The sequence below is a fragment of the Azospirillum sp. FG154 genome (assembly GCF_057809575.1).
The window spans coordinates 1-57,671 of sequence record NZ_JBMDKF010000030.1 but is presented as its reverse complement, the minus strand read 5'-3'; the positions used below and the strand labels follow the sequence as shown (position 1 = coordinate 57,671).

The window sequence follows — 57,671 nt, the reverse complement described above, 5'->3', positions numbered from 1 at the left end:
ATCCCAATCCTGAACGGGCGGCGGCTCCTGTCCGCCCACGCCAGCCCATGGATTGACGGACTTTGCCCCGCTTTGGCCATCGCCGCGCGGAGCCTTGCCGATGCCTTTGACCACGCGCGGCGGATCGGTGGAAATCGCCCGATTCGCGTTCACCACACGACCGCTCACTCCCCCTCAATTCTTAACCTATCCCCAATGTTTCCGCCGTTTTTCACCCCTTGTCCCCAGAACGATCCACAGGCGGTGGATAAGTTTTGCCGTTTTCCCATGCCATCCCATGATTCGCCCATGCTTGGCCCGCCAAAGATTAGACCAAACGGTTTAGTCGATTCGTGCCTCCCGACTGTTATAACTCGTATGAATTTCATAAAATGCGAGGAACATTCGCCGAACTTCTGTGGATAACATTATCCACACCCCTGTACGACCTTGAAATACTGCGCCGACTCGTCGAGTCCCTTTCACAATTGGCCGAAAAGCCACAGGCGATTCACAAACTCTTGACACCCCCTCATGAATACTGGAGGGCCGGTTGACGCCCATACCGTCCCATGCTATCCCATGATTGCCCATTCAGAGGGGAATTCGGGTCCAATTTGGTTAACGCCAGAAAGGCCGAATTGAAGGGCGAACGGGGCTGGCGCGGGGCGGGATCCGCGCGGGGGATAGCTGGGGGATCACCGGGCCGATGGCCGTTTTCCTGTCCACATACGTCAACAAGGTTGACAGGAAAGGGCGTGTGTCGATCCCGGCACAGTTCCGGCAGTCGCTTGCCAAGACCTCGGCGGCGAGCACCGTGTATCTTTGGCCTTCTCTGAACCACCAAGCCTTGGAAGGCGCCGATCAGGATTATCTCGACGTCCTGTCGGAAAGCCTGGAGTCCCCCGATCTTGACGCCGACGAGCGCGACATGATCGAGACCTTTATTTTCGGAAAGCTCGTCCCGGTTCCTCTCGACGCCGAAGGGCGCATCGTCCTGCCCAAGGAATTGGCCGAATTCGCCGGAATTGGCGAGGAAGCCTCCTTCATCGGTCGCCGCAAGACCTTCCAGATTTGGGAACCGACCGCCCTGAAAGCCCATGAAGCCACCCTGCGCGAGCAGGTCGTCCGCAAGGACATCTCGCTCAGCCAGATCGTCGCCAAGGCCGCGCGCGGCGCCGCCAGCCGGAACGGGGATGGCGCATGACCGACCACCCCGCCAACCCCGCCGCCGCCAGCCCGCACATCCCCGTGCTTCTGCATGAGGTGATCGACGCCCTGGCCCCGCAAGACGGCGGAGTCTATGTCGATGGCACCTTTGGCGCCGGGGGCTACACCCGCGCCATTCTGGAAGCCGCCGATTGCCGGGTCTGGGGCATCGACCGCGACCCCGCCGCCATCGAACGCGGGCGGGCGTTGGCCGCGCAGTTCCCCGGTCGCCTGGAGATCGTCGAAGGCTGCTTCGGCGACATGGACCGGCTTCTGGCCGAACGCGGCGTCGCCGGGGTGGACGGGGTGGCGCTCGACATCGGCGTCTCCTCCCCGCAGATCGACGAGCCGGAACGCGGCTTCTCCTTCCGCTTCGACGGTCCGCTCGACATGCGCATGGGCCGCAGCGGTCCGACCGCCGCCGACGTGGTCAACCACGCCAGCGAAGCCGAGTTGGCCGACATCTTCTATCATTACGGCGAAGAGCGCATGGCCCGTCGGGTCGCCCGCGCCATCGTCGCCGCCCGCCTGACCGCCCCCATCGAGCGCACCCGGCAACTGGCTGAACTGATCCGCTCGGTGGTGCCGAAGGGCAAAGGCGACGCCATCGACCCGGCCACCCGCAGCTTCCAGGGGCTGCGCATCCATGTGAACGATGAGTTGGGCGAGTTGCGGCGCGGGCTGACCGCCGCCGAATCGCTGCTGAAAGCGCCCGGCGGGCGTCTGGCCGTGGTCTCCTTCCATTCGTTGGAGGACCGCGAGGTCAAGACGTTCCTGAAGGACCGCTCGTCCCCGCCCGCCGCGCCGTCCCGTCACACGCCGGTGGCCGCCGCCACGGCGCACATCCCATCCTTCCGCCTGCTGGGCCGCAAACCCGTCGGACCCAGCGAGGCCGAAGCCCGTCAAAACCCGCGCGCCCGGTCCGCCCGGCTGCGCGCGGCGGAACGCACAGCGGCGCCGATGTTCCCGGCGCCCGGCAAGGAGGCTGCATGAAAGGCAAGACCTGGCTGTTCTGGGGTGGTCTGATCGCCGCCGCCGGGGCCGTGTTGTTCCAAACCAGCTATGACGTCCAGGATCTGGAAGAAAAGCTGGCCGGGCTGAACCGCAAGATCGTGACCGAACAGGAATCCATCCAGGTGCTGCGCGCCGAATGGAGCTATCTGAACGATCCGACCAAGCTGGAGGAGCTGGCCCGCGCCCATCTGGCCCTGCAACCGACCGAGGCCCGGCAGTTCCTGGCGCTCGACGCCATACCGATGCGTCCGGCTCCGACGCCCGACGACGCGCCGCAAGCCCCCTTGCCCGGTCGCGGCGTGAACCCGGCCCTGCCCGCCAGCGTCGTTCCGGTCGCCGCCGCCGCGCCGCAGGTCGCCAGCGCCCGCATCCCGTCGCCGAAGCTGTCGATGGACAAGGCGCTGGAGCGGACTCCGGTCATCGTGCCCGCCGCCCTGCCCGCCATCCCGACGGTCAAGACCGCGCCGATCAAGCCGTCGGCTTTGATCCCCGCCGCCGCCAAGCCGCCCGCTCTGCCGCCCGCCGCCGCGCCCGGCAAACTGGCCCCCAACGCGCCGTTGCCCTCGTTGAACCGTCCGACCGACGTCGCGTCGCGTCCGGTCACGCCCACGCCGACGACCAAGGTCATCGCCGCTGGGATGCAGCACCACCCCAAGCCAACCGACAGCCTGGGCCTGCTGGTCGCCCGATTGGGAGCCAATCGATGAAATTTCCGCCGTTCGGCCTGCCCTTCCGCAGCCTGTCCGCGCCCACGGCCGCCCAGCCGAGGACGACGCTGGCGGCTGCGATGGAGCAAAGCCGTTATCGGCTTATGGTTACGGCGGCGGTCGTCACGACCGTGTTTGCCGCCATCGGCGTCAAACTGGTGGCCGCCACCCTGTTCAGCCAAGGCGGGGAACCGCGCCAGCACCACGCGCTGGAGTTGGACAGCACCACGACCAACCGCGCCGACATCGTGGACCGCAACGGCAATCTGCTGGCGACATCGCTGGTCACGCAATCGCTCTACGCCGATCCCAAGCTGATCTCGCGCCCCGAAGAGGCGGCGCGCAAGCTGGCCTCAACCCTGCCGGAACTCGACTACAAAGAGGTGTATGGCAAGCTCAGCGGCGAAAAGCGCTTTGTCTGGCTCAAGCGCAACCTGACGCCCAAGCAGCAATACGCCGTTCACCGCTTGGGCATTCCAGGCATTTCGTTTGAGCGGGAAGAGCGGCGTTTTTATCCGGCGGGCAATCTGACGTCGCACATCGTCGGCTTCACCGGAGTGGACAACAATGGTCTGGCCGGGCTGGAGCAAGGCTTCAACAAACGGTTGAACGATGATCCGGCGACGCCACTGCAAGTGTCCATCGACTTGCGGCTTCAGCATGTCTTGCGCAAAGAGCTGACGGCGACGGTTCAGGAGTTCAGCGCCATCGGCGCCGCCGGGATCATCTTCGACGTCCGCAACGGCGAGGTCATGGCCATGACCTCCCTGCCCGACTTCGACCCGCAGGATCCGACCGGCCTGAACCCCGACACGCTGTTCAACCGGGCGACGCTTGGCGTCTATGAAATGGGATCGACCTTCAAGATCTTCAATTCGGCGCTGGCGTTGGATTCCGGCAAGATCCGGGTGTCGGACACTTTCGACGCGGCTCACCCGATCAAGATTGGCCGCTTCACCATCAACGACTATCACAATCTGCGCCGCGCCCTGACGGTGGCCGAGGTGTTTCAGCACTCCTCGAATCTGGGGTCGGTGCGGATGGTCCAGTTGATCGGCATCGCAGCCCAGCGCGCCTTCATGGCCAAGATGGGCTTCATGCGCCCGACGGCGCTGGAATTGCCGGAAAATGGCTGGCCGCTGGCGCCCAACCCGTGGCGGGAGGTCAACAGCATGACGATCTCCTTCGGCCACGGCATTTCGGTCAGCCCGATGCACACGGTGGCGGCGGCGGCGTCCGTCATCAACGGCGGCGTCTTCCATCCCCCGACCATCCTGCGCCGCCAGCCCGGCGCGGAGATTCCGGGCGAACAGGTGGTGTCGCGCCAGACCTCCGACATGATGCGCCGGATGTTCCGCTTCGTCGTCGCCGACGGCACCGGCAAGTCGGCGGGCGTCAAGGGCTACGTCGTCGGCGGCAAGACCGGCACCGCCGACAAGCAAAAGGGCCGCCATTACCAAAAGAACTCGCGCATGTCGTCCTTCCTGGGCGCCTTTCCGATGCAGGACCCGCGCTACATCGTCTATGTGCTGGTGGACGAGCCGAAGGCGACGGCGAAGACCTACGGCTACGCCACCGGCGGCTGGGTCGCCGCGCCCGCCGTCGGCCGCATCATCAAGCAAATCGGCCCGTTGCTGGACGTCCCGACGGTGGACGAGAACGCGCCGGAGATCCTCAACGCCACCTTCCTGAACGCCGCCGGCTCCACCAATTGGGCGCAGCAACCGCCGAACGCCCCAACCTCCGCCGCTCCACCCCCGTCGAAGGGAAGCACTGTTGCGTCTGTCCCAACTCCTGCCAAGCCACGCTAGCGCCCACGCGGCCCAGCTTGACCCGGACGTGACCGGGCTGACCGCCGACAGCCGCGCGGTCAGGCCCGGTTTTGTCTTTGCGGCCCTGGCCGGGGCCAAGGCCGACGGGCGCGCCTTCATTCAGGACGCGCTGGACAAGGGCGCCGTCGCCGTCCTGGCGGCGGAGGGAACCGACCTGCCCGCCGGGTCCGCCGCCGTTCTGGTGACGGACGCGCAACCGCGTCTGGCCTTCGCCCGCATGGCCGCCGCCTTTCACGGCGGACGCCAGCCCGAAACGGTGATCGCCGTCACCGGCACCAACGGCAAGACCTCCACCGTTCAATTCGCCGCGCAGATTTGGGACAGGCTGGGCCACAAGGCCGCCAGCCTGGGCACGCTGGGGCTGATCGCGCCGGGCCTGGGCGGCTATGGCGCGATGACCACCCCCGACCCGGTGGCGCTGCACCGCCAGCTCGCCGCCGTCAAGGACGCCGGAATCGACCATCTGGCGATGGAGGCGTCGAGCCACGGGCTGGACCAGTTCCGGCTGGACGGGGTGCGGTTGACGGCGGGCGGCTTCACCAACCTGACGCGCGACCATCTCGACTATCACGGCTCGATGGAGGCCTACCGCGACGCCAAGGCGCTGCTGTTCAGCCGCGTCCTGCCGCCGGGCGCCGCCGCCGTCCTGAACGCCGACGCCGAGGATTACCCCCATTTCGCCGCCGTCAGCCGCGCGCGCGGCCTGCGCCTGCTGTCCTACGGACTGGCCGGGACCGAACTGCGCGTCCGCAGCGTCGCCCCGCTGGCCCACGGCCAACGGCTGGAGCTGACCGTGCTGGGCCGCGACGTCGCGGTCGATCTGCCGCTCGCCGGACAATTCCAGGCATGGAACGTGCTGTGCGCGCTGGGGTTGGTGATCGGTGCGGGCGGCGACGCCGACGCCGCCATCGCCGCGCTGTCCACGCTGGACGGCGTGCCGGGCCGCTTGCAACATGTCGCGACCTGCCCGAACGGCGCGGCGGTCTATGTCGATTTCGCCCACACGCCCGACGCGCTGGACACCGTGCTCGCCGCCCTGCGCGGCCACGCCCGCCGCCATCTGGTCGCGGTGTTCGGCTGCGGCGGCGACCGCGACCGGGGCAAGCGCCCGGTGATGGGGGCGCTCGCCGCCCGTCTGGCCGACCGCGCCATCGTCACCGACGACAACCCGCGCACCGAGGATCCCGCCTTCGTGCGCGGCGAGGTGCTGGCGGGGGCGACCGGCCCCCTGGCGGGACGCCTTGAGGAGATCGGCGACCGCGCCGAGGCGATCCGCGCGGCGGTGCGCGGTCTTCAGCCCGGCGACGTGCTGGTCATCGCCGGAAAGGGTCATGAGCAGGGCCAGACCGTCGGAACCGAGGTGCGCCCCTTCGACGACGCCGACGAGGCCCGCAAGGCCGTTGCGGAGATTGGATCATGAGCGCCAAACCCATCCTGTGGACCGCCGCCAGCGCCAGCGCCGCCACCGGGGGGCGGACCAACGGCGCGTGGAGCGCCTCCGGCCTGTCCATCGACAGCCGCAAAATCGCCGACGGTGACCTGTTCATCGCCATTCAGGGGCCGAATTTCGACGGACACGCTTTCGTCGCCACAGCGCTGGCGGCGGGCGCGGTCGCGGCCCTGGTCTCCCACGTTCCCGACGGGGTGAGCGCCGACGCGCCGCTCCTGCTGGTGGACGGCGACACGCTGGACGCCATGGCGGCGCTGGGGCGGGCGTCGCGGGCCAACTGCGGCGCGCGCATGGTCGGCGTCACCGGCTCGGTCGGCAAGACCAGCACGAAGGAAACGCTGCGCCATGTTCTGGCGGCGCAAGGGCCGACCTACGCCACCGAAGGCAGCCTGAACAATCATTGGGGCGTGCCGCTGTCGCTGGCCCGCCTGCCCGCCGACAGCCGGTTCGGCGTGTTCGAGCTGGGCATGAACCACGCGGGCGAGTTGGGGCCGCTGTCCCGGCAGGTCCGCCCCCATGTGGCGCTCATCACCAACGTCGAAGCCGTCCATCTGGAGTTCTTTGACTCGGTCGAGGCCATCGCCGACGCCAAGGCCGAGATCTTTGAAGGCATGAGCGCCGATGGAATCGCCGTTCTGAACCGCGACAACGGCCAGTTCGACCGTCTGTCCGCCGCCGCGCGGGCGCAGGGGCTGAACACGATCTGGAGCTTTGGCGCGGCGGAGGGAACCGACGCCCGCCTGCTCGACGTCGCCTTGGGCGCGACCAGCAGCGCCGTCACCGCGCGGATCCAGGGCGAAACGCTGGATTTCACCATCGCCATGCCCGGCAAACATTGGGTGATGAACAGCTTGGGCGTTCTGCTGGCGGTCAAGGCGCTGGGGGGCGACCCGGCGGAGGCCGCGCGCGCGCTGTCCACTCTGCAACCCGTCAAGGGGCGCGGCGTCCGCAAGACCATCACGCGGGCCAACGGCGACGTCTTCACGCTGGTGGACGAAAGCTACAACGCCAGCCCCGCCGCCATGGCGGCGACCTTGGGCGTTCTGGGCAAGCTGGACGTTTCCGCCGGGGGACGGCGCGTCGCCGTTCTGGGCGACATGCGCGAGTTGGGCGCGACCGCCGACGCCCTGCACGCCGGGTTGGCGGAGCCGCTGCTCGCCGCCGGGGTGGATCTCGTTTACGCCTGCGGCCCGCACATGCGGGTTCTGTTCGACCGCCTGCCCGCCGACCGGCGCGGCGCCTGGACCGAAACCAGCCGCGATCTCGCCCCCATCGTCGCCGACGCGGTGGGGAACGGCGACGTCGTGATGGTCAAGGGATCGCTGGGCAGCCGCACCGGATTGATCGTCGAGGCGCTCGTCGCGCTCGACACCACGCAAAACGCTGCTACAACGCCCGCCTCGACCAACACCACGACTCCGCCCGACGCCGCCAACGGTTCGCGAGGCTGATGGAATCCGATGCTCTACAACCTGCTTTTCCCCCTGGCGGACGTGTTCTCGCCCTTCAACCTGTTCCGCTACCTGACCTTTCGGACGGGCGGCGCGATGCTGACGTCGCTGATTATCAGCTTCATGTTCTTTCCCCGTCTGATCGCCTGGCTGAAAAGCAAACAGGGCGAAGGCCAGCCGATCCGCGCCGACGGACCGGAAAGCCATTTCAAGAAGAAGGGCACGCCCACCATGGGCGGCCTGATGATCCTGATCGCCATGACGGTCAGCACCATCCTGTGGGCCGACGTCACCAACGCCTATCTGTGGATCGTGTTGATGGTGACGATCGGCTACGGCTTGATCGGTTTTGGCGACGATTACCTGAAGCTGACCAAGCGCAACACCAAGGGGCTGTCGGGCCGCTTCCGGCTGGGTTGGGAAATCGGCATCGGCGTCGCCGCCTCGGCTCTCATCATGTGGGTGTCGGCGCCGCCGCTGTCGGGCGGCGTGGCGGTCCCCTTCGTCAAGGATTACCTGATCCAACTGTCGTGGTTCTTCGTGCCGTTCGGCGCCTTCATCATGGTCGGCGCGTCCAACTCGGTGAATCTGACCGACGGTTTGGATGGTCTCGCCATCGTGCCGACGATGATCGCGGCGGGTTGTTTTGGTCTGATCTCGTATCTGACCGGCAACGCCATTTTCGCCAACTATCTGCAAATCCACCATGTTCCGGGATCGGGCGAATTGGCTGTGTTTTGCGGCGCGCTTGTTGGTGCGGGACTTGGATTCCTCTGGTACAACGCGCCGCCCGCCATGGTGTTCATGGGCGACACCGGCTCTTTGTCGCTGGGCGGGGCGTTGGGGGCCGTCAGCGTGGTGACGAAGCACGAAATCGTGCTGGGCATCATCGGCGGCCTGTTCGTGTTGGAGACGGTTTCGGTCATCGTGCAGGTCCTGTCGTTCAAGCTTACGGGCAAGCGGGTCTTCCGCATGGCGCCGCTGCATCATCACTTCGAGAAGAAGGGATGGGCGGAGCCGACCGTGGTCATCCGCTTCTGGATCATCGCCTCGATCCTGGCGCTGATCGGCCTGTCCACCTTGAAACTGCGGTGAGGCCGGGATGATCGACCTGTTTTACATGGAAGGCTTGCCGGTCGCGGTCATGGGTCTGGGGAAATCCGGGCTGGCGACCGCCACCGCGTTGCGCCGCAGCGGGGCCGAGGTCTGGGTGTGGGACGACAACCCCGCCAGCCGCGCCACGGCTGAGGCCGACGGCCTCCGTGTGGTCGATCTCGCCGCCGCCGACCTGTCGGAACTGACGACCATCGTCTGGTCGCCCGGCATCCCCCACACCCACCCGACGCCGCACCCGGTCGCCCTGCGCGCGCGCGCCGCCGGGATCGAACTGGTCTGCGACGTCGAGCTTTTGGGCCGGGCGGAGCGGGACGCGGCCTTCATCGGCGTCACCGGCACCAACGGCAAATCGACCACCACCACGTTGATCGGCCACATCATGGCCGCCGCCAAACGGCCCATCAGCGTCGGCGGCAATCTCGGCACGCCGGTTTTGACCTTTGATCCGCTGGGAAGCGGCGGCACGCACATTCTGGAGATGTCGAGCTACCAGCTTGAACTCACCTTCTCCATCACCTTCGACGTCGCCGTTCTGCTGAACGTCACGCCCGACCATCTGGCCCGCCATGGCGGCATGGATGGCTATGTCGCGGCGAAAAAGCTGATTTTCCACCGCCAGACCGCGCCGCGCACGGCGGTGATCGGCGTGGACGACGATCATTGCCGCGCGATCTTCGCCGCTCTGACCGCCGCCGCCGACCAGCGGGTTTGGCCGATCTCGGCGCGCGGCCCCGTCGCCGGGGGCGTCTACGCCGCCGACGGCGGCCTGATCGACGACACCGAGGGGCGGGCCGAGCGGGTGGCCGAACTGGCCGATTTCCCCAATCTGCTGGGCGCCCACAATTGGCAGAACGCCGCCGCCGCCTTCGCCGCCTGCAAAGCCGCCGGGGTGCCGACCGCCGCCATCGTCGCGGCGATGGCGACCTTCCCCGGCCTCGCCCACCGCCAGCAATTGGTCGCCCGCGTTCAGGACGTGCGTTTCGTCAACGACAGCAAGGCGACCAACGCCGACGCGACGGAAAAGGCGCTGGCCACCTTCGACCCGATCTATTGGATCCTGGGCGGGCAAGCCAAGGACACCGGGTTGGCCGGGCTGGAGGGCTATATGGGCCGCGTCCGCCACGCCTTCCTGATTGGCGAGGCGGAGGATCCATTCGCCGCATGGCTTGACGGCCAGGGCGTGGCCTACACCCGGTGCGGGACGCTGGACGTCGCCACGGCCAAAGCCGCCGGTCTGGCCTTGGCCGAAGGGTTGCCCGGCGCCTGCGTGCTGCTGTCGCCCGCCTGCGCCTCCTGGGACCAGTTCGCCAATTTTGAACAGCGCGGCGAGGCCTTCGCCGCTTACGCCGACGCCATCGCCAAAGCTCAGCAACCGGATGGGAGCGTCGACGCATGATTACCTTCGACCGCACCGATCAATCCATCTTCGGGCGCTGGTGGTGGACGGTGGACCGCTGGCAGCTTGGCGCCGTGGCCCTGCTGATGTTCCTGGGCACCGTGCTCATCACCGCCGCCAGCCCGCCGGTGGCTGAGCGCATCGGCATCCAGGACATGTTCTATTTCGTCGAACGCCACCTGATGATGCTGGTTCCAGCCATCGCCATCATGTGCGGCGTCTCGCTGCTCAGCCCGCGCGGCGTGCGGCGCGCGGCGTTGGGCGTCTTCGTGATCGCGCTGCTGCTGGTCTACGCCACCCTGGTGGTTGGGGTGGAGATCAAGGGGGCGCGCCGTTGGATCCACATTCCCGGCCTGTCCATCCAGCCGTCGGAGTTCATCAAGCCCGCCTTCGCCGTGGTCGCCGCGTGGCTGTTCTCGTTGTCGCGCACCGCGCCCGGCTTTCCCGGCGTGCTGGTGTCCATCGGGCTGTACGCCGTGACCATGGCCGGGCTGATCCTGCAACCCGATCTGGGCATGACCTTCGTCGTCTCGGCGGTGTGGTTCACCCAGTTCTTTCTGGCGGGCCTGAACATCATGTTGGTGATGGGGCTTGGCGGCCTGGGCGTCGCCGGGTTGTTCGGCGCCTACCTCCTGCTGCCGCACGTCACCAGCCGCATCAACCGCTTCCTGGATCCGCAAGCGGGCGACAATTACCAGGTCAACCGCTCGATGGAGGCCTTCGCCAACGGCGGCCTTCTGGGCACCGGCCCCGGTCAGGGTACGGTCAAATTCTCCCTGCCCGACAGCCACGCCGATTTCATCTTCGCCGTCGCCGGGGAAGAGCTGGGGCTGATTTTCTGCCTGTTCCTGGTGGCGCTGTTCGCCTTTGTCGTGCTGCGCGGCTTCGCCCGCGTCTTCAACGACAGCAATTACTTCGTGCTGCTGGCCGCCGCCGGGCTGCTGATCCAGTTCGGCCTTCAAGCGGCCATCAACATGGGATCGGCGCTGCATCTGATGCCGACCAAGGGCATGACGCTCCCCTTCATCTCCTATGGCGGTTCGTCGCTGCTGGCGCTGGGCTTCGGCATGGGCATGGTGCTGGCGCTGACGCGCAAGCGCTTCGGCCCGGCGGAGTGAGGCCCGGCATGGCGATTCCCCCCAGCAGCGCCGGAACCATCATGCTCGCCGCTGGCGGCACCGGCGGGCACATGTTCCCCGCCGAGGCGTTGGCCCGCGCGCTGCTGGCCCGTGGCCGTTCGGTGACGCTGGTCACGGATCGGCGCGGCCACGCCTTTGGCGACTCCTTGGCCGAGGTGCCGGTCCACCGCATCCGCGCCGCCTCGCCCGGCGCCGGGCTGATCGGCAAGCTGAAAGCGGCGGTCGAAATGGCGTTGGGGCTGTTGGAGGCCCGCGCGCTGCTGCGCCGCCTGCACCCGGCGGCGGTCGTCGGCTTCGGCGGCTATCCGTCGGTTCCCACGGTGTACGCCGCCATCCAGGCGCGCGTGCCGTCGCTGCTGCACGAACAGAACGCGGTCTTGGGCCGCGCCAACCGGATGCTGATCGCCGGGGCCAAGCGGCTGGCCGTCGCCTTCACCGGCGTGACCCGCGTCAGCGAAGCCGACCGCGCGAAGATCATCCGCACCGGCAACCCGGTGCGCCCAGCCATCGCCGCCCGGCGCGACGCCGCCTATCACGCGCCCGAGACCGGCGCCCCCATCCGCCTGCTGGTGATGGGCGGCAGCCAGGGCGCGCGCGTGTTCTCCGACATCATTCCGCAGGCTCTGGCCCTGCTGCCCGCGCCGACCCGCGCCCGCATCCATCTGTCGCAGCAATGCCGACCGGAGGATCTGGAGGCCGCGCGCGCCGCCCTGTCCGGCCTGGGGCTGGGCGGTTTGACGTTGGAGAGCTTTTTCCGCGACGTGCCGGATCGTCTGGCCGCCTGCCATCTGGCGATCACGCGCGCGGGCGCCTCGACCATCGCCGAACTGACCTGCGTCGGCCGCCCGGCGATCCTGGTTCCCTACCCGCACGCCACCGACGATCACCAGACCGCCAACGCCCGCCAATTGGCCGAGGCCGGGGCCGCGTGGTTGGTCCCGCAACCCGAATTCACCGCTCCGGCGCTGGCCGACCGTCTGAGCGCCCTGCTGAACGATCCCGCCACGTTGCGCGACGCCGCCGAGTCCGCGCGCGACTGGGGAACCGCGCAGGCCGCCGACGCGCTGGCCGACGCGGTGCTGGCGATGCTTGCAACACCACAGGCTGAAAGGGCTGCGCCATGATGAAGGGCCGCACGACAAGCCGATCACAGACCCGACCGGCGCCAATCGCGTTGGAAGATTGGCCGCACTTGACCCGGACCGAGGGAGGATGGTTCAACCGTCCCTATTGCCCGCTGGTCCCCCGGTCGATCATCGGCGCAAGCTTTCTTCGCAACCGTCTGCATGTCATTCATGGGGCGCAGCCCCTTCCCCCCGACCTCACCGACGACGCGGTGGACGCCACCCTTCGCCTGATGCTTCGACGCGGAAAGTAAGTCCAGATGCGCGCCCTTCCCCTTTCCATCGGCACCATTCACTTCGTCGGCATCGGCGGCATCGGCATGAGCGGCATCGCCGAGGTGCTGCGCAACCTGGGCTACGCGGTCCAAGGCTCCGACCTGTCGGAAAGCGCCAACGTCAAGCGGCTGCGCGACCTTGGCATTTCGGTCTTCATCGGCCATCGGGCGGAAAACATCACCGGAGCCGCCGTGCTGGTGGTGTCGTCGGCGGTCAAGCGCGACAACCCGGAGGTGGTCGCCGCCCGCGCCGCCCTGATCCCGGTGGTGCGCCGCGCCGAAATGCTGGGCGAGCTGATGCGGCTGAAATGGGCCATCGCCATCGGCGGCACCCACGGCAAGACCACGACCACCTCGATGGTCGGCCACATGCTGGAGCACGCCAACCTGGATCCGACCGTCATCAACGGCGGCATCATCAACGCCTATGGCTCCAACACCCGGCTTGGCACCGGCGATTGGATGGTGGTCGAGGCGGACGAGAGCGACGGCACCTTTGTGAAGCTGCCCGCCTGCATCGCCGTCGTCACCAACATGGATCCGGAGCATCTGGACTTCTACGGCACCTTCGACAACGCCCGGAACGCCTTCGACAGCTTCGTCCAGAACATCCCCTTCTACGGCTTCGCCGCGCTGTGCATCGACCATCCGGAAGTCCAGGCGATGATCCCGCGCGTGTCGGATCGCCGCATCATCACCTACGGCTTCTCGCCGCAGGCCGACATCCGCGCGGTCAACGTCGAACACAGCCCGGCGGGCGCGAAGTATGACGTGCTGGTCTATGACCGCCACACCGGCGAAACCCGCGCCATCACCGGCGTGCGCCTGCCGATGTACGGCCCGCACAACGTCCAGAACTCGCTGGCCTGCTTCGCCGTCGGCAACGAAATGGGCCTGCCGGACGTGGTGATGCGCGACAGCATGGCGAAGTTCCAGGGCGTCAAGCGCCGCTTCACCAAAACCGGCGAGGTCAACGGCGTCACCGTGATCGACGATTACGGCCATCACCCGGTGGAAATCGCCGCCGTGCTGCGCGCCGCCCGCACCGCCGGGACGGGCCGCACCATCGCCGTGGTCCAGCCGCACCGCTATTCGCGCCTGGCCAACCTGTTCGAGGATTTTTGCACCTGCTTCAACGACGCCGACGCCGTGGTGGTCGCCGACGTCTACGCCGCCGGGGAAAGCCCGATCGAGGGCGTGAACCGCGATTCGCTGGTCGAAGGGCTGCGGATGCACGGGCACCGCCACGTCGTCGCCCTGCACGGCCCGCAAGAGTTGCCGCAGATCATCCGCGAAATGGCCAAGCCCGGCGACCTCGTGGTGTGCCTGGGCGCCGGCAACATCACCCAATGGGCGAACAGCCTGCCGGGCGACCTCGCCGCCCTGTACGGCGTCACGCCATGATGGCGGCGCGCTCCATGACCCAAGGCCACCTGATCGAGCGGATGCCGAAATGCCGGGGTCGCCTGACCGCCGACGCGCCGCTCGCTCAGGTGACGTGGTTCCGCGTCGGCGGCCCGGCGGAGGTGCTGTTCCGCCCCGCCGACGCCGACGATCTGGCGGAATTCCTGGAGCGCCTGCCGAACGACGTGCCGGTGACGCTGATCGGCGTCGCCTCCAACCTGCTGGTCCGCGACGGCGGCGTTCCCGGCGTGACCATCCGGATGGGCCGGGGCTTCGCCGACATTGATTGCGCGGGCGACACGCTGACCGTCGGGGCCGCCGCGCTGGACCTGAACGTCGCCATGGTCGCGCGCGACGCGGGCGTCGCCGGGCTGGAGTTTCTATCGGGCATTCCCGGCACCATCGGCGGGGCGCTGCGGATGAACGGCGGGGCTTATGGCCGCGAGATGGCCGACGTGTTGGTCGCCGCCCAGGCGGTGGGCCGGGACGGCGCCCGCCTGACCTTCTCCAACGAGCAGATGGGCTTCACCTACCGCCACTCTGACGCGCCGACCGACTGCGTCTTCACCGGCGCGGTGCTGCGCGGCGTCCCCGGCGACCGGCTGGAGATCGCCCGGCGCATGGCGGACATCGCGGGAAAGCGCGCCGACAGCCAGCCGGTTCGCTCGCGCACCGGCGGCTCCACCTTCAAGAACCCCGACGGCCATAAGGCGTGGGAGCTGATCGACAAGGCCGGGTGTCGTGGCCTGTCCATCGGCGACGCCCAGGTGTCGGAGATGCACTGCAACTTCCTCATCAACCAGGGGAACGCCCGCGCCGCCGATCTCGAAGCCTTGGGCGAAGAGGTGCGGCGCCGGGTGTTCGACAATTCCGGCGTCACGCTGGAATGGGAAATCAAGCGCGTCGGCGTGCCCGGCGAAGGAACCGCCCAATGACCGAAGCCCTGCTGCACGCCCACATGAAGCATGTCGCCGTCCTGATGGGCGGCTGGTCGGCGGAGCGCGAGGTGTCGCTGGTCAGCGGCGCCGGCGTCGCCAAGGCGTTGGAGGAGGAAGGCTACCGCGTCACCGCCGTGGACGTTCAGCGCGATTTGGCGGGCCTGATGCAGGCGCTGACCAGCCCGCGCCCGGACGTGGTGTTCAACGCCCTGCACGGGCGCGGCGGCGAGGATGGGACGATCCAGGGCATACTGGAGTTCCTCGGCCTGCCCTACACCCATTCCGGCGTCCAGGCGTCGGCCATCGCCATGGACAAGGCGATGACCAAGCGGGTGCTGGAGACCGCTGGCGTGCGTTCGCCCAAGGGACTGGTGCTGACGCGCGGGGAGATCACCGGCGGCGCCCACCCGATGCCCGCCCCCTACATCGTCAAGCCGGTGGACGAAGGCTCGACCGTCGGCGTCACTTTGGTGCGCGAGGGGCAGAACAGCCCGGTCGGCGACGCCTGGACCTTCGGCGAGCGGGCGCTGGTGGAGGAGTTCATCCGGGGCCGCGAGCTGACCGTCGGCGTCATGGGCGACCGCGCGCTGGCGGTGACGGAAATCGTCTTCGAGGCGCAGGTTTACGACTACACCGCCAAATACAGCGCCGGACACGCCGTCCACACCATCCCCGCCGCCATCCCCGACGCGGTGGCCGAGGAGGCCAAGCGGCTGGCGGTTCTGGCGCATCAAACCCTGGGCTGCCGGGGCGTTTCGCGCAGCGACTTCCGTTGGGACGACAGCCGACCGGGAACGGACGGGCTGTATTTCCTGGAGATCAACAACCAGCCGGGCATGACCCCCCTGTCGCTGGTGCCCGAACAGGCGGCGCATGTGGGAATTTCCTACGGCGCGCTGGTCGGCTGGCTCGTGGAGAACGCCTCATGTCAGCTCGCCTGATGGCCAACCCGCAGTTGCGCCCGACCATGGCCGGTCGGCCCCGCGACGAGATGCCAAGACCGCCGCGCGCCATGGCGGCCTCGGCGCAGCGCGGCAACCGCCGCCGCGCCATGCCGCGCTGGGCCAAGCCCGCGATCAAGGCGGCGCTGATCGTGACCCCCATTCTGTTCCTGATCGGGGCCAGCGGGGCCGCTTGGAAACGCCCCAGCCTCGCGGAAACCATCGCGGCGGCGCATGACAGCCTGTTGCGGAGCACCAGCGCGCTGGGCTTCACGCTGAACGAGGTCCTGGTCGTCGGACGCAACGAAACCGAACGCGACACGGTGATGGACGCGCTGGGCGTGCGCCGGGGCGAGCCGATCCTGTCCATTGATCTGGCCGAGACCAAAGCCCGGTTGGAGGAATTGCCCTGGGTGTCCGCCGCGTCGATCGAGCGCCGCCTGCCTGGCATCCTCTACATTCGTCTGGCGGAACGCCAACCGATGGCGATCTGGCAGCATGACCGGCAATTCACCGTCATCGACCGCGCGGGCCGCCCGCTGGCCGACGCGGTGGAGTTGGCCCGACGCGGCAACCAACGCATCGACACCCTGCCGCAGGTGATCGGCGCCAACGCCCCGCAACAGGTGCAATCCCTGCTGACCGCGCTGGAACAGGCGCCGACGATCCAGCAACGCGTGACGTCGGCAAGTTGGATCAGCGATCGCCGTTGGAACCTGCAACTGGACAATGGCGTCACCGTCAAGCTGCCGGAAGGGGCTGGAATGCCGCTGGCGCTCCGCCAATTGGCCGAGATGGACATCCGAGGCAAGGTGCTGGACCGCGACATCGTCGGCATCGACCTGCGTCAGCCCGAACGCGCCATTTTGCAAACCTCCGCCACCGCGCAACTGCCCGGATGGGAGGATGAGGCCAAGAAAAAGCCTCCTGGCAAAAAGACCTGACGCAAGGCGTGGCAAAACGGTTGGAAACGGCGATGAGGTTGGACTGAGGGCATGTTCGGTATCGGATTCAACGGGGGCAAGAAGCCTAAACGACCCGCGCGCGGCGACATTGTCGCGGCGCTGGACGTCGGCTCCAGCAAGGTGTGCTGCATCATCGCGCGGCTGGACGAACCGGGTTCGTTCCGCGTGATCGGCGTTGGCCACCAAATCGCCACGGGAATTCGCGCCGGAACCATCATCGACATGGAGGCGGCGGAAACCTCCATCGGCGCCGCCGTCCACGCCGCCGAACAGATGGCGGGCGAGACGATTCGCGACGTGGTGGTCAATCTGTCGATGGGCCACCCACGCTCGCACGGCTTCAACGCCCAGGTTCCGGTGTCGGGGCAGGAGGTGACGGACGGCGACGTCCGCCGCGCCCTGTCGCACGCCCGCACCCTTCAAGCCGGTCCCGACCAGACGTTGGTCCACACCATCCCGCTGGGCTTCTCGCTGGACGACAGCCCCGGCATCCGCGACCCCAAGGGCATGTACGGCAATCTGCTGGGCGCCGAACTGCACGTCGTCACCGCCGCGTCCGGGGCGATCCGCACCTTGCAGACCTGCATCGCCCGCTGCCATCTGAACATCGCAAGCATGGTGGTCAGCCCCTTCGCCTCCGGCCTGTCCTGTCTGGTCGAGGATGAAATGGAGATGGGCGCGGCCTGCGTCGACATCGGCGGCGGCGGCACGACAATTTCCATTTTCGCCGAAGGCAATCTGGTGTGGACGGGCGCGGTGCCGCTGGGCGGACGTCACGTCACCAACGACATCGCCCATGGGTTGGCCACCTCCCTGGTCCACGCCGAACGGCTGAAGGTTCTGCACGGCAGCGCGCGCGGCAACCCCGCCGACGAACGCGAAATGATCGAGGTTCCCCAGGTCGGCGAGGACGAGCGCAGCGGCAGCGTCAGCATGACCCGCGCCTTTCTGGTCAGCATCATTCAGGCGCGGATGGAAGAGATCTTCGAGGAGATCCGCGCCGCCATCGACCGTTCGGGCTACGCCCGCCGGGTCGGTCGCCGCGTCGTCTTGACCGGCGGCGGCTGCCAACTGCCCAACACGCGGGAGTTGGCGCAGCTTATTCTGGACAAACAGGTCCGCATCGCCCGCCCGACGCGGATCGCCGGTCTCAACGAGGCCCATGGCGGACCCGCCTTTTCAACGGCGGCGGGCCTTCTTTTGCACGCTGTGCGCACCCCGACCGATCTGATGGTGACAGGACACGAGGTTGTCTTCACCACCGGCTTGTTGGGACGCGTCGGCCTGTGGCTGCGGGAGAATCTGTGATGAGAGTCCCCCTGCGGCACGTCAAACCGGATCCCGATCCGGCACGCCCTGGACACAACCGGGGACCGATCGTGAGCCGTCCTAGAAAACGCAAATCAAAACAGGTTGTGGAGGCCTAAAAACAATGATTAACGTGACCATTCCCCAGATTGAGCCGGAACTGAAGCCGCGCATCACGGTCTTCGGCGTCGGCGGCGCGGGCGGCAACGCCGTCAACAACATGATTAAGTCGAACCTGGAAGGCGTGGACTTCGTCGTCGGCAACACCGACGCGCAAGCGCTGAAGGGGTCGCTCTGCGAGAAACGCCTGCAACTGGGCACCGCCACCACGCGCGGCCTGGGCGCCGGATCCAAGCCCGACATCGGTCGCGCCTCGGCGGAAGAGCAGATGGACGACATCGTCCAGTTCCTCGAAGGCGCCAACATGGTGTTCATCACCGCCGGCATGGGCGGCGGCACCGGCACGGGCGCGGCGCCCGTCATCGCGCGCGCGGCGCGCGAACGCGGCCTGCTGACCGTCGGCGTCGTCACCAAGCCCTTCCATTTCGAGGGCGCGCACCGCATGCGGCTGGCCGAGGGCGGCATCGCCGAGCTTCAGCAATATGTCGACACCCTCATCATCATCCCGAACCAGAATCTGTTCCGCATCGCCAACGAAAAGACGACCTTCGCGGACGCCTTCAAGATGGCCGACGACGTTCTGCATTCGGGCGTGCGCGGCGTCACCGACCTGATGGTGATGCCCGGTCTCATCAATCTGGATTTCGCCGACATCCGGTCGGTGATGACGGAGATGGGCAAGGCGATGATGGGCACCGGCGAGGCCAGCGGCGAACGCCGCGCCATCGAAGCCGCCGAGGCCGCCATCTCCAACCCGCTGCTCGATGATGTGTCGATGAAGGGCGCGCGCGGCGTGCTCATCAACATCACCGGCGGCTACGACATGACCCTGTTCGAGGTGGACGAGGCGGCCAACCGCGTCCGTGACGAGGTCGATCCCGACGCCAACATCATTTTCGGCTCCACCTTCGACGCCTCGCTGGACGGCACGATGCGCGTGTCGGTCGTCGCCACCGGCATCGACGCCGCCGCGATGAGCAACCCGCGCGCCCTGCACCCGGTCAACCTGTCGCTGGGCAACAAGAAGCCCGGCGCCCCCGCCGGTCTCACCAGCGCGTCCCCGGCGATGCCCGGCTCCGCCACCCCCGGCATCCCGACCGGCAACACCGTGCTGCGCCAACCCCAGCCGGTGACGGCGGGCGCCACGGCCCAGCAGCATGACCCGGCCCAGCACCACGCCCCGCACGCCCCGCAGGCGTATGAGCATCAGCCGACGGAAGCCGCCCAGCCGCACCGCCCGACGACCAACGGGCCATTGCATGGCGAGAATCAGGGCGGCCATTTCTACGCGCCCAAGCCCGCCGACGCCGGTCAACGCCAGCCGACGACCGTCGGCCAGCCGCCGCAGTACCAGATGCCGCCCCAGGCTCCGCAGCAGCACGCCCACCAGCCGCAACAGCAGCCGATGCCGCCGCAGCAACAGCCGCAAAACCACCAGCAGCACGCGCCGCAGCAGCACCCCGCCGGTTTGTCGCTGGGCCACGCCCCGGCCCCTGAACCCGCGCAACCCGCGCGCAAGCCGAATTTCCTGTTCGGTCTGGTGACGGGGCTTGGTCGCGGCAAGGCGGAGCCTGCCCCGCAACCGGCGCCGCAGCCCTCGCCGCAACTGGCTCAACCGGCGTATCAGCCCCCGAGCTACCCGCCGCAGCAGGCCGCCTACCCGCAACAGCAACCGGCGCAGCAGCCCCAACAACCGGCCCAGCAACAGCCGCAATACGCGCCCGCGCCCAGCTATCCGCCGCAGCAGACCGCCTATCCGCAACAGCAACCAATGCCCCAACAGCAGCCGGTTTATCCGCAACCGCAGCAGCAACAGCCCCAACAGGCGCAACCGACCTATCCGGCCGCTCCCCAGCCGCAGCAGGCCTATCAACCGGCCCCGCCGATGGCTCCGGCTCCCCGTCCGTCGGGTCTGAATGTTGAGGGCGCCCAAGCGAAAACTGGCCACGAACAGGAAGAGCTGGACATTCCGGCCTTTCTGCGTCGTCAGGCCAACTGATCCCGGCGCAAGCCGGAGATAACCGCCGGTCGCCGCCTCCAACCGCGACGACCGGCGGCTCCACAACCTGACCGAAAATTTCGGCCCCTGGGCGGACGTTCGCGTCGGCTCAGGGGTTTTTTTGTTTGCTTCATCAATGATTTGCGCGGTCTTGAATTCTTTTGCCCTGCAACAAACGGTAACAAAGAGTGATTTGTCCTGGTCCAACGCCGGTGCTACCAAACAGCATGGTCAAAAGAGATCGTGATCGGCAAACCTGCTTCTGAAAAGAGCGACGCCGGACAGGATCGCCAAGACCCAAGCACGGCGAAGATGGACAAACATCGTGGCAAACAATCGCGGTAATGCGGACGGCATGTACCAGCAGACCCTGAAGAAATCGGCGACCATCGCCGGTGTTGGGCTGCATTCGGGCGCCATCGTCACGCTGACGATTTCACCCGCCGACGCCAATTCTGGAATCACCTTCATCCGCACCGATCTGCATGGGGCCGCCGCCGTGGTCCCGGCGCGCTGGGACAGCGTGGTCGACACCCGGATGTGCACCGTGATCGGCAACGAGCACGGGACGACCATCGGCACCATCGAACATCTGATGTCGGCGCTGGCCGGTTGCGGGATCGACAACGCCGTCGTCTCCCTGGACGGCGCCGAGGTTCCGATCATGGACGGCAGCGCCGCCGCCTTCGTCGCCGCCATCGAGCAGGCGGGCGTGGCGGTTCTGAACGCGCCGCGCCGCGTCATCCGCATCCTGAAGCCGATCAATGTCGGCGACGGCGTCAAAAGCGCGTCCTTCGCCCCGGACGACGCCACGACCTACAGCTTCGAGATTGATTTTGAGAGCGCCGCCATCTCCCGCCAATCCCGCGCGGTCGAGTTGGACGGCGACGTCTTCAAGGACGAAATCAGCCGCGCCCGCACCTTCGGCTTCCTGCACGAGGTTGAGGGGCTGCGCAAGATGGGGCTGGCCCGTGGCGGTTCGCTCGACAACGCGGTGGTCATTTCCGGCGACACGGTTATGAACGCCGACGGCCTGCGCTTCACCGACGAATTCGTCCGTCACAAGATCCTCGACGCCGTTGGCGATCTGTATCTGGCGGGCGCCATGATTGTCGGCCATTTCCACGGCATTCGCGCCGGTCACGCGCTGAACAACCAATTGCTGCGCGCCCTGTTCGCCGACCGCAGCGCTTGGCGGTACGAGATCCAGGCCGCCGCGTTGCCGGTTGGCCGCCCGGCCTACGCCCGCTTGGCGGTCGCCTGAGCGGTCTTTCCGGTTCTTCTGTTTTCTCCCAGGCACACCCTGCCCTCCCCCACCGGGGAGGGCATTTTCTTTTCCACGCGCACCCTCCCCTCCCGTCTGGAGATCGCACACAAGAAAAACGCCCGTCCCGATGGGAACAGGCGCTTGAAGCGGTGACAAACGGAGCGGGTTGCGCTCTATTGATTCAATTTTATCAATATTTTATCAGACCACCTTCGTCCACGCCCTGAAGAGTTCAGACCGACTCGGATTCACGCCGCGCCCTACCCCGCCACATTGGCCGACACCAGCGCCGCCCCGTTCCCCGCATATTCGCCAAAGCGGGTGTCTTCCTTCAGGATGTGTTTGCCCAACCACGCCGCGCAGAAATCGAACACCTCTTCGCCGGTGGTGGCGTCGCGGTTGGCGACGAAGGCGTCGCGATAGGTTTCCACCTGCCGGGTCAGCGCGTCGTGCAGCGCCTTGTGCGCCGTGAAGGTCGGGTAGTTCGACCGCATCATGCACGCTTCTTCAGCGGCGAAGTGATGGCGGGTGTAAGCGATCAACTCGTCGAGAATGGCTTCAATCACGGCGGGATCATGCCGGTTGGCGTCGTCGGAGAGCTTGTTGACGATGGCGATCAGGACACGATGATCCTCGTCGAGATCGTCGATTCCGACGCTCATCCAGCGCGACCATTGAATGGGCTCCATGGCGTTTCCTTGTCCCTTGCCGTTGCTTCTCGTCTGCTGGCCCACAAGAATGGCGAACCAAACCGTGGCGCGCGGGCGTTGACCGCCCGTCATCCTGTCCAGCAGCGTTTTCTTATGTCAGCGCGTTCCAGACCCAACGTCAACCAGGGTCCGTCCTCATGCGACATTTTGGCGACGGCGGGAACCGTCAGCCCGCAATTTTCGCCAACCACTCCTCTTCACTGAGAATCTCCACGCCCAAGTCACGCGCCTTGGCCGCCTTGCTTCCCGCGTCGGCCCCGGCCACCAGATAGTCGGTCTTGCCCGACACCGACCCGGCGACCTTGGCCCCCAACGACTCGGCGCGCGCCTTGGCCTCCGACCGGGTCATTTTTTCCAGCGTGCCGGTGAAGACCACCGTCTTGCCCGCCACCGGGGAGTGTCCAACCTTCGGCGCTTCCGCCGCCAGAACGGTCAGCCGCTCCGCCAGCGCCTGCACCACGGCGCGGTTGCGGTCCTCCTGGAAGAAGGAGGCGACCTCCTCCGCCGCGACCTCCCCCACGTCGGGGATGGCGACCAGTTCGTTCCAGTCCGGCTTCGGGGCGTCGGCCACCGCGTCGCGCATCGCCGCGCTCCAGGCGTCAAGCGCGCCATAGCGCTCGGCCAGGGCCTGCGCGGCGCGGCTGTTCAACGGCTTGATTCCCAGCGACGTGATGATGGTTTCCAGCCGCAACGCCTCGTTTCCGGCGTAAAAGGCCAGCTTGGCGGCGCTGTCGGGGTCGGCGAACCACGCCAAAATGGCGTTGACCGTGGTCGGCCCCACCCCGTTGATGGCGTGCAGATCGCGCCACGCCGCGCCCGGCATCGCCCGCCCCGCCCGCTCCATCCCCGCGATCCACTCCGCCATCGTTCCGTAATGGCGGGCCAGAGACTTCGCCGTCACCTCGCCGATGTGACGGATGCCCAGCGCAAAGATGACGCGGTGCAACTCGATGCCGTTGCGGCGCTGGTTGATGGCGGCGAACAGGTTTTCGACCGATTTCTCTTTCCAGCCCGGTCGTCCGATCAGCTCCACCCGGCCTTCCAGCGTGAAAATGTCCGCCGGGGATTTGATGAAACCGGCGTCCCAGAATTCCTCAATGATCTTTTCGCCCAGCCCTTCGATGTCGAAGGCGTTGCGCGAGACGAAATGGCGCAGCCGCTCCTTGGCCTGGGCGTCGCAGATCAGGCCGCCGGTGCAGCGGCGCACCACCTCCCCCGCCTCGCGCATCGCCAGACTGCTGCAGACGGGGCAATGGGTCAGCGGTTCATAGGGTTGGCTGTCCGCCGGGCGCTGGTCCAGCACCACCCCGACGATCTGCGGAATGACGTCGCCCGCCCGCTGGACGATGACCAGATCGCCCGCGCGGATGTCCTTGCGGGCGATTTCATCCTCGTTGTGCAGGGTGGCGCGGCTGACGACGACGCCGCCGACGGTGATGTCCTCCAACTCCGCCACCGGGGTCAACGCGCCGGTGCGGCCCACCTGGATGGTGATCGCCGTCAACCGGGTTTGCGCCTGCTCCGCCGGAAATTTGTGGGCGACGGCCCAGCGTGGGGCGCGGCTGACGAAGCCCAAGCGCTGCTGCAAATCCAGGCTGTCCACCTTGTAGACCACGCCGTCGATGTCGAAGGGCAGTTCCGCCCGCCGCCGCCCAATCAACTCGTAATGCGCCATCAGCGCGTCCGGCCCGTCGCACAGCGCCGTCGGGTGGTTCAGCGCGAAGCCCCAGCCTTCCAAGCGCGCCCGCACGCCCGATTGCGTGTCGGCGATGGATTCGGACAGCTCGCCCAGCGCGTAGCCGAAGAAGCGCAAGGGCCGCCCGGCGGTGACGGCGGCGTCCTTCTGGCGCAGCGACCCGGCGGCGGCGTTGCGTGGGTTGGCGAAGGGTTCCTCCCCCGCCTCCAACAACGCCGCGTTCATCGCCTTGAAGTCATCGCGGGCCATGTAGATTTCGCCGCGCACTTCCAGAATTTCGGGAAAGGGCGCGGGCAGACGGTGCGGCAGGTCGCGGATGGTGCGGACGTTGGCGGTGACGTTCTCCCCCTCCGCCCCGTCGCCGCGCGTCGCCGCCATCACCAGGTCGCCGCGTTCGTAGCGCAGGGAGCAGGACAGCCCGTCGATCTTCGGTTCGGCGACGAAGCGCAGCTCCGCCCCATCCTCCAAGCCAAGAAAACGGCGGACCCGCGCGACGAAATCGCCGACATCCTCGGCGGAGAAGGCGTTGCCCAGCGACAGCATCGGCACGGCGTGCCGCACCTTGCCAAACCCGGCGGCGGGGGCCGCCCCCACCCTCAGCGACGGCGAATCGGCGCGGCGCAAATCGGGAAAGCGCGCCTCGATGGCGGCGTTGCGGCGGACCAGCGCGTCATAATCGGCGTCGCTGATCTCCGGTTTGTCCTGTTGGTGATAGAGCTGGTCGTGGCGGGCGATCTCGGCGGCAAGCGCGGCAAGGTCGGCCTCCGCTTGCTCCGCAGTCAGCGCCTCGACGGCCACGGCGCGGGGGGTGGGGGGCGTGTCGAACAGGTCCATCATGGCGCGTCTCGTCGGGTGCCGGAGAATTGGGCCGCGCAGCATAACGCCAACCCGCCGCCGGGGGGAGTCTCCCAGCGGTTGGCGACGAACGCCGTCCGGCGGTGTATATTCAGGGAACGATCATCATCGGAAAGCCCCATGGCCCAACCGCCCACCTCCGGCCTGAGCATCGACGACCGGCTGGTCATCGCCGCCACGCTGGACCGCATTTTCTACGACGATCCCGACCAGTTCAGCCGGGAGGACGCGGCGACGGTGCGTCGGCTCATTCCGCACAGCCGATCCGCGTGGCTGCGTCTGGGCTTCCGCGCCGAATCGCAAGGGCCGTCGATGAAGGGCGAGGCCGCTGGCGTGGGCGACGTCCGCATGGAAGGCGACAAGAAGATCGTCGAGGGCAATGTCGGCGAATCGACCGTCTGGCGTTGCGGCCAATACAAGATCACCAACCATGACGGCGATCTGGAAATCTGGCAGGTGATGAGCGACGAGTTCGCCCAGGATCCCAAGGGCGCGCGGCTGGAATTCGGCCCGACCGGCGAACCCGAACGACTGACCTTCTTTCAGCCCCGCGACATCGAACTGCGCATCCCCTTCACCAGCTTCGCCGTGGGCCTGCGGCTGGGCGGCTGGAATTTCTGGAAACAGGCCGCGCCAAGCGCGTAGAGCGGAGCGCGACATGGGCCGCAGAAACATGGGCCGGGGAAACATGGCTTGACGCGCCGACGTCGGCGTGTGTGGCGAATCAAGCGGAGCGCGCGCCTCAAAGGTGACGCCCACGCGTCAAGCCTTTGACCTTATGCCAAAACCCTTTTTCATTGCCGAACATGTCCGGGTGATCGGTGACGCAAAGCAGCAAAATCCGATCACCGCCGTTGAACTCGCGATAGACGATCATGGGATCTGCCCTGCGAAGATCAAAATGGCAGTGCCGAAGATTCAGAGTGCGAAAGCGCTGAAAGATGGTGCCGTCATCCCGTGTTCCAGACAGTTTGTCCGCCGAGAACGGGCACGGCAAAGGCGAACCGGCCACTTTCCAATCAATGAACCGGGAAACCGCGCGGGCGACAAGCGTGACGCCACCATAGCGAAGGCCCGCAGCAATCAACGACTCGTCAAAGATATCGCTGATCTCAATCGTGGGCACTTACGACGCGCTCACCTTGGCGACAGCCCGAGCCACAAACCACGCGACCAATTCATCGCCTGACAGATCGGTCGGAACAGGAATGCCGGGACGCACGGCCGCCTCGCAAATACGCTTTTGCGTCACCGTCATGTCATCATAAGGGATCACGCGAAAGCGGCGCGACGGACGCACGCGGCTCTTTCGCAGCCGATTCACGCCGAATGGCGGCGGCGAAGCGTGACCATCCATGACGTGTTTGAAGGGCTTGCTCATGAGACCAAAATGGCTCCCAGCCTTAAGAAAGTCCACTGAAAGCGCGAGCGACTTCAATGAAGCGCATTCAGGGCGCGCCGTAGCGACCGATCAAACGCGCCCCCTCACCCCCGCCCGGCGATCAGGCTGTCCGCCGCCGCGCGGGCTTCCGCCGTCACCGTCGCGCCGGACAGCATGCGGGCGATTTCCTCGCGGCGTTCGTCGCCGTCCAACTCGGCGACGCCGGTCGTCACCTGTTCCCCCGCTTGGGTTTTCTGCACCTTCAGATGAACCGCGCCGCGCGCCGCCACTTGCGGGCTGTGCGTGACCACCAGCACCTGAAGGCCGTGACCCAAGGTCGCCAGACGGTCGCCGACGGCGGCGGCCACCGCGCCGCCAATGCCGGTGTCCACCTCGTCAAACACCAGCGTGCCGACGGTGGAGGTTTGGGCGAGAACCACCTTCAAGGCCAGCATGAAGCGGGCCAATTCGCCGCCAGACGCGATCTTGTTCAAGGCGCCGGGCGGCGCGCCGGGGTTAGTCGAAACCTGGAAGGCCACGCGATCAACGCCCGCCGCCCCCCATTCGGATTCATCCAGCGGTTCGACCAGCGTGCGGAATTTCGCCTTGTCCATCTTCAGCGGCGTCAGTTCCACCGCCACCGCCGCGTCCAAACGCCCTGACGCCTCGCGACGCGCGGCGCTCAAGGCTTCGGCGGCGCTGTGATAGGCGCCGCGCGCCACGGCGGCCTCCTTGGCCAGCCGGGTCAACAGATCGCCCTGATCCTCGATCAACAGCAAACGCCCGGCCATCTCCTCGCGCAGCGCGGCCAGCGCGTCCACCGCCACGCCATGCTTGCGGGCGGCGGCGCGCAGGGCGAACAGGCGGTCTTCCAGCTTTTCCAGGGCGCGCGGATCCATGTCCACGCCGCTGGACACCGCTTGCAGCCCGGCGATGCCGTCCGCCGCCTCGGTCGCGGCGCGGTCCAGCGCGGCGATCACCGGATCCAGCGCCCCCCCGGCCTTGTCGGCCAGACGCGACAGCGTGCGGATGGCCGACGCCAAGGCCCGTTCGACGCCGCGATCCCCGGACAGTTCGCCATAAGCGGCGTTCAGGCCATCCATCAGCTTTTCGCGATGCATCAGCACGGCGCGCGATTCGGCGAGTTCGGCCTCTTCGCCCGGCTTGGGCGATAGGGCGTCCAACTCAGCCACGGCGTGGCGGAGATACTCCTCCTCCGACCGGGCGCGGGCGATGTCGGCGGCGGCGGAATGGCGGGCGTCTTCAACCTGCCGCCACGCCCGATGGGCGGCGGCGACCTGGGCCGCCTGAGCGGACAGACCGGCGTAGGCGTCCAACACGCCGCGATGGGTTTGCGGATTCAGCAGACCGTGGGTGTCGAACTGGCCATGAACCTCGACCAGTTCCTCCCCCAATTTCTTCAACAGAGCGACGCCGACCGCTTGATCGTTCACCCAAGCCCGGCTGCGCCCGTCGGCGCTGACGGTGCGGCGGATCACCAGGCGTTCCTCGGCGTCCAGCCCCTGCTCTTTCAGGATGGCGAAGGCGGGATGGTCGCCCGACAGCTCAAACTCGGCGGTGACGGAGGCTTGATCGGCGCCATGGCGCACCAGCCCGGATTCAGCGCGCGCGCCCAGCGCCAAGCCCAGCGCGTCGAGCAAAATGGATTTGCCCGCTCCGGTCTCGCCGGTCAGGGCGCACAGGCCCCGCCGGAAGGACAGAGTCAGTTTTTCGATCAGGACGACGTCCCGGATCGTCAGGGACGCCAGCATCGACCGTCCTAGAACAGAGAGTTCCAGGCTTTGCTGAGCCACGATTTCTCGTTTCGCTCGGGGGTGAGCTTGGCGTCCACCAGAAGAGCGTAGCTGTCCGTGTACCATTCGCTACCGGGGAAGTTGTGGCCGAGCACGGCTGCGGCGGTCTTGGCTTCGTCGGTCACGCCCAGGGCCAGATAGCATTCCACCAAGCGGTGCAGCGCCTCGGCGACGTGGGATGTCGTCTGGTAATTCTCCACCACCACGCGGAAGCGTCCGATGGCGGAAGCGTATTGCTGCTGGCGCAGATAGAAACGCCCAACCTCCATCTCCTTGCCGGCGAGATGGTCGTTGGTCAGGTCGATCTTCAGCTTGGCGTCGCGGGCGTATTGGCTGTCGGGGAAGCGGCGGACCACTTCGGACAGCGAATCGAGCGCCAACCGGGTCATCCGCTGATCGCGGCGCACGTCGGTGATCTGCTCGTAATAGGACAGCGCCCGCATGTAATAGGCGTATGAGATCTCCGGGCTGCCCGGATGAAGCTGGATGAAGCGGTCGAGCGCCAGAATGGCGTCGTCATACTTCAAATCCTGGTAATGGGCGTAGGCGGCCAGAAGTTGCGCCTTGCTGGCCGATTCCGAATAGGGATGCTGACGCTCCACCTCGTCGTAGAGCTTGGCCGCCTTCTTGAAGGCGTCCTCCTTCATCGCCGAGTCGGCTTCGGACAGAAGCTGATCGGCAGGGCGCTCGACATAGACCTCCTCCTTGGTGGAGGAGCAGGCGGCGAGCGTGGCGGACAGAAGAATGGCCGTCAGCGGCAGGCGATAGGAGCGAGGCAGCATCGTCGTCATAAGCTCTTTCAGCGTCGCCCCTGTATAGCACGCTGAGGTGCGGGCGCAGCAAGTGGTTCTCGGGGATCCGGGCGCACGGGCTGTGATGAAACGTGGATGGACGTCAGCCGAACAGCGCGTCGATGTCCGCCTGGCTGATGTTTCCGCTTTCCGGGGTGGCTTCGGCGGGGCCGTGCAGGTCGAGATTCTCGTCCCGCTTCGTGACCGACGGCGGCAGCGGCATCGCCTCGAACTCGCGCTTGTTCCACAACCCCATCATCGCGTCGACACGCTCTTCGATGAAGGACATGGCGCGAACCACCTTGGTGATGCGCTGGCCGGTCAAATCCTGGAAGTTGCAGGCCTCATAGATGCGAACGATCACGTCGGTCATGTCGTTGACGCGGTCGCGCTGATAGCCTTCGGGCAGCGACGCCTTCAATTCCGACACCACCTCATCCAACTCTTCGGCGCAGGCCATGATGGTGTTGGTCGCGGCCTCAGTCGCGGAAACGACGGCGCTCAACTCTTGGCTGGCCTGCTGGAACTTGTCCTCGCCACCTGACAGCGGATGGCGGATCGCCGCCATTTCAACCTTGGTGGCCTTGATCTTCCCAGAGATATCGGCGATTTCGACCTGGATCTGGTCAATCTGCGCCGCGTCCATCGTCAGGAAGCGGTCAAGCTTTTCGCCCAGCGTGCCGATGGCGCGCAGAACTTCGGTGTTGTCCATCGCCACGGTTTGAACCGGGGCGGCGATGGCCGAAGCAGACGCCGCAGCCGCCGAATCGTCGGACAGCCCTTTGAAGGGATTTCCCGACTTGCGGGCCTTCTGAAGCTCGGCCATGAAGGGCTTGGACATCTGCTTCATTCTCGGTCCCGCCTTTGTCGAATGGCCGCGCTCGGCCTTGAGTGGTCGAATGAGGCGTGCGGGAAGACCGCGCGCCGTCGCTTGATTGTCGGGCACACACCGCTAACGTGAACTTACGCCTGATTCCCGCCTGCCCCGCTCCGCCTGCCCCACCCTTGACCAACTCCCCCTGGCGTCCCGCGAACGGATCATCCAAACAGAGCGTCGATCGCCGCCTGATCGAGAGGGGTTGGCGGCTCGTCCGCCGCCGGGGGCGGAGGGGGAGCCGCCGGTTTCGGCGCGGGCTTGGCCTTGATCGATGGGCCAGGCGGCTTGGGAACCGGCTTTTTCGCCGCCGGTTCCGCCGGTTTGGGGGCCGGAGCCGGGCTGTCGAACATGCTGTCGATGTCCGACTGGCTGGCCTTCGCCGGGGCGGCGGGGGCCGGACTGTCGAACATGTTGTCGATGTCCGATTGGCTGGCCTTCGCCGGACTGGCCGCCACCGGATCAGGCGGAGGAGGAGGTGGCGGCGGAGGAGGAGGCGGCGCGGGCGTCGCCATCGCCGGGCTGTCGAACATGCTGTCGACGTCCGCCTGGCTCACGCCATGCCCATCCAACTGCGGGCCGTTCAGCAGATGCGCGTCGGGCCGTTTGTCGGTGTTCTCTTCGGCGATGGCCATACCGGCCATGCCGTCCTCGCCCCAGATGTTTATCATGGCGATGACGCGCTGTTCGATGTAGCGCAGCGCGTTCACCACCTTGCTGGTGCGTTGGCCGGTCAGATCCTGGAACGAGCAGGCGGTGAAGATGTTGTTCACCTCCCCGTCGATCTCGCCGCACAGACCAGGGTCGGCGCCCGCCGCCCGCAGCTTGCCGGCCAAGTCCATCAGCCGTTCAGCCGCGTTCAGGATCTCGAACGAGGCGCGCTCGGTCGAGATCACGATGGCGTCCAGCTCGTTGGTGGCGGAAAGGATCTTGTCGCCAGCCCCGTCGGCGGGCCGCAAGGCTGCGACCTCCCGCCGGGCCTGTTCGATGGACGCCGCCATTTCCATCAGCTCGCGCCGCAGAACGCCGACATGCTTGCCAGCTTCCACGGCCTCGCTCTGGCGGCTCCAGGACGTGCGGAACTCCTGGAGCATGGCGCGCACCTCTTCCGTCGCGGCCCCCAAGGACCGGCGATGGAGACGACGCAAAAAAGCCCGCCCCTTGGTTGATCGAGCGATCGCTTCTTCGATCTGCTCGAACTCTTCCTCGGACAGCTGTGGAAGCTGCTCCAACCCGTCCACTCCCCAACCCTCTGCGTCAGCCGCCGATGACCGCCTGAATTTTCATCTTCAGCGTGTCCGCGTTGAACGGCTTGACGATGTAATTGTTCACGCCCGCTTGCTTGGCCGCGATCACGTTCTCGGTCTTGCTTTCAGCCGTGACCATGATGAACGGAGTCGGCGCCAGCTTCGCATCGGCGCGGATTTCCTTGAGGAGCTGGAGGCCGGTCATCGGCTCCATGTTCCAGTCGGAGATGATGAGGCCGAACTTGCTCTCACGCAGCTTCGCCAACGCCGACACGCCGTCGCCGGCCTCGTCGATGTCGGTGTAGCCGATCTGGGTCAACAGGTTCCGCACGATGCGCCGCATGGTGGCGTAATCATCGACGACGAGGATCTTCATCTAGACGTCTCCGCATAAGTCCGTTGCCGGTGGATGGTCCGGCGTTACGCTCACCCGGCGCAGGGCCGCGCCGTAATCCGGGAAGTGTGTGCCAACGGTGATGCCCTAACTTTTCTGAAAAGTCATCCCTTTGAGACACAGTGAAGCAGGCTGGTAAAGAAGGGGTTACTGAACAGGTCGGGACCTTGCCAGATTCCCCCGGCGAACGCACGGGCTGTTTTCACCGCAGCCGTGCGTTCCGCCGATTCCGCTTCATTCGCCCGAATTCTCCTTTATGACGCGGCGATCAGCGGCGCGGTTGCGGCGGCCAGCCACGCCGCAACCTCCGCATCCAACAGCGGCGTCAGCGACTCACGCACATGCGCGTGATAGGCGTCGATCCAGGCGATTTCGCCCGGATCGAGAAGCGCCACGTCGATCACCGCGCGGTCGATCGGGGCCAGGGTCAGCGGCTCGAACCCCAGCGTCGGGCGCTCGGCCCCCTCGACCTCGACCGGCTGGACGACGACGAGGTTTTCAATGCGGATGCCGTAAGCGCCGGTCTTGTAATAGCCCGGTTCGTTGGACAGGATCATGCCCGGTTGCAGAGCGACCGTGTTGCCGACCTTGGAGATCCGCTGCGGCCCCTCATGCACCGACAGGAAGCTGCCGACGCCGTGGCCGGTGCCGTGGTCGTAATCCAACCCGATCCGCCACAAGGGCAACCGCGCCAGCGCGTCGAGCTGCGATCCGGTGGTTCCACGCGGGAAGCGGGCGATGGACAGGGCGATGTGGCCCTTCAGCACGCGGGTGAAGCGGTCCTTCATCTCGGCGCTGGGGGTTCCGACCGCCAGGGTGCGGGTGACGTCGGTGGTGCCGTCGCGGTATTGCGCGCCGCTGTCCAGCAGGAACAGGCTGTTCGGTTCGATCCGTCGGTCGCTGTCGGGGGTGACGCGGTAATGGACGATGGCCCCGTTCGGCCCGGCCCCGGCGATGGTGTCAAAACTCAGGCCGCAAAAGCGCTCGTTGCGCTGGCGGAAGGCCAGCAGGCGGTCCACCACCGCCAGTTCGGTCAACGCCCCCTTCGGCGCCTCTCCAGCGAACCAGTGGAGGAAACGGACCAAGGCCGCGCCGTCGCGGGTGTGGGCCGCGCGGGTTCCCGCCAACTCCGCCGCGTTCTTGCACGCCTTCGGCAAGGCGCAGGGGTCGGCGTCGCGCTCCACCTTGGCGCCCGCCAGATGCAGCCGGTCGAACACCCAGGCCGAGGTGCAGGACGGATCGGCCAGCACCCGCGCGCCGCGCCCGATCGCGTCCAGCGCCGGGCCGAATTCCGCCGCCGGACGCACGCGGACCTGATCGCCCAGATGGGCGCGGGTCTGCGGCGCCAGCTTGCGCGGATCGAGGAACAGATCGACCGCGCCATCCTGATTCAGAATGGCGAAGGACAGCGGGAACGGCGTGCAGGGCACATCCGCGCCCCGGATGTTGAGCAGCCAGGCGACGCTGTCGGGCTGAGTCAGCACGACGGCGGCCAGCCCCTTGTCGGCCAAGCCCTTGGCCAAGCGCGCGCGCTTGTCGGCGGCGCTGTCGCCCGCAAAGGCGATGTCCTGCGGCGTCACCGGCGACAGAGGGGCTGGGGGCTGGTCCGGCCACACCTGATCGAGCGGATTGTCTTCGCAAGCGATCAACTGGATTCCGTCGCGCTCCAGCGCCGCGCGGGTCTTCTCCACCCAACCGACGGTGTGCAGCCACGGATCATAGCCCAGCCGCCCGCCCATCGGCAAAGCGCTCGCCACCCAATCGGTCAGGGGATCCTCGACCAGATGCTTGCGCTCATAATCAACCGGAACCTCGGCCTCGGCCTGGAGCGTGTAGCGGCCATCGACAAAGATCGCGGCGCGCTCCGCCATCACCACGGCGGCGCCCGCCGATCCGGTGAAGCCGGTCAACCAGGCCAGACGTTGGGCGCGCGGCGGCACATACTCGCCCTGATGCTCGTCCCCGCGCGGCACGACGAAACCATCCAGTTCACGCCGTTTCAGCGTGGCGCGCAGGGCGGCCAGACGCTGGGCCGGGTCAGATTGCGCCGACGGCGGGGCGGCGGCCAACGCGGCCTTCAACGCCTGAAGCTGCTCAATCAGGTCGGCGGGAAGCCCCTCTCCCACCAAAAGCAGCCACTCGGCGCGATCATGGCTGGCCGGAGCGGCCAAAACACCGGCCAGCAGCCCCCGAATGTCGGCGGGAGTCTGTGTGACGGCGGCGGCGGTCAACAGGGACGCCAAGGCGTCATCGCCACGATAGAGGCTGGACACGACGGGGGTTCCTTGAAAACGGTGGCGACCGGAAGCGGCCAGACCGTTTCAGGCTAGGGGCCTCCGCGCGCGGGCGCAAGCGGCTGTCGTGGCGTTTTTTGACGAGGCGACGGGGTGGGCCGCCCCCTCCCCATCCCTCCCCCGCTGACGCGGGAGAGGGGGCAGGAGCTTTGTCCGCGCGCGGCGGAGTTCCCTCTCCCGCGCAAGCGGGGGAGGGTTAGGGAGGGGGCGTCGAAGGCTAAACCTGCCCGATCTCAGCGCCCGATCTCAGCGCTTGACCACCAGCGTGGTCCATTCGCCGACCGGGATACGGGCGACCAGACGCAGGCCCTGATTCCGGTGGGCCTGGATGACGTGGCGTTCCTGCCGGTTCAGCAGACCGGCCAACACCGCGTAACCGCCCTTCTTCAAATGGCGGCGCAGTTGCGGGGCCATGCGCGCCAACGGGCGCGCCAGAATGTTGGCGGTAATCAGCGTGTAGGGTTTGTGCCGCCCGACCAGACGGGTGTGATAACCGTCGCCGCCCTGCGAGCGGATTCGCCCCTGCAAGCCATTGATCGCGGTGTTGATGCGGGTGACGCGCACCGCCTCCGGGTCGATGTCCACCGCCGTGACCGGCACGCGCCAGCGTTTGGCGACCGCCAGAGCCAGAATGCCGGAGCCGCAGCCCATGTCGAGCGCCCCGCCCCGTCCGCCGCGCGGCAGTTTCAGGTGGCGCGAGAGCCGATCAAGCGCCTGAAGGCAACCGTTGGTCGAGCCATGCTCGCCGGTGCCGAACGCGGTCGCGGCGTCGACCAGCAAAGCGACGCTGCCCGCCGGAACATTGCCCTCATGATGCGAGCCATGGACGAAAAAGCGTCCGGCGCGGATCGGCGGAAAGCCCTGATAGCTGTGCGACACCCAATCGATCATCGGCAGGCTTTCGATGATAACCTTGGGTTCGTCGATGCCGACCGCCTGGGCCAGAACGGCGACGCGGGAAACCAGACGGGGTTCGTCCGGTTCGCCGTGGATCGTCGCCTCGACCAGCCAGTTGCCGCCCTCTTCCAGCTCGAAGGTGGACACCGCGTCGGCGTGATCGCCCACCGCGTCGGCAAAGGCCGGGGCATGGGCTTCGGGAACGACGAGCGCGATGCGCCAGAGCAAATTCGGGGACATGGGCGGGGCTTTCCAGGACGGGCACAGACAACCGCTGCTTTTTAACCGCCCACTCTTCCTGAAACCAAGAGAATTGCGAAGCCCCGCCCGGTTCTCAGCCGCGCCGGATCAGTTGCCGGGAACGATCATCGGATGAACGACGAACAGCTCGCGCGCCGTCGGATCGACATCCACCTTCACCCAATGGGCGTTGGGGCTGCCGAAGGTTTCAACGCGGGTGACGTTGGCGATCAGGTTCGCCTGGTTGACGAGCGGCTTGTCCACCTTGAAGAAATGGGTGTCGCCATGGACGATCAGGATCTGACCGTCATAGGCCTTGGCCTCGTCCACCAGCGCGTCGATGAAACGGTCATAGCCGTCGAAACCCGGCGTCTTGCGCTCGTTCACCTCTTCGGTTTCCGGCAAATCAAAGCCCAGATCGGCCTGGAAGGTCAGCACCACGCCCGGCGCCTTCAGCGCCTTGGCCTTGGCGATCGCCTCTTTCATCCAGGCGATGTTGGCGGCGTCGCGCTCCTCATGCTCGGCGTTGTCGGCGGCGCATTGATCGGCCTTGCGGGCGCTCTTCTTGGTGCAATCCTTCTCGCCCAACACCTTGTTGTTGTTGCTGCCGGGGATGTTCAGCCCGACGAAGACGACGCCGTTGTGGATCAACCGGGTGTTTTCGGAGAATTTCTCGCCGGGCTTGCCCTGCTGCTCCAGCGTCAGTTTGGACTGGCCATAGCTCTGGTTGGTCGCGAACAGCGTTTTGCGGAGATAGGCCAGCCGTTCCAGATTGTCGTAACCACCGTTGTTCAAACGATGGCAATCGGTCCATTCATTGTCGCCGGGCACGTAGATCACCGGGCGCTTCAACGAATCGAACAGCGCCGCCGCGTCGGCGTAGCTGGCGTTCGTGCATTCGGAGCTGCCATCCTTGGTGTCGCCGTCAAACATCGAAAAGGCGATGTCGGCGGCGTTCATGTTGTCGATCAACCGCCGCATCTTCGGACCGTCGCCATTCTTGGCGTAAGGCAGATCGCCCCACAGACCGAAGGAGAAGGGCGTCACGGTCTGGGCGACGGCGCCGCTGGCGACCATCAGCGTGGAAACGGCCAGAGCGGCGGCGGCCCGGCGCGCGGCGCGGGGGAAAAAGACGGACGACAGCATGATGTATCCTCAAGGCTGGCAAGGAAACTTGCGGGCAGGATGTGACGCCCCTTGTTTAGGAGCGCGCCAAAGGCCGGTCATGTGAATTTCCCATGACCGGCGCGACCTGCCCGACCTCACGCCAAACCTTTGCGTTCAACCCGCCGACAGACGGTCGGCGATGTCATGCATGCCTTGATCGCGCAAAACGGTCTGGCGATGACGGACCATGCGGCGGTCCAACGCCTTGGCGACCAACGCCCCGCCCAGAAACTCGCCGTCAGGCCCTTTCAACCGTTGGGTCAGGCTTTGGATCAAGGCCCCTTCCGACTTGGCGTCGCGCCGATCCAGCGGCTGGTCGCTGAGCAAAGCCTGCCGCAGCCGGTCGATCAGAACGATCCGGCACAGCGGCGCCCGCCCGCGCAACGTCAAATCGCACACCTGCGACAGGGCGACCGCCGGCTGGGGGATCATCGGATCGGGGTTCCGGCCATAGAGCGAATCGACCAACGCGCACAAACCCATGACCAGACTGGGCTGCGGCCCCAGCAATTCTTTCAAGGTGTCGGCGGATCCCAGCACGTCGGCCATCACGCCGTCGATCAGCGCCAGATGGCGCGGCGCGGCGTCCTCGCCAATCAACTCCAGCAGCACATCCAGCTTGCCGCCCAGCGTGCCCCCTTCCACCATGTGCAGGGTCAGCAGGCTGAGGAACACGGCGTCGTGCCCCTCCTCCCCCACCGCCTCGTCGATGCGGCGGCTGGTGTCGTTCAGATCATGGGCGTTGAAGCTGGGCAACCGTTTGCGCTCAGCCAAAAAATCACGAGCCTGCGCGGCGGCGGCGTCCACCAAGCGACGGATCTCCTTCACCCGCGTCGGCACAACCGTTCCATGAAGGTCGGCGTGATGCCGGGCCGTGGCGTGGATGGCGGCGCTGAGCAGCGCGCCCTGCTCGTCCAATTTGCGGAAATGCGGCCAGGAATGCAAAAGCTCGGTCGGCGTGATGCGCTGAGCGTCCAGAAAGGGGCGCAGCAACCGACCGATCACCACCCGGCTTTCAAAGCCGCGCAGATCGTCCAGGGTCCGGCAGACCGGCGCGCCGTCCGCCGTGCCGCCCAGAACCAGCGGCTTGGTTTTGTTCTCCGGCGCCTTTTTGTGCAGGATCACCGTTTCCAGACCAAGACCGGCCAGGGTGCGGAATTTGATGACCTTGACCTCTTCCACCCCACCGGCCATGAGCTGCGAGCGGGCGCAGGAGAGCGACGCCTCCTGATCGGTGAAGGCGCCTTCGATGCGCCAGCGTCCGTCACGGCGGCTTTGAACCTCGTAACTGGTGCTGCCCTTGCCAAACACGAAACGCCCCTCCGGTGGCCCCACACACAGATGGAGACTGCGCCGCTTGGCGTCCACCCCGCTGTGACGACCGTCACAGCCGACTCATCCAGCGGTTGGGCGATCAGCCCGCTTTTTCAGCCGGGACGACGAAGCTGTCCATCACCTTCTTCGTGCCCGATTGATCGAAGGCGATCTCCAGCTTGTCCTGCTCCACGCCGACAACGGTGCCATAGCCGAATTTCTGGTGAAACACGCGGGAACCCTTGTCAAAGGCCGCTTCAGGCCGGGCGCGCGGAGCCACTGCGTAGGCGCCCTGGTCCAGCGTGATGGTTTTCGCCGCCGGGGGCTGGCGGGTCTGCCCACGAAACTGGAACCCGCCGCCGCCAAAGCCGCCCATCGCGTCGCGAAACGCCGCCCCGGCGCCGCCGGGATGCAGACCGGGCGCGGCCTCCGTCTCGACGTCGCCCTGCGGCAATTCGTCCACGAAGCGCGACGGCAGCGCGCTGACCCAATTGCCGTACAGCCGCCGGTTGGCGGCGTGGCTGACATAGGCCCGCTTGCGCGCGCGGGTCAGGCCGACATAGGCGAGCCGCCGCTCCTCCTCCAACCCGGCGACGCCGGTTTCGTCCAGCGCCCGCTGGTTGGGAAACACCCCTTCCTCCCAGCCGGGCAGAAAGACGCGGTCGAACTCCAGCCCCTTGGCCCCGTGCAGGGTCATCACCGTGACCTGATCGACCCCGGCGGCCTCGGCGTTCTCCATCACCAGGGCGACATGCTCCAGGAAACCCGCCAGAGTCTCGAAATCGCCCATCGCGGTGACGAGTTCCTTCAGATTCTCCAGACGGCCCGGCGCTTCGGGGGTTTTGTCCTCCTGCCACATCTTGGTGTAGCCGGATTCGTCCAGGATGATCCGGGCCATTTCCGTGTGCGGCACGGTTTCCAGCATGGTCCGCCAGCGGAAAAAGTCCTGCAACAGACCGCGCAGAGTGCCGCGCAGTTTGGGCTTCAACTCGTCGGTGTCGGTCAGCAGCCACGCCGCTTCGGTCAGCGGCGCGCCGCGCGCGCGGGCGGCGGCGTAGAGCGTCTGCATGGCGGCGGGGCCGACGCCGCGCTTGGGCAGATTGACGATGCGCTCAAAGGCCAAATCATCGTCGGGCGAGTTGACCACCCGGAAATAGGCCATCGCGTCGCGGATTTCCTGCCGCTCGTAAAAGCGCGGCCCGCCAAGCACCTTGTAGGGCATCCCCAGCGTGATGAAACGCTCTTCAAACTCGCGGGTCTGGAATCCGGCGCGCACCAGAATGGCGATCTGCGACAGCGGGGTTCCCTTGCGTTGGAGCGCTTCGATCTCCTCGCCGACCCAACGGGCCTCCTCCTCGCCGTCCCACACCGCCTTGACCCGCACCGGCTCGCCGCCGTCGGCCTCGGTCCACAGCGTCTTGCCAAGCCGCCCCTGGTTGTGGGCGATCAAGCCCGACGCGGCGGCCAGAATATGCCCGGTCGAGCGGTAATTCTGCTCCAATTTGACGATGGTGGCGCCGGGAAAATCGGTCTCGAAACGCAGGATGTTGCCAATTTCGGCGCCACGCCACGCGTAAATGGAGTTGTGGGTGAACAGCCCGTTCGCTGAAAAATTGTGCGTCGCCTCAACGTCCAGATCATGCACCGTTCCCGCGTAGGATTCGCGGCTGACGCGGGTCACGATGTCGTAGGTTCCATCCTCGGCGAACAGCGCCATGCCGGGCATCACCGACGCCGCCGGGGTGAAGGGCAACGAGTTTCCATCCGTCGTTTCGCCATCGTTGCCGCCCAGTCGGGCGACGCGGAACAGATGAACCGATCCGAACGCCGCACGAATGCGCTCGGCGTCGGCGGCGACGTGCGCGAAATCCTTGTTCGCCGTCTCAACCCGCCAACTGTCCGAATCGGCCTTCGCCCCGCGCACGCTGAAACCAAGCGCGCTCAGCCGCTCCCGCCCGTCCGCGTCGTTGCCGACGATGGAGATCCGATGCATCGGCGTCGCCCCGCGATGGTCGCCGCACAAGGTCAGAACGACGTTGCGGCGGCTGGCGTTGCGCGAACGCGGGCGGTGGTGCGGATGCTCCAACGACAGGCCGCGATCCTCCAGCAGCCGCTTGGCGTGGCTGTCGGTGTCGAACGCGGCGAAGACCCGCCCCAGATAGGCGGCGTCCTGGACCAGACCATTCACCGAACGGCCCTTGCGCGGGACGAAGGGCAAGGTCGGAATCTGATAGCGCAGCGAGGTGATGTATTCGTCGGCCCGCGCGTCGTTTTCAGTCGCGTGCGCGCCGACGATCCACAGCGCGTCGGCGCGTTCCTGAAGCAGACGTTGGGTGAAGCCGACCATCGGCTTGACCTGCCCCGCCGTGTAGACCTGCGACGTGCCAAGCCGCCAGCCCACCCCCTGCTTGTGCATCAGATAGGTGAAATAGGTTTGCGGCGTGACGCCCAAGCGATACCCGGCGAAATGGACATGCTCCGGCGTGCTGACGATCCGGCGGCCCGCTTGGGTCTCGATCACCACGGCGCCGCCCCGCCAATCCTTGGCGTGGGTGTTGACGACACGGGCCGGGCGGTGGTCGCCGCTGCCGTAATTCGACAGGATGGCGTCGCCGACCCGAATGTCTTCAATCGGCTTGCGGGTTCCGTCCGCCAGAGTGACGGGCGTTCCGGCCACAAGACATTGATCCTCGTCGCCCACGCAACAGATGTTCTTGTGCGACTGCGACAGGATCCTCAGCCACAGATATTGCGCGACGTTGGTGTCTTGATATTCATCGACCAGAAGATATTTGAACTTGCGGTGATACTCGGCCAGAACGTCCGGGTGCTTCTGGAAGATCACCAGCGTGTGCAGCAGCAAATCGCCGAAGTCGCAGGCGTTCAGCGTGCGCAGCCGCTCCTGATAGGCGCGGTAGATGGCCACCACGCGCCCACCGGCGACGTCGCCGCCGTCGCTGTCGTTCAGCCGGTCGGGTGTCAGGCCGCGATCCTTCCAGCGTTCGATGGCGCCCAGAACCTGGCGCGGCGGCCATTTCTTGGCGTCGATGTTCTCGGCCTCCAGCAATTGCTTGATGAGGCGGATCTGATCGTCGGTGTCCAGAATGGTGAAGTTCGATTTCAGCCCGACCAGCTCGGCGTGACGGCGCAGGATGCGCGCGGCCAACGCGTGGAAGGTGCCCAGCCACCAGCCTTCCGGCTCGATCCCGACCAGGGCGGCGACGCGCTCGCGCATTTCCCGCGCCGCCTTGTTGGTGAAGGTGACGGCCAGAATTTGGAAGGCCGCCGCCCGCCGCGTCATCAACAGATGGGCCAGCCGGGTGGTCAGCACCCGCGTCTTGCCGGTCCCCGCTCCGGCCAGCACCAGCACCGGCCCGTCCAACGCCTCCACCGCCGCGCGCTGCGACGGATTCAGCCCGTCGAGATAGGCGAAGCGCTGCGCCGGAGTCGGAACGGCGGTCGGCTCAAAAGCGGCGCTGCTCAGCGGGTCATCGTCGAAATGGTCGGACATGGGATCACGGCTTTCCTGTGCGGCGGCGTCTTGTATAGCACGCGGCGCGACTCGCTGAAGCCCGTCCGCACTCCTTTCGTTCTTTTTTGCCGCCGCCCCCGCGCCCGCGCATTTCCCGCTTGTCCCCTCTCGACGGGCCGAAAGACCATCCCCACATGAGGGTTCCAGAAGGAGTATCCCCGCCATGCCCGTGTTCAGCTTCCTCCTCAATGTTCTGTGGGTCGTCACCGGCGGCGTCTGGATGGCGCTGGGTTGGTTGATCGCCGCGCTGCTGATGGCGGTGTCGATCATCGGCCTGCCCTGGGCGCGCGCCGCCCTGACCATCGCCCATTACACGCTGCTGCCCTTCGGCCAGACCGCCGTGCGGCGCGACGAGATTCGGGGGCGCGGCGACCTTGGCACCGGCGGTTTGGGCTTCATCGGCAACATTCTTTGGTTCGTGTTCGCCGGTTGGTGGCTGGCGCTGGGCCATCTGTTCGCCGCCGTCGGTCTGGCCGTCACCATCATCGGCCTGCCCTTCGCCTGGGCGCATCTGAAGCTGGCGATGCTGGCGCTGTGGCCCATCGGCACCGAGATTGTCCCCGTTGACGCCCTGGAACGCCGCCGCGTCTGGGGCCGGGTGTGATTGCCCGGCGGGCAGATGAACAAAATTTGAGATAAATATTTTTCTGCGCAGGAGCGCCGCTCTCTCCGCCGTCAAACCGACTGTGAGGCAGTCCGTCAGGAGAGAGCCATGTCCGTATCCTTGGTAAGTTCGTCCTCCTCCAGCCAATACGCCCAGCGCCCGCAAGGGCCGGGCAAGGAGATTCGGGAGGGGATCAGCGCGCTGAAAAAGGCGGTCGAGTCCGGCGATTTGTCGTCGGTCCAGACCGCCTATGATTCCCTGTCCAAGCTGCAATCGAGCAAGGACGGCAGCGGTTCGTCGTCCACCTCGTCCACCAGCGCCGCCAACGACAGCAAAAACCCGCTGAACAAGCTGTTGAGCAGCGTCGGCGACGCCCTGAAGTCCGGCGACATCAGCGCCGTGCAGGAAGCCTTCAGCAAGAACGGCCCGCCCAGCGGCGGCCCCGGCGGCGCGGGTGATCCTGGCGGCGCGGGTGGCCCGCCGCCCAACGGCCCGCCCCCTGATGGCGGCGGATCAAGCGAAGTGCGCGACGCCGTCGGCAGCCTCGCCCAATCGCTGCAATCGGGCGACGTGTCGGGCGCGCAGGATTCGCTGACCTCGCTGACCAAGCTTCTGTCGGCGCAAAGCGAGGACGACGACAGCGACGGCGAGACCGACAGCGACAGCTCGTCGTCCAGCAGTTCGTCGAGCAGCGGCGCGTCGAAGACGACGGGCAACGCCTTCCTCGACAAGCTGACCAGCAGCCTGAGCGACATCAGCAGCGCGCTGAAGTCGGGCGACACCGCCAGCGCGCAAAAGCTGTTCGCCAGCATCGCGCCGCGTGGTTCGCAAGGCGTCAACGTCGTCGCGTGATTGGTACGCCGGAGGCGCGTCGCCCCCTCCCTACCCCTCCCCCGCTTCGCAGCGGGAGAGGGAACTCCGCCGAACGCCGACAAGGCGCAAGGCTCCCTCTCCCGCCAGCGGCGGGGGAGGGTTGGGGAGGGGGCCGACGCGGCCATCCCCTCACGTCTCCTCAGTCAAAGACTCGTTTGCTCACAAACTCTGCGGCGCCGCCGCGCCGATCTTGCCCGCCTTCATCGCTTTCAGCATCACCGAAGCCCGCCAGAACCCCAGCCCGTCGCCGTCCAGAAAATGCACATGGCGGTCGGCGGCGAGATCGCCGACCAGACAGGTGATGGTCGTCGCCTCGGCCCGCGCCGTGCCGTAACAGATCGCGCCCGCCGCCGCTTCGGCGGCCAGACGCCGTTCAATCGCGGCGGCTTCGCCTTCGGTGACGTCCAGCACCATGCGCGGCCCGCCCGCCGCCTTGCGGAAATCCGACCGCTCCGCCGTCGTCCGCCGGTAATGCTCCGGGTCGAAGCTCGGCAGTTTCCAGCCCATGCGCAGCAAAAAGCTCAAGGTGGCGGAGGCGAGCAGCGCCTTTCCGACCCGCCCGACCGCCGCCAGACGTGACCGGCTCGCCCGCGCCTCCATCAGCAACGAGCGCCAGGACGGCGGCCAGCGCGTGACCATGCGCTCGCCGCCGCCCAGCGGGGCGGCGGCCTCCGTCGGCACGATCCGTTCGATGTCCGCCTGAACGCGCGCCAGCGTCGCCATGCCCGCCGCGCCGTCCTCCACCGCGTCGATGATGACGCACAGAACCGTGCCGCGATGCGGCGGCACCGGACGCCAGCGGCAGGACACCGTTTCCAGCCCCGGCAACGGCCCCGGCGCGGGATCCAGCCGCCAGCGCGCGTCTTCTTTGACCCAGGCGTCCGCCGCCACGACGCCGCTGCCCAAAAACAGGCCAAAGCTGTCGCCGTTGCCGAAATCATGCAACGCCGCCATCACCTCCAGCCCCTGGTCGAGCAGGGCGCGAACCGGAACGACGCCGATGCGCAGGGGAACGTCCATCACCTCTCCGGCCCAATGGGCCAGCGCGGTCAGCGCCCCCCGCGCCTCCCCTTCCCGCCCCGGCGGAACGGCGGCGATGGCCCCGTCGCCGCCGAACTGGCAGGCCACCGGGCTGTTTCCCATCTGAACCGCCTTGGACAGCACGGCGACCACGGCGGCGGCGACGAAATTCACGTCGCGGTGCCGCCCCTCGGCGGCCAAGCGGGTGCTGCCGATCACGTCGGCGATGGCGAGCGACCAATCGCCCCCCAACGCGGCGTAATGGCTGGGGTCCGACGCCTCCGCCGCGAAATCATGAATCGTTGGCAATTGCGGCATGGGCGCGACTCCATAGGTTCAGGCTTGTTCGGTGCAAGGCTGTTACCTAAGCCCGAACGCCGCGCCGTCAACCGACGCCATGGCGCCGGCGACCGCCGATTGAATCACAGAACCTCGGTCAACGTGTCCATGATCGCCTTTTCCCGATCAATCACCGCCAGTTCGTCGCCGACAAAGTCCCGCATGGAAATCAGGCCGACCACCCGCCCATCCTCGACCACCGGCAGATGACGCAGGGTGTTGGTCGCCATGCAGCGCAGCGCCTCGCCGACCGTGGTGGCGAGGCCGGTCGTCACCGGGCACCGCGTCATCACGCCGCTCAGCAGAGTGGCGTCGGGATCCAACCCGTCGGCCACCACCCGGTCGGTCAAATCGCGTTCGGTGAAGATGCCAATGGCGTGATCGCCCGGATCGGTGACGACGACGGACGCCACACGCTCGTCCCGCATCCGTTTGGCGGCGTCGCGGGCGCTGGCGGTCGGCGGCAGCGCCACGACCCGGTGATTGTGGACGAGATCCCCGACGGTGCGATTCATCATGATTGTCCTCCCGAGCTTTGTGGGGCCGCAATGGGATTCACGGCTTGCCGACGCGGCGCCAACAAGTTTTCGCATTCACGGAAGAGAAAAACATTGAATGTTCGCATATGCGAAGTCAAAACACGCGCCAATGAAATCCTAATCCCGCACGCCGTCTGTGACGAGCGCGTGACGCCCAAGACCTGCGCATGCTCGCCATGCTTGGCCAACATGCGACAGATCCGCCCGTTTTTAGTGGTTGCCGCAAAATTGGCACGGAAAATTAACAATCACGCTTCGCGCAACATCCTATTAACCGTTGCTAAACCAAATGCTGCGAAAAATGACGAATTCACTCACCCCAGACTAACCCGTCTAAGAAGGGGCATCGCGGCTCATGTCGTGGCTGTCAAGATTCAGTGGCGGCGGCAAGGCCGCCGCAGCCGCCGCCGCAGCGGCGAAGGGCGCGCAACCAACAACCCCGCCAACCATCGTCATCGACCACACCGAATATGTGCCGGAGGAGTTCGCGATCGGCTCTTTCCGACTCCGCCCCTATGAGGGCGACCTGATCGCCCGGCAGCAGTTCGATTTCCGCATGGTTTTCAACCTTGGCGAGGATCCGGTTGACGTCGCCTGTCACGGCCTGGTGGTGAAGATGACCCCGGAAACCGGTTTGGTCGCCCGCTACAAAAGCCCCCAGCCCTTCTATGAAAAGAAGCTGATCGATTACATCCGCGCCTGGAAGGGTCTGTAACCTCTCGCGCCGCAGACGTCCCGCCACTGAATGGAGTGGCCCCGCCGCCGCAGAACCCCTATATCTGTGGCATGACGATCCGCCTGCTTCCTGAGATCCTGGTCAACCGCATCGCCGCCGGCGAGGTGGTCGAACGTCCCGCCGCCGCCGTGAAGGAACTGGTGGAAAACGCGCTCGACGCCGGGGCCACCCGCATCGACATCGTGGTGCGCGACGGCGGCAAGACGCTGATTTCGATCACCGATGATGGCTGCGGCATGACGCCGGACGAGCTGTCGCTCGCGGTCGAACGCCACGCCACCTCCAAACTGCCCGGCGACGATCTGCTCGACATCCGCTCTCTGGGCTTCCGGGGAGAGGCGTTGCCGTCCATCGGCGCGGTCAGCCATCTGACCATCACCAGCCGCCCGCGCGGGGCCGACAGCGCTTGGAGCCTGACCGTCAACGCCGGGACCAAGGGAACCCCGCAACCCGCAGCCCTGGCCCAGGGCACGCGGATCGAGGTGCGCGACCTGTTCGCCGCCGTTCCCGCCCGGCTGAAATTCCTGAAGGCGCCGCGCACCGAATACGACCACATCGCCGATTGCGTCGAACGTCTGGCGATGGCCCATCCCGGCGTCGCCTTCACCCTGTCCGACGGCGGCGGCGGCAGCCGGTCGGGCCTGCGGCTGACGGCGGCGCAGGGCGAGCTGCTCGACGCCCGTTTGACCCGCCTTGGCGCCCTGATGGGCCGCGATTTCCAGGAAAACGCCATCCCGGTGGAGGCGATGCGCGAGGCCGTGACCCTGTTCGGCTGGATCGGCCTGCCCACCCTGCACCGCCCAACCGCGCGCCACCAGCATCTGTTCGTCAATGGCCGTCCGGTGCGCGACAAGCTGATGGTCGGCGCCGTGCGCGCCGCCTACGCCGATTTCCTGCCGCGCGACCGCCACCCGCTGCTCGCCCTGTTCCTGGAGATCGACCCGCAAGAGGTGGACGTCAACGTCCACCCCGCCAAGGCCGAGGTGCGGTTCCGCGATCAAGGGCTGGTGCGCGGGTTGATCGTCGGCTCGCTGAAACGGGCGCTGGCCGACGCCGGGCATCGCGCCTCCACCACCGTCGGTCTGGCGACTCTGGGCGCGCTGCGTCCGCAAGGCGACGGTATGGACTCGGGGACCGGCGCGACTTTCACCCCGTCGCCCCTGCCTTATGGGCGTGGCGGCGGCGGATCCGGCTGGGGCGGCCCCTCCTGGGGCGGCAATCCGCCGGTCACGCCGGGAATGGCCGAACGAGCCAACGCCTTCCAGGCGCCCTACCCCATGCCGACCCAACCCGGACACCCTCAACCCGGCCACTCCCAACCCGGTCTCCCCCCCTTGCAAGGCCGCCTGTCCGGCTTCGCTCCGGCGGCGCGTCCGCCCGAATACGCCCCCGCCAGCGCCAACGCGCCCGCCCCCGACAGCCACCCGCTGGGCGCGGCGCGGGCGCAACTGCACAACACCTACATCGTCGCCCAGACGCGCGAGGGCATCGTCATCGTCGATCAGCACGCCGCGCACGAACGGCTGGTCTATGAACGGATGAAAAGCGCCCTGCTCGACGGCGGGGTGAAGCGCCAAGCCCTGCTGATTCCCGAACTGGTCGAGTTGGACGAACCCTCGGCCAACCGCCTGCTGGGCCGCGCCGCCGAACTGGCCGAGTTGGGGTTGTTGGTCGAGGGCTTCGGCCCCGGCTGCGTCCTGGTCCGCGAGGTTCCCGCCCTGCTGGGCCAATCCGACGTCAAGGGCCTCGTCGCCGATCTGGCCGAGGAGCTGGCCGAATTGGGCGACGCCCTGTCGCTGAAAGAACGGCTGGAAGCGGTGTGCGGAACCATGGCCTGCCACGGCTCCGTCCGCGCCGGTCGGGCGCTGGGGATCGAGGAGATGAACGCCCTGCTCCGCCAGATGGAAGCCACCCCCCACAGCGGCCAATGCAACCACGGCCGCCCCACCTATGTGGAGTTGAAGCTCGCCGACATCGAACGGCTGTTCGGGCGGCGGTGACGGGGCGGCGGTGAGCCTATGCCTGCTCCGTTCGACGCGCGACTCAAGAAATTGCTAAATCCAAAAGACGCGCGTATCGTAACGTGCAAGCCTTGGGGCTTGGCGGGCGCGCTCGCCGGTTGATGTTTCCGCTGTGCTATTGGGAAAACAGCGGACGTGGAGGCTATGGTGGAAAGTTTAAACACTGAAAATTTTTTTAAATTTTGGGAAGAAAAATTTAAAGACCCAACATGCGAGATGTGTGGATCAAAGGAATGGGGGATTGATGGGACGCTGGGAACATTAACCCCATTCATCCCAGCCACGGAAAATATAACCTTTCCAGGACCTCCACAAATCAACGGCTCTCTTGGCCTCGTCGTGGTTTTCTGTCAAAATTGTGGAAATGTGAAAAGTATTTCTCGTAAAACGATTGATTCCTGGCTTCAGGAGCGCAAAAAATAAAATGCCCGGCGGAAATTCAAACATTAGAGTCCTGAATGTGTTTGCCCAAAATAGAACCCAAGAAAATCTCACCGTTGACCAGCCGACGGAACCACCCCAAGATCCTCCTATGGATCAGCGTGTGACAAGGCTTGAGGAGTGGGCGAAGCATTCGGACCAACGCATGGGCCGGATGGAGGAAAAGCTTGACCGCATCGGCGATGTGCTGGGGCGGGTTGAAACGTCCGTCGCCGGTATGGCGACCAAACGGGATCTGGCCAACTACACCTTCGCGGGTCTTGGCATCGGGTTGGCGCTGATGGCGCTCATAATCGGTGGAATCATTGGTGGCCTCGGCTGGCTCAAGCCTGACAGCTCCCCTCCGCCGCCGGTGACGATCACCGCCCCGGCGCCACAGATCATCTACATGCAGCCGCCTGCTGCCCCCCAAACTCAGCAACCCGCCAAACCATAACCCTTCTGAAGGAGTGAGGCGGCTCAGCGATCCGCTGCCCCTAAAACAAACTCCCCTGCGCCGGAACCGCCCGCCCCTTCTTAACCTCCGGCTTCTTCTCAGCCTTCCCCTCGCCGCCGTCCACCGTCGCCCCGACGCGGCTGTCGTCGCCAAAGCGCAGCGTCACCGCCAGACCGGGGCTTGTCTGGCTGGCCGAGGTGATTGGTTTGCCGTCGCGGTCCTCCACCAGGGCGAAGCCGCGCGCCAGCACGCGTTTGTGGCTGTAGCTCTCCAGCAATTGGCCGAGCGCGTCGAGCTTCGCGCCGCGTTCGGCGACGGTCTTGCCGAAGGCGCGCTCCAGCCGGGGCGACAGATCGGCCAGACGGCGGGCGCCGTCGTCCAGACGGTGACGGGCCGGGGTCAGCGACAGCCGACCGGCGACGCGCTGATAACGGCTTTCCGCCATCGTCACCGCGTGGCGCAGCGCGCCGTCCAGGGCGCGGGCCTCTCCGGCCAGCTTTTGCCCGGCTTGCGCCAACTGGTCGCGCGGGTGGCGCAGGCTCGCCGCCAATTCGCCGACCCGCGTCCGCCGCCGTTCAACCAGCGCCGCCGCCGCCAGGGTCAGCCGCTCCGCCCGGTCGTCCAGCCGTTGGGCGTGGCCTTCCAGCAAGGCGCGGGGATCGCCCAGGCCGCGCGCCAACCCTTCCACCCGGTTGCGCCGTTCGGCCAGCAGACGCCCGGCGCTGGCCAGAAGGCGGCGTTCGTCGTCCAGCACCTGCGCCAGCAGTTCGCCGCGCACCGGCACCGCCATCTCGGCGGCGGCGGTCGGGGTGGGGGCGCGGCGGTCGGACGCGTGGTCGATCAGCGTGGTGTCGGTTTCATGGCCGACGGCGGACATCAACGGAATGGCGCTGGCCGCCGTCGCGCGGACGACGTTTTCCTCGTTGAAGGCCATCAGATCTTCCAGCGACCCGCCGCCGCGCGCGACGATCAGCAGATCGGGGCGCGGAACCGGGCCGCCGGGCTGGATGCGGTTGAAGCCCTGGATCGCCGCCGTCACCTCCGCCGCCGCCCGTTCGCCCTGGACGGCGACCGGCCAGATCAGGACATGACGGGGGAAACGGTCGCTCAGACGGTGCAGAATGTCGCGGATCACCGCCCCGGTGGGCGAGGTGATGACCCCGATGACGTCGGGCAGGAAGGGAATCGGTTTCTTGCGCGACGGCTCGAACAGCCCTTCGGCGGCCAGACGGCGCTTGCGCTCCTCCAGCATTTTCAGCAGGGCGCCTTCGCCCGCCAGTTCCATCGATTCGATGATGAGCTGATATTGCGAGCGGCCCGGATAGGTGGTCATCCGCCCGGTGACGATGACCTCCAACCCCTCCTCCGGCTTGATCGCCAGCTTGGACATGGTCCCGCGCCAGCACACCGCCTCGATCACCGCCGTGTCGTCCTTCAGACGCAGATAGCAATGGCCGGAGCTGTGTTTCTTCGGTTGGGAGATCTCGCCGCGCACGCGGACGAAGCCGAACTCCTCCTCGATGCTGCGCTTCAGACGGCGGGCGAGATCGCCGACCGTGAATTCCGGCAGGTTGGATCCGGGACGCGGCTCGGGCGCGATGAGCGGCAGGGCGGGCGGCGGGGCGGGCGGCGGGGCGGCATCAAAATCTTGAGTCATGGCGTCGGCATGATACAAGGCGCGCTGTCGGCAACAAGCGCAGAAGGGGCGTTGCGTCATGAAAGTCCTCGTCGTCGGTTCGGGTGGGCGCGAGCACTCCCTGTGCTGGGCCATCGCCAAGTCGCCGCTGTGCGACGCGCTCTATTGCGCGCCAGGCAACGCCGGGATCGCCGACGTCGCGACCCTGGTCGCCATCGGGGCGGAGGATGTGGACGCGCTGGTCCGCTTCGCCCAGGACAACGCCATCGACTTCGTCGTCGTCGGCCCGGAAGGCCCGCTGGTGCTGGGTCTGGTGGACAAGCTGAACGCCATCGGAATCAAGGCCTTCGGCCCCAGCGCCGCCGCCGCCGCCCTGGAAGGCTCCAAGGGCTTCATGAAGGATGTGCTGGCCAAATACGGCGTGCCGACCGCCTTTTATGGCCGTTTCACCGACGCCGACGCCGCCAAGGCCTATGTCCGCCAACATGGCGCGCCCATCGTGGTCAAGGCCGACGGGCTGGCGGCGGGCAAGGGCGTGACCGTCGCCCGCACGGCGGAGGAGGCCTTCGCCGCGATTGACGAGGCGTTGATCGACGGGCGTTTCGGCGCGGCGGGCGCCGAAGTGGTGGTGGAGGAGTTCCTGGACGGCGAGGAGGTCAGCTTCTTCGCGCTGTGCGACGGCGAAAACGCGCTGCCGATGGCCTCGGCCCAGGACCACAAGGCGGTGGGCGACGGCGACGTCGGCCCCAACACCGGCGGCATGGGCGCCTATTCCCCGGCCCCGGCGCTGACGCCCGACCTTCAGGACCGCGTGATGCGCGAGATCGTCGCGCCGACGGTCAAGGGCATGGCGGCGGAAGGCCGTCCCTTCAAGGGCGTGCTGTTCGCCGGTTTGATGATCGTGCAGACGCCGGACGGCCCGACGCCGAAGACGCTGGAGTTCAACGTCCGCTTCGGCGACCCGGAATGCCAGACGCTGATGGCCCGGCTGGAGTCCGACGCGCTGGCCGCCCTGGTCGCCGCCGCCGACGGGGCGCTGGACCGCATCGATCTGCGTTGGTCCGAGCAAACCGCGCTGTGCGTGGTGATGGCGGCGCAGGGCTATCCCGGCGATTACCTGAAGAACACCGAAATCAAGGGTCTGGACGCCGCCAACGCGGTGGAGTCGGTGACGGTCTTCCACGCTGGCACCAAGCGCGCCGAGGATGGCCGCGTGCTGTCGGTCGGCGGGCGCGTGCTGGGCGTCACCGCCCTGGCCCCGACCGTGGCGCAGGCGCAAGCGGCGGCCTATCGCGGCGTGGACGCCCTGGATTGGCCGGGCGGCTTCTGCCGCCGCGACATCGGCTGGCGCGCGGTGGAGCGGTAAGGCTGGGACGAATAGAAACTGAGGGAGGCGGCCCCCACCGCCCCCTTCGGGACTTGGCCTTCGATCAAATCTAAGTAAGAACGACGGCAACGTTAACAACAACTAAAACAAAGAAACGACCCTTCATCAAAAGATAAATACGCGTCAAAACAAGCCAGAAACCGTACCCAAAATCCGTGAAATTATCATTATTTACATAAAAATATTATCTTAATGCGAGGAAATAAAATTCCGGATATGTTGCGAAAATTTTTATTTTATTTTACTTTTCCGCTACGCACGATTTATATAGTGATAATCCGAAATTTGTTTTTACAGAAATTGGTAAATACTGTGTATCTCCCCTCCTGGCGCAGCCAAGCCTTTCTAAATTATCAATAGTGAAATCTTCTTTATCGGTTACTGGATATAAGTTTGCATTTTTGTTCTGCTCCTGAAGGCAGTCATATTCTTTCTCGTCATCAATCCCCAAGTGCCTTCTCCACTCAATTGCCCTCAAATCAATGGCCCTATTTCCGTAACCAATTGGAAATGAATATAGCTTTGAGAAAAACAACGCATCAAACGGCGTGAATTCCTTAAGAACAGATATGAAAGCTGGGGTTATAAAATCTTTATATAATGGGTTTAAAGCATTTGCCATCAAATATGCATACATATCTTGAATGCTCTCGTCGTCCTCCATAGTTGCCGCCTCAATCAAAGGAAGAACAAATTTTGGAGGCAATGGATGAGTCACATTAATATTTTTTTCTCTGCATATTCTCAAAGTTTTTTCTCGAAGCTCCAAAAAATTTTTCGCTCTATAAAATTTAATCTTATCGGCTACCAAGCCAACGGAATCTTCAACAAGATCTCCAAAGACCGATCTCAAAAATCCTCCAGAATCCTTTACAACATCAACGATTTTAGATGCTGTTTTCGCTGATTCCTGAATGGCTCTTGCCTCATCATCACTTATTAGCATTTAGGTACCCTCATTAGTTTCTGAAAATATGAAAGCTCGTTTGATAACCACTTTACCGGAAGTCTCACCAGTGCAGCAAGCTTGCCACAACGAACTGCATAATATCACGAGCAGGCTACAGGAAAAGGCAGAACCAGCAAGCATCTCACTTCATTTGGTGGTTTTTGACGTTTGTGTACAGAAGTATATAGCCATGACCCGGTTGGCATCGGCTTTTCTCTATGACCTATTAAAGCTACCCCTCACCGCCGCCCCTTGAAAAAATCCCGCAGAAGCGCGCCCGCGCGCGTCTCGTCAATGCCGCCATACACGTCCGGGGCGTGGTGGCAGGTGCGTTGAGCGAAAAAGCGCGGGCCGTGGTCCACCGCGCCGCCCTTGGGGTCGTAGGCGCCGAAATACACCCGGCGGAGGCGGGCGAAGCTGATGGCGGCGGCGCAGAGGGCGCAGGGTTCCAGCGTCACATACAGGTCGCAGCCGGGCAAACGTGGTTGGCCGACGGCGGCGCAGGCGGCGCGGATCGCCAGCACCTCCGCGTGGGCGGTGGGGTCGAAGAGTTCTTCGGTGCGGTTGCCCGCGCGGGCCAGCACGGCGTTGGTCGCCGGATCGACGATCACCGCGCCGACCGGCACCTCGCCCCGGCGGGCGGCGGCCTCGGCGTCGGCGAAGGCAAGCTCCATGAAGGAGGGACGGTTGGGGAGCGGCGGCATGGCGCGGGCAGCCTGCCCGGCGGTTTCCCCGCCCGTCAACCCGATTCCGGCGCGAAAGCGGGGGAAAGGGCCGGGACTCGTGTTGCGGGCGGGACAATCTGGCCCTATGGTCCGGCTTATGGATATGTCCGATACCGACCTGAACGCCGCCTCCTCCGCTGAGGGCGGCGAACGAATCGCCAAACGTCTGGCGCGCGCCGGCCTGTGCTCGCGCCGCGACGCCGAACGCTGGATCGCCGAAGGGCGCGTGGCCGTCAACAACCAGACGCTGGCCACCCCCGCTTGCGTGGTCCGCCCCGGCGACATCGTGCAGGTCGACGGCAAGGTGATCCCCGAACCGGAACCCGCCCGGCTCTGGCGCTATTATAAGCCCTCGGGCCTTGTGACCTCGGCCCGTGACGAGAAGGGGCGGGAAACCGTCTTCGACCGTCTGCCGCCGGAATTGCCGCGCGTGGTCTCCATCGGTCGCCTCGACCTGACCACCGAAGGGCTGCTGCTGTTGACCAACGACGGCGAGCTGGCCCGGTTTCTGGAGCTGCCCGCCACCGGCTGGACCCGCCGTTACCGCGTGCGCGTGTTCGGCGAGGTGGACGAGATCAAGCTGGCCGGTCTGGCCAAGGGTCCGACCATCGACGGCGTCAAATACGGCCCGATCGAGGCCGTGCTCGACCGCATCCAGGGCCGCAACGCCTGGCTGACCGTGTCGCTGAAGGAAGGCAAGAACCGCGAAATCCGCAAGGTGATGGAGGCGCTGGGGCTGGTCGTCAACCGGCTGATCCGCGTCGCCTATGGCCCCTTCCAACTCGGCAAGCTGGAGGAAAGCGGCGTCGAGGAGGTGCCGAAGCGCATCGTCCGCGAACAGATCGCCAATTACTTCACCGGCGATTCGGTGGTGGGCGAGGCGGAGTCGAACACCAAGCTGCGCGCCAAGGCCCGCGCCGAGGCGACCGCCGTCGTCAAACCCGCGCCGATCACCGAAACCCGCAGCCGCAGCGGCGCGCGCGTCGAGGTCGCCCGCAAGTCGGACGCTCCGCAAGCCGCCCCGACGCGCGCGCCCCGTTCGGCGACCAAGCGGTTGGAAGCCCAAGCCGCCTGGGGCGCCGAGGACGCCAAGCCCGCCGCCCGCCGCGCCGACGGCAAACCAAGCTTCAAACCGACCTTCAAGCGCGGCGAGGACAAGCACGGCGAGAACGCTGGCGACCGTCCCGAACGCCCGACGCGGGGCCGCACCCTGTCGTTGGACGACGCGGCGAAGCCGGGAGCCAAGCCGACTCGCAGCGGCGGCAAGCCCGAACACCGCGCCGATCATCGCGGCCCAGATCGCCGGAGCGCTGAATCGCGCGACGCGGCGGACGCCCGTCCGCGCAAGCCCTATGGCCCGAAGGCCGACGGCGGCAAGCCGGAAGGAGCCAAACCGGCCCGTCCGCGTTTCGACGGCGCGAAGTCCGACAGCCGCGCCGATCATCATCGGGGCAGCGAATCGCGCGACGCGACGGACGCCCGCCCGCGCAAGCCCTATGGCCAGAAAGCCGATGGCGGCAAGCCGGAGGGCGGCAAACCGACCCGTTCCCGTTTCGACGGCGCGAAGCCCGACGCCCGCGCGGATCGCCCAAAATCAGACCGTCCCCAATCCGACCGTTCAAAATCCGGCGGCCCGAGGCCGGAGCGCAAGGAGGGTGGCAAGCCCTTCGCCGCAAAGTCCGCCGCGCCCCATTCGGGAGCCAAGCCGTCCCCGAAACCGACGGCCAAGCCCGCCGACGCTGGCGCGCCCGCTGGTGTGAAGAAGCGCGATGGTCGCACCGACCGTCAGCGCGTCGAACGCCCGCGCAAGGACGCGGCCAACAAGTCTGGCCCCCGCAAGGATGGCCCGCGCAAGGAAGGCCCCGGTGCGGATCGTCGGCGGTAAGCATCGCGGCCGCCGACTGGCCGCGCCCGAAGGCCGCGACACCCGCCCCACCACCGACCGCACGCGCGAGGCGATCTTCAACATCCTCGCCCACGCCGAATGGGCGCCGGAGATCGAAGGCGTGGTCGCCGCCGACGTGTTCTGTGGCACCGGCGCGTTGGGGCTGGAAGCCCTGTCGCGCGGCGCCGCGCGGTGCAGCTTCCTCGACAGCGGCAAAGCGGCGTTGACCACCCTGCGGTCCAACATCGCCACGCTGGGCGAGGAGGACGCCGCGACCGTCCTGCGCGCCGACGCCACCCGCCCGCCCCCGGCCAGCGCCCCTTGCGGCCTGCTGTTCCTCGACCCGCCCTACGCTCAGGGCTTGGCCCCGTTGGCCCTGGCGGCCTTGAGCGGCAACGGCTGGCTGGCCGACGGCGCCGTGGCCGTCGTCGAGGTCGGCGACCGCGACCCCCTGCCCCCGCCCCCCGGCTTCACCACGCTGGACGAACGCCGCTACGGCGATACGCGGGTCGCCTTCCTGCGCTTCGCGGCGGGGTGAGGGGCGGCAAACAGGCGCTGGTTGTTCCGCGCGCGAAGTTGCGCAGAGCTTAATTCCCCGATCTTCGGCCCGCAATGTTCCTATTATGTTTCTTTCTAAATCGCAGATCCCCCCCTTGCCGAGGCGCCATTATGATGCCAAAATTCGGCAAATTGGCGCATAGCCAACCGTGAATTTTGCGAAAGCAACCGCACAATATCGCGCAATGGATGAAGTGCTTCAACGTGCGCAGGACAGAATGACTGGAGTTCGCCTGTTCCCGTTGGAGAAAGAGTGAGGATGCGGAATGCCTAAGTTTTATGAGTTCTTTGCTGGCGGAGGCATGGCTCGCGCTGGATTGAGCGACCGATGGCATTGCGCGTTCGCCAATGATTTCGATGACATGAAGGCCTCCGCCTACCGGCGGAATTGGGGTGATGACGACCTTTTGGTGAAAGACGTCAACCATGTGAGCGTGACCGATCTGCCCGGTTGCGCTGATTTGTCATGGGCGTCATTCCCCTGCCAAGATCTGTCTTTGGCGGGCAATTACGAAGGAATTGGTCATTGGGCGTCCAAGGAACAGACTCGCTCGGGAACGTTCTGGCCGTTTTGGCGGCTGATGCGTCGGTTGGGCGATGAGGGCCGAGCGCCGCGTTTGATCGCGCTTGAAAATGTTTACGGCGCGTTGACCTCCAATGGCGGGCGCGACTTTGCCGCGATCGCGGCGGCCTTTTCAGGGGCGGGTTATCAGTTCGGCGCCATGGTGATCGATGCCAGCCTTTTTCTGCCGCACTCCCGCCCGCGCCTGTTTGTGTTGGGGGTGCGCGGCGATCTGACCGTACCCGCCATTTTGCAATCGGATGACGCTTTGCCCGCATGGCATCCCAAAGCGCTGTTGTCTGCGATTGAACCACTGTCTTCCGAGGCAAAGCGGAAATGGATTTGGTGGAAATTGCGGGAGCCATCCCAGCGCACGAGCCAACTTGCCGACATCATCGAAGAACATCCGACGGGAGTCGCATGGCATTCATCGGCAGAGACAGCCACCCTTTTGTCCATGATGAACGAACGTCACCGCGCCAAAGTTAATGCTGCGCGGTTGGCTGGGCGGAGGGTGGTGGGCAGCGTCTACAAGAGAACGCGCGTCGAAAATGGGGTGAAAGCGCAACGGGCGGAGGTGCGGTTTGACGGCGTCGCCGGATGCTTGCGCACTCCGGCGGGGGGATCGTCCCGCCAAAGCATCATCGTCGTCGATGGTCCGGTTGTGCGGTCCCGCTTGCTGTCGCCCCGTGAGGCTGCCCGATTGATGGGGCTTTCGGACAGCTATCAACTGCCATCTGGCTACAACGACGCTTACCATTTGGCCGGTGACGGCGTCGCGGTTCCTGTGGTTCGTTATCTCTCAGAGACCCTCTTCGAGCCTATTCTCGCCGCGAATCAGTCATCCGCCTTGCAATTGGCGGCGGAATGAGCCGGTGAAGCGCGGACCAAATCCGGCGCGTGGAATGGAGCATTGCGGGTGCTTGCGGCAATGAAGATGGCTAAGAAACAAAAATCGAGCGGCGGACAAAGCGGAAAATCTGACGCGGTGAATGTGCCGCCGTTTGAAACCGATGCTTTGAGAAAGAATCTCGAAATTTTCCTCGACACTCCATTCGACTGTTCAGGGACGTGCGAGAGTCTGAAGGTTGGAAATTACAAATGGGGTGTTTACGCGTTTTATGATTATGACGGCGAGCCAATCTATGTTGGCCAGACAAACGAGCTGCTGCGGACCCGCATTCGTCGTCATCTTACGAATCAGCGCACCGACGCTGTTGCAATGTCGGTGCTGGATCCCTTTGAGGTCTTTGAAATTGCCGTATGGCCGTTGCCCCAATATCAGGACGTCGGCGTAAAGAGCAAAAAGAATCCACAATTCATTGAGGCGAAGGCCCACCTTGACGCGCTGGAGAGTCTGATCTACCGGCGGGCCATTGAGGAAAGCCAATTCAAAGCGATTCTCAACGAAAAAGATCCTCCGACATCCAACCTTGCAATTGACGAACCTCCGTCTTTTCGCCAGCGAATCGTATCGGACGAAGTTCGTGACATCCGCTCGCACCCTGATTTCCGCAACGCTAGACGCGCCCTCATCATCAGCCGCCTCGCTCAGGTCATCGCCGAACGAAAGGTGCAGGGCGGTTTGCGCCGAACCTTGCTGACACAGGCAAAGCGGCTTCAGTGGCTTGCCGAACGGCGCTACGTCGCGTTGGGTGGGGAGACTTCGGTAACAATCGAGGGCGCGGATGATGGAGACGACGCCGAAGATTGACCCGGAGCGATCCCGCGTCATGCGGGCGGTGAAGAGCGTCGACACCACGCCGGAAAAAATCATCCGGCGCGCCTTGTGGGCCGCCGGTTTGCGTTATCGCCTGCATGACAAGCGGCTTCCCGGCACGCCCGACGTCCTGTTCCCCAGCCGGAAAATCGCCCTGTTCGTCCATGGCTGCTTCTGGCACGGCCATGAGGGATGCCCCCGCCACCGCGTTCCCAAAACCCGGCGGGAGTATTGGGAGGCCAAGATCGCCCGCAACCGCCAGCGCGACGCGAACGCCCGCGCCGCGTTGGAGGCGATGGGCTGGACGGTCCTGGTGATGTGGGAGTGCGAAACGAAGAAGGCCGACCAGCGGGCCGCGCTGGTGGCGATGATCCAAAACACGGCGCGGCGGGGCTGAGAC

50 protein-coding genes are annotated in these 57,671 nt (G+C 66.1%); 31 read left to right on the top strand and 19 right to left on the bottom strand.

What is annotated here, in order from left to right:
* Positions 1-739 precede the first annotated feature (739 nt).
* From ACODS4_RS24515 to lpxC, 18 genes are all read left to right on the top strand, one after another.
* Positions 740-1,186: a division/cell wall cluster transcriptional repressor MraZ gene (locus ACODS4_RS24515; RefSeq protein WP_488868292.1), complete on the top strand. Its 447-nt coding sequence runs from the start codon at positions 740-742 to the stop codon at positions 1,184-1,186.
* Positions 1,183-2,181 carry a 16S rRNA (cytosine(1402)-N(4))-methyltransferase RsmH gene (gene rsmH, locus ACODS4_RS24510; protein WP_488868291.1) on the top strand — a complete coding sequence of 333 codons (999 nt, stop codon included), beginning with the start codon at positions 1,183-1,185 and terminating at the stop codon, positions 2,179-2,181. Before ACODS4_RS24515 ends, rsmH begins: the two co-directional genes overlap by 4 nt.
* Complete coding sequence (ftsL, locus tag ACODS4_RS24505) at positions 2,178-2,909, top strand: cell division protein FtsL (RefSeq protein WP_488868290.1); 732 nt, start codon at positions 2,178-2,180, stop codon at positions 2,907-2,909. Before rsmH ends, ftsL begins: the two co-directional genes overlap by 4 nt.
* Positions 2,906-4,720, top strand: a complete 1,815-nt coding sequence (locus ACODS4_RS24500; RefSeq protein WP_488868289.1) for a peptidoglycan D,D-transpeptidase FtsI family protein — start codon at positions 2,906-2,908, stop codon at positions 4,718-4,720. The genes ftsL and ACODS4_RS24500 overlap by 4 nt, the downstream gene beginning before the upstream one ends.
* Positions 4,686-6,161: a UDP-N-acetylmuramoyl-L-alanyl-D-glutamate--2,6-diaminopimelate ligase gene (locus ACODS4_RS24495; RefSeq protein WP_488868288.1), complete on the top strand. Its 1,476-nt coding sequence runs from the start codon at positions 4,686-4,688 to the stop codon at positions 6,159-6,161. The genes ACODS4_RS24500 and ACODS4_RS24495 overlap by 35 nt, the downstream gene beginning before the upstream one ends.
* Positions 6,158-7,642: a UDP-N-acetylmuramoylalanyl-D-glutamyl-2,6-diaminopimelate--D-alanyl-D-alanine ligase gene (locus ACODS4_RS24490; RefSeq protein ID WP_488868287.1), complete on the top strand. Its 1,485-nt coding sequence runs from the start codon at positions 6,158-6,160 to the stop codon at positions 7,640-7,642. Before ACODS4_RS24495 ends, ACODS4_RS24490 begins: the two co-directional genes overlap by 4 nt.
* A gap of 9 nt (positions 7,643-7,651) precedes the next feature.
* Positions 7,652-8,737 carry a phospho-N-acetylmuramoyl-pentapeptide-transferase gene (gene mraY, locus ACODS4_RS24485; protein WP_488868286.1) on the top strand — a complete coding sequence of 362 codons (1,086 nt, stop codon included), beginning with the start codon at positions 7,652-7,654 and terminating at the stop codon, positions 8,735-8,737.
* A 7-nt stretch (positions 8,738-8,744) separates the two neighbouring features.
* The gene (gene murD, locus ACODS4_RS24480) at positions 8,745-10,154 is read left to right on the top strand and encodes a UDP-N-acetylmuramoyl-L-alanine--D-glutamate ligase (RefSeq protein ID WP_488868285.1); all 1,410 of its coding nucleotides are present in this window, start codon (positions 8,745-8,747) and stop codon (positions 10,152-10,154) included.
* On the top strand, positions 10,151-11,272 hold the full coding sequence (locus ACODS4_RS24475) for an FtsW/RodA/SpoVE family cell cycle protein (protein WP_488868284.1): 1,122 nt from the start codon (positions 10,151-10,153) through the stop codon (positions 11,270-11,272). Before murD ends, ACODS4_RS24475 begins: the two co-directional genes overlap by 4 nt.
* Positions 11,273-11,280: 8 nt before the next feature.
* The gene (gene murG, locus ACODS4_RS24470; RefSeq protein ID WP_488868283.1) at positions 11,281-12,417 is read left to right on the top strand and encodes an undecaprenyldiphospho-muramoylpentapeptide beta-N-acetylglucosaminyltransferase; all 1,137 of its coding nucleotides are present in this window, start codon (positions 11,281-11,283) and stop codon (positions 12,415-12,417) included.
* Between the two features lie 68 nt (positions 12,418-12,485).
* Positions 12,486-12,671, top strand: a complete 186-nt coding sequence (locus tag ACODS4_RS24465) for a hypothetical protein (RefSeq protein WP_238474758.1) — start codon at positions 12,486-12,488, stop codon at positions 12,669-12,671.
* A gap of 6 nt (positions 12,672-12,677) precedes the next feature.
* The gene (gene murC, locus ACODS4_RS24460) at positions 12,678-14,096 is read left to right on the top strand and encodes a UDP-N-acetylmuramate--L-alanine ligase (RefSeq protein WP_488868282.1); all 1,419 of its coding nucleotides are present in this window, start codon (positions 12,678-12,680) and stop codon (positions 14,094-14,096) included.
* Complete coding sequence (gene murB / locus ACODS4_RS24455) at positions 14,093-15,031, top strand: UDP-N-acetylmuramate dehydrogenase (protein ID WP_488868281.1); 939 nt, start codon at positions 14,093-14,095, stop codon at positions 15,029-15,031. Before murC ends, murB begins: the two co-directional genes overlap by 4 nt.
* Positions 15,028-15,975: a D-alanine--D-alanine ligase gene (locus ACODS4_RS24450; RefSeq protein WP_488868280.1), complete on the top strand. Its 948-nt coding sequence runs from the start codon at positions 15,028-15,030 to the stop codon at positions 15,973-15,975. The genes murB and ACODS4_RS24450 overlap by 4 nt, the downstream gene beginning before the upstream one ends.
* Entirely contained in the window at positions 15,960-16,919 is a 960-nt protein-coding gene (locus tag ACODS4_RS24445; protein ID WP_488868279.1) for a cell division protein FtsQ/DivIB, read from the top strand. Before ACODS4_RS24450 ends, ACODS4_RS24445 begins: the two co-directional genes overlap by 16 nt.
* A 51-nt stretch (positions 16,920-16,970) precedes the next feature.
* Entirely contained in the window at positions 16,971-18,248 is a 1,278-nt protein-coding gene (gene ftsA, locus ACODS4_RS24440) for a cell division protein FtsA (protein ID WP_488868278.1), read from the top strand.
* A 124-nt stretch (positions 18,249-18,372) separates the two neighbouring features.
* Positions 18,373-20,367 carry a cell division protein FtsZ gene (gene ftsZ, locus ACODS4_RS24435; protein ID WP_488868277.1) on the top strand — a complete coding sequence of 665 codons (1,995 nt, stop codon included), beginning with the start codon at positions 18,373-18,375 and terminating at the stop codon, positions 20,365-20,367.
* A 325-nt stretch (positions 20,368-20,692) separates the two neighbouring features.
* Positions 20,693-21,631, top strand: coding sequence for a UDP-3-O-acyl-N-acetylglucosamine deacetylase (gene lpxC, locus ACODS4_RS24430; RefSeq protein ID WP_488868276.1), 939 nt, complete (start codon positions 20,693-20,695; stop codon positions 21,629-21,631).
* Between the two features lie 263 nt (positions 21,632-21,894).
* Here the strand turns inward: lpxC and ACODS4_RS24425 are convergent, their stop codons facing one another.
* Positions 21,895-22,323: a bacteriohemerythrin gene (locus ACODS4_RS24425; RefSeq protein WP_488868275.1), complete on the bottom strand. Its 429-nt coding sequence runs from the start codon at positions 22,321-22,323 to the stop codon at positions 21,895-21,897.
* A 187-nt stretch (positions 22,324-22,510) separates the two neighbouring features.
* Positions 22,511-24,877, bottom strand: a complete 2,367-nt coding sequence (ligA, locus tag ACODS4_RS24420) for an NAD-dependent DNA ligase LigA (protein WP_488868274.1) — start codon at positions 24,875-24,877, stop codon at positions 22,511-22,513.
* A 138-nt stretch (positions 24,878-25,015) separates the two neighbouring features.
* Here ligA and ACODS4_RS24415 point away from each other — a divergent pair, with 138 nt between their 5' ends.
* A complete protein-coding gene (locus ACODS4_RS24415) occupies positions 25,016-25,540 on the top strand; it encodes a hypothetical protein (RefSeq protein WP_488868273.1) in 525 nt (174 codons plus the stop codon).
* 97 nt (positions 25,541-25,637) lie between these two features.
* Here ACODS4_RS24415 and ACODS4_RS24410 read toward each other — a convergent pair whose 3' ends face one another.
* The 12 genes from ACODS4_RS24410 to ACODS4_RS24355 form a co-directional block, all read right to left on the bottom strand.
* Entirely contained in the window at positions 25,638-26,021 is a 384-nt protein-coding gene (locus tag ACODS4_RS24410; RefSeq protein ID WP_298373473.1) for a hypothetical protein, read from the bottom strand.
* Positions 26,022-26,276, bottom strand: a complete 255-nt coding sequence (locus ACODS4_RS24405) for a hypothetical protein (RefSeq protein WP_488868272.1) — start codon at positions 26,274-26,276, stop codon at positions 26,022-26,024.
* 104 nt (positions 26,277-26,380) lie between these two features.
* Positions 26,381-28,048 (bottom strand): DNA repair protein RecN, encoded by a 1,668-nt coding sequence (gene recN, locus ACODS4_RS24400; protein WP_488868271.1) that lies wholly within the window; start codon positions 28,046-28,048, stop codon positions 26,381-26,383.
* 8 nt (positions 28,049-28,056) lie between these two features.
* The gene (locus ACODS4_RS24395) at positions 28,057-28,872 is read right to left on the bottom strand and encodes an outer membrane protein assembly factor BamD (RefSeq protein WP_488868270.1); all 816 of its coding nucleotides are present in this window, start codon (positions 28,870-28,872) and stop codon (positions 28,057-28,059) included.
* Positions 28,873-28,984: 112 nt separating this feature from the next.
* Positions 28,985-29,731, bottom strand: coding sequence for a protein phosphatase CheZ (locus tag ACODS4_RS24390; protein WP_488868269.1), 747 nt, complete (start codon positions 29,729-29,731; stop codon positions 28,985-28,987).
* 188 nt (positions 29,732-29,919) lie between these two features.
* Positions 29,920-30,903, bottom strand: a complete 984-nt coding sequence (locus tag ACODS4_RS24385; protein ID WP_488868268.1) for a protein phosphatase CheZ — start codon at positions 30,901-30,903, stop codon at positions 29,920-29,922.
* Positions 30,904-31,012: 109 nt separating this feature from the next.
* Positions 31,013-31,378 (bottom strand): chemotaxis response regulator CheY, encoded by a 366-nt coding sequence (locus tag ACODS4_RS24380; RefSeq protein WP_119829909.1) that lies wholly within the window; start codon positions 31,376-31,378, stop codon positions 31,013-31,015.
* A 272-nt stretch (positions 31,379-31,650) separates the two neighbouring features.
* The gene (locus ACODS4_RS24375; protein WP_488868267.1) at positions 31,651-33,669 is read right to left on the bottom strand and encodes an aminopeptidase P family protein; all 2,019 of its coding nucleotides are present in this window, start codon (positions 33,667-33,669) and stop codon (positions 31,651-31,653) included.
* Positions 33,670-33,936: 267 nt separating this feature from the next.
* Entirely contained in the window at positions 33,937-34,827 is an 891-nt protein-coding gene (locus ACODS4_RS24370) for a 50S ribosomal protein L11 methyltransferase (protein WP_488868266.1), read from the bottom strand.
* Positions 34,828-34,935: 108 nt separating this feature from the next.
* A complete protein-coding gene (locus tag ACODS4_RS24365; RefSeq protein ID WP_488868265.1) occupies positions 34,936-35,973 on the bottom strand; it encodes a hypothetical protein in 1,038 nt (345 codons plus the stop codon).
* A 135-nt stretch (positions 35,974-36,108) separates the two neighbouring features.
* Positions 36,109-37,305, bottom strand: a complete 1,197-nt coding sequence (locus ACODS4_RS24360) for a hypothetical protein (RefSeq protein WP_488868264.1) — start codon at positions 37,303-37,305, stop codon at positions 36,109-36,111.
* Between the two features lie 103 nt (positions 37,306-37,408).
* On the bottom strand, positions 37,409-40,819 hold the full coding sequence (locus ACODS4_RS24355) for a UvrD-helicase domain-containing protein (protein WP_488868263.1): 3,411 nt from the start codon (positions 40,817-40,819) through the stop codon (positions 37,409-37,411).
* A 184-nt stretch (positions 40,820-41,003) separates the two neighbouring features.
* On the opposite strand from ACODS4_RS24355, the gene ACODS4_RS24350 reads away from it, so the two are divergent.
* Positions 41,004-41,444 (top strand): YccF domain-containing protein, encoded by a 441-nt coding sequence (locus ACODS4_RS24350; protein ID WP_488868262.1) that lies wholly within the window; start codon positions 41,004-41,006, stop codon positions 41,442-41,444.
* Positions 41,445-41,552: 108 nt separating this feature from the next.
* Complete coding sequence (locus ACODS4_RS24345) at positions 41,553-42,296, top strand: hypothetical protein (RefSeq protein ID WP_488868261.1); 744 nt, start codon at positions 41,553-41,555, stop codon at positions 42,294-42,296.
* A 180-nt stretch (positions 42,297-42,476) separates the two neighbouring features.
* Here the strand turns inward: ACODS4_RS24345 and ACODS4_RS24340 are convergent, their stop codons facing one another.
* Positions 42,477-43,655 carry a DUF3095 family protein gene (locus ACODS4_RS24340; protein WP_488868260.1) on the bottom strand — a complete coding sequence of 393 codons (1,179 nt, stop codon included), beginning with the start codon at positions 43,653-43,655 and terminating at the stop codon, positions 42,477-42,479.
* Between the two features lie 104 nt (positions 43,656-43,759).
* A complete protein-coding gene (locus ACODS4_RS24335; protein ID WP_488868259.1) occupies positions 43,760-44,194 on the bottom strand; it encodes a CBS domain-containing protein in 435 nt (144 codons plus the stop codon).
* 376 nt (positions 44,195-44,570) lie between these two features.
* Here ACODS4_RS24335 and ACODS4_RS24330 point away from each other — a divergent pair, with 376 nt between their 5' ends.
* The 4 genes from ACODS4_RS24330 to ACODS4_RS24315 all read left to right on the top strand — a co-directional run bounded on the left by ACODS4_RS24330 (position 44,571) and on the right by ACODS4_RS24315 (position 47,849).
* Positions 44,571-44,930: a hypothetical protein gene (locus tag ACODS4_RS24330; protein ID WP_488868258.1), complete on the top strand. Its 360-nt coding sequence runs from the start codon at positions 44,571-44,573 to the stop codon at positions 44,928-44,930.
* A gap of 71 nt (positions 44,931-45,001) precedes the next feature.
* The gene (gene mutL / locus ACODS4_RS24325) at positions 45,002-46,951 is read left to right on the top strand and encodes a DNA mismatch repair endonuclease MutL (RefSeq protein WP_488868257.1); all 1,950 of its coding nucleotides are present in this window, start codon (positions 45,002-45,004) and stop codon (positions 46,949-46,951) included.
* A 156-nt stretch (positions 46,952-47,107) separates the two neighbouring features.
* Positions 47,108-47,395: a hypothetical protein gene (locus ACODS4_RS24320; RefSeq protein ID WP_488868256.1), complete on the top strand. Its 288-nt coding sequence runs from the start codon at positions 47,108-47,110 to the stop codon at positions 47,393-47,395.
* A gap of 109 nt (positions 47,396-47,504) precedes the next feature.
* Positions 47,505-47,849, top strand: a complete 345-nt coding sequence (locus ACODS4_RS24315; RefSeq protein WP_488868255.1) for a hypothetical protein — start codon at positions 47,505-47,507, stop codon at positions 47,847-47,849.
* 40 nt (positions 47,850-47,889) lie between these two features.
* Here the strand turns inward: ACODS4_RS24315 and xseA are convergent, their stop codons facing one another.
* Entirely contained in the window at positions 47,890-49,506 is a 1,617-nt protein-coding gene (gene xseA / locus ACODS4_RS24310; protein WP_488868254.1) for an exodeoxyribonuclease VII large subunit, read from the bottom strand.
* A 58-nt stretch (positions 49,507-49,564) separates the two neighbouring features.
* On the opposite strand from xseA, the gene purD reads away from it, so the two are divergent.
* Positions 49,565-50,851 (top strand): phosphoribosylamine--glycine ligase, encoded by a 1,287-nt coding sequence (purD, locus tag ACODS4_RS24305; RefSeq protein ID WP_488868253.1) that lies wholly within the window; start codon positions 49,565-49,567, stop codon positions 50,849-50,851.
* A gap of 262 nt (positions 50,852-51,113) precedes the next feature.
* On the opposite strand, the gene ACODS4_RS24300 is transcribed toward purD, so the two are convergent.
* The gene (locus ACODS4_RS24300; protein ID WP_488868252.1) at positions 51,114-51,818 is read right to left on the bottom strand and encodes an Abi-alpha family protein; all 705 of its coding nucleotides are present in this window, start codon (positions 51,816-51,818) and stop codon (positions 51,114-51,116) included.
* A 242-nt stretch (positions 51,819-52,060) separates the two neighbouring features.
* On the bottom strand, positions 52,061-52,495 hold the full coding sequence (locus tag ACODS4_RS24295; RefSeq protein WP_488868300.1) for a nucleoside deaminase: 435 nt from the start codon (positions 52,493-52,495) through the stop codon (positions 52,061-52,063).
* Between the two features lie 148 nt (positions 52,496-52,643).
* Here ACODS4_RS24295 and ACODS4_RS24290 point away from each other — a divergent pair, with 148 nt between their 5' ends.
* The 5 genes from ACODS4_RS24290 (at position 52,644) to ACODS4_RS24270 (ending at position 57,668) form a co-directional block, all read left to right on the top strand.
* Positions 52,644-54,431 carry a pseudouridine synthase gene (locus ACODS4_RS24290; protein WP_488868251.1) on the top strand — a complete coding sequence of 596 codons (1,788 nt, stop codon included), beginning with the start codon at positions 52,644-52,646 and terminating at the stop codon, positions 54,429-54,431.
* Complete coding sequence (gene rsmD, locus ACODS4_RS24285) at positions 54,412-54,969, top strand: 16S rRNA (guanine(966)-N(2))-methyltransferase RsmD (protein ID WP_488868250.1); 558 nt, start codon at positions 54,412-54,414, stop codon at positions 54,967-54,969. Before ACODS4_RS24290 ends, rsmD begins: the two co-directional genes overlap by 20 nt.
* A 286-nt stretch (positions 54,970-55,255) precedes the next feature.
* Positions 55,256-56,422, top strand: a complete 1,167-nt coding sequence (locus ACODS4_RS24280; RefSeq protein WP_488868249.1) for a DNA cytosine methyltransferase — start codon at positions 55,256-55,258, stop codon at positions 56,420-56,422.
* A gap of 48 nt (positions 56,423-56,470) precedes the next feature.
* The gene (locus ACODS4_RS24275; protein WP_488868248.1) at positions 56,471-57,265 is read left to right on the top strand and encodes a GIY-YIG nuclease family protein; all 795 of its coding nucleotides are present in this window, start codon (positions 56,471-56,473) and stop codon (positions 57,263-57,265) included.
* A complete protein-coding gene (locus tag ACODS4_RS24270) occupies positions 57,240-57,668 on the top strand; it encodes a very short patch repair endonuclease (RefSeq protein ID WP_488868247.1) in 429 nt (142 codons plus the stop codon). Before ACODS4_RS24275 ends, ACODS4_RS24270 begins: the two co-directional genes overlap by 26 nt.
* The last annotated feature ends 3 nt before the right edge of the window (positions 57,669-57,671 follow it).

Coding starts and splice junctions, on each gene's coding strand:
- ACODS4_RS24500 (WP_488868289.1), top strand. CDS start 2,906: ATGAAATTTCCGCCGTTCGGCCTGCCCTTCCGCAGCCTGTCCGCGCCC.
- ftsA (WP_488868278.1), top strand. CDS start 16,971: ATGTTCGGTATCGGATTCAACGGGGGCAAGAAGCCTAAACGACCCGCG.
- ACODS4_RS24395 (WP_488868270.1), bottom strand. CDS start 28,872: ATGCTGCCTCGCTCCTATCGCCTGCCGCTGACGGCCATTCTTCTGTCC.
- ACODS4_RS24340 (WP_488868260.1), bottom strand. CDS start 43,655: ATGCCGCAATTGCCAACGATTCATGATTTCGCGGCGGAGGCGTCGGAC.
- mutL (WP_488868257.1), top strand. CDS start 45,002: ATGACGATCCGCCTGCTTCCTGAGATCCTGGTCAACCGCATCGCCGCC.
- ACODS4_RS24280 (WP_488868249.1), top strand. CDS start 55,256: ATGCCTAAGTTTTATGAGTTCTTTGCTGGCGGAGGCATGGCTCGCGCT.
- murB (WP_488868281.1), top strand. CDS start 14,093: ATGATGGCGGCGCGCTCCATGACCCAAGGCCACCTGATCGAGCGGATG.
- ACODS4_RS24475 (WP_488868284.1), top strand. CDS start 10,151: ATGATTACCTTCGACCGCACCGATCAATCCATCTTCGGGCGCTGGTGG.
- ACODS4_RS24390 (WP_488868269.1), bottom strand. CDS start 29,731: ATGAAGCAGATGTCCAAGCCCTTCATGGCCGAGCTTCAGAAGGCCCGC.
- ACODS4_RS24315 (WP_488868255.1), top strand. CDS start 47,505: ATGGATCAGCGTGTGACAAGGCTTGAGGAGTGGGCGAAGCATTCGGAC.
- ACODS4_RS24490 (WP_488868287.1), top strand. CDS start 6,158: ATGAGCGCCAAACCCATCCTGTGGACCGCCGCCAGCGCCAGCGCCGCC.
- ACODS4_RS24300 (WP_488868252.1), bottom strand. CDS start 51,818: ATGCTAATAAGTGATGATGAGGCAAGAGCCATTCAGGAATCAGCGAAA.
- ligA (WP_488868274.1), bottom strand. CDS start 24,877: ATGATGGACCTGTTCGACACGCCCCCCACCCCCCGCGCCGTGGCCGTC.
- ACODS4_RS24380 (WP_119829909.1), bottom strand. CDS start 31,378: ATGAAGATCCTCGTCGTCGATGATTACGCCACCATGCGGCGCATCGTG.
- ACODS4_RS24405 (WP_488868272.1), bottom strand. CDS start 26,276: ATGAGCAAGCCCTTCAAACACGTCATGGATGGTCACGCTTCGCCGCCG.
- ACODS4_RS24295 (WP_488868300.1), bottom strand. CDS start 52,495: ATGGAGCTTGCCTTCGCCGACGCCGAGGCCGCCGCCCGCCGGGGCGAG.
- ACODS4_RS24345 (WP_488868261.1), top strand. CDS start 41,553: ATGTCCGTATCCTTGGTAAGTTCGTCCTCCTCCAGCCAATACGCCCAG.
- recN (WP_488868271.1), bottom strand. CDS start 28,048: ATGCTGGCGTCCCTGACGATCCGGGACGTCGTCCTGATCGAAAAACTG.
- ACODS4_RS24355 (WP_488868263.1), bottom strand. CDS start 40,819: ATGTCCGACCATTTCGACGATGACCCGCTGAGCAGCGCCGCTTTTGAG.
- murC (WP_488868282.1), top strand. CDS start 12,678: ATGCGCGCCCTTCCCCTTTCCATCGGCACCATTCACTTCGTCGGCATC.
- rsmH (WP_488868291.1), top strand. CDS start 1,183: ATGACCGACCACCCCGCCAACCCCGCCGCCGCCAGCCCGCACATCCCC.
- ftsZ (WP_488868277.1), top strand. CDS start 18,373: ATGATTAACGTGACCATTCCCCAGATTGAGCCGGAACTGAAGCCGCGC.
- ACODS4_RS24425 (WP_488868275.1), bottom strand. CDS start 22,323: ATGGAGCCCATTCAATGGTCGCGCTGGATGAGCGTCGGAATCGACGAT.
- ACODS4_RS24370 (WP_488868266.1), bottom strand. CDS start 34,827: ATGTCCCCGAATTTGCTCTGGCGCATCGCGCTCGTCGTTCCCGAAGCC.
- ACODS4_RS24445 (WP_488868279.1), top strand. CDS start 15,960: ATGTCAGCTCGCCTGATGGCCAACCCGCAGTTGCGCCCGACCATGGCC.
- xseA (WP_488868254.1), bottom strand. CDS start 49,506: ATGACTCAAGATTTTGATGCCGCCCCGCCGCCCGCCCCGCCGCCCGCC.
- ACODS4_RS24335 (WP_488868259.1), bottom strand. CDS start 44,194: ATGATGAATCGCACCGTCGGGGATCTCGTCCACAATCACCGGGTCGTG.
- murD (WP_488868285.1), top strand. CDS start 8,745: ATGATCGACCTGTTTTACATGGAAGGCTTGCCGGTCGCGGTCATGGGT.
- ftsL (WP_488868290.1), top strand. CDS start 2,178: ATGAAAGGCAAGACCTGGCTGTTCTGGGGTGGTCTGATCGCCGCCGCC.
- ACODS4_RS24350 (WP_488868262.1), top strand. CDS start 41,004: ATGCCCGTGTTCAGCTTCCTCCTCAATGTTCTGTGGGTCGTCACCGGC.
- ACODS4_RS24365 (WP_488868265.1), bottom strand. CDS start 35,973: ATGCTGTCGTCCGTCTTTTTCCCCCGCGCCGCGCGCCGGGCCGCCGCC.
- ACODS4_RS24330 (WP_488868258.1), top strand. CDS start 44,571: ATGTCGTGGCTGTCAAGATTCAGTGGCGGCGGCAAGGCCGCCGCAGCC.
- murG (WP_488868283.1), top strand. CDS start 11,281: ATGGCGATTCCCCCCAGCAGCGCCGGAACCATCATGCTCGCCGCTGGC.
- purD (WP_488868253.1), top strand. CDS start 49,565: ATGAAAGTCCTCGTCGTCGGTTCGGGTGGGCGCGAGCACTCCCTGTGC.
- ACODS4_RS24450 (WP_488868280.1), top strand. CDS start 15,028: ATGACCGAAGCCCTGCTGCACGCCCACATGAAGCATGTCGCCGTCCTG.
- ACODS4_RS24290 (WP_488868251.1), top strand. CDS start 52,644: ATGGATATGTCCGATACCGACCTGAACGCCGCCTCCTCCGCTGAGGGC.
- mraY (WP_488868286.1), top strand. CDS start 7,652: ATGCTCTACAACCTGCTTTTCCCCCTGGCGGACGTGTTCTCGCCCTTC.
- ACODS4_RS24415 (WP_488868273.1), top strand. CDS start 25,016: ATGGCCCAACCGCCCACCTCCGGCCTGAGCATCGACGACCGGCTGGTC.
- ACODS4_RS24270 (WP_488868247.1), top strand. CDS start 57,240: ATGATGGAGACGACGCCGAAGATTGACCCGGAGCGATCCCGCGTCATG.